Here is a 55431-nt window from a genome sequence, read left to right on the forward strand (position 1 = left end):
AAAAGTATTTTCTCATTTGGATTAACATTAATCATTTTATAGTAAATATTAAAAAAATAAAGCTCAGAATCAGAAGAAATATTTCTGTAAAAAAATAACCCTTTAGGGCTTTTTTTGCGATTGGGTCAAAGGGCATTTTAAACTTTTTAAAATGATAAGATAAAATAGCAAGAACGACAGCACTAAAGAGCGCTATAAAGATAAAAATTGCTATAAATATCTTGCCAATCATTGTTTTATTTTAACACGGCATATTTTTTTGGCAAGATAATTTTACAAACAAAAGAAGCAAGAATAATCTTGCTTCTCTTTAACAATACAAAATAATTATTTTCTTTTATACTTGTCTTTTTCTTCTAAAGAAGTAGAAAAGTAAGAACATGATAATCAGGAAAATAAGCCAGAAATACCATTTTTTAAAGAGTCCGCTCATTGCAGGCCCGATAGCGGCAAGAGAAAATCCATTGTTCTTTCTTATTAATTTAACTTCCGAAAAATCTTTAAAATCTCCCCCTTGCACTTTTGCTTCAACAATAAATTCTTCTTCCTCGCTATTTGTAATTTCACCGTAAAAAAGAAATGTTTCCGATTTTTGGCCTCCTAATATGATTTTAATTTCTTCCTTGTAATTTGAAAAATTCACTCCTTTCTGCGGAGATATGACAATAGAAACATCATCAATTTGTTGGTCGCTAATATTTTTGACAACAGCTAAAAAATCTATTTTATTTTCATTTTCAACTTCAAGTTCTTGTTTAAAATCTCCTTCTTTGTCTTTTCTTGCAAGAATGGATATTGATAATGGATTTTCATCTATAATTTGGCAGCTATCTTCATTCTTATCCTCATCATAAATACAGTTATATTTACAAGTTCCGTTATCACAGTACCAGGCCGGCTTTTCATCAGAGTTGCAAGTCCCATATCCATAGGAAGTATCTCCCGTGCAAGAAACAGGAGTAGACCATTTTAAAACTCCGTTTTGGCTTGTGCATTTTGTAACATATCCGGCTCCATAACACCTTGATTCCCCTATAAACGAACATTCGTTTACAACTACGGGCGCTTTTTTCTTTGATAAAACAACTACATCCATGCAATAAGGAGACGTTTCAACAGAACCGCTTTGGCTTTTTCCTTTAACAAATGCGCAATATTTATATGTTCCGGGAACGCTTTCCTCTATTTGCCATACCTCTTTTGCATTTGTTCCGGAAACATTTTTAACATTCCAAAAACCCTTAAAATGCGCTCCAACTGAAACAAGACCTCCATTGTCTTCACCTTCAACGGTTATCGTTATTATATCATTTACAAAAACAGAAAGAGGGCTGACATTAAGAGTTCCTTTTGCGCTTGCACTTGTACTTCCGTTATCTATTACATTAACAAAACAAGTTGCTGTTTTTGACTGATTTTCTGATTGAACACTAAGAGTAACAGAATAGTTTCCCGTAGAAGAAAAACTTTTAGAACAACTATTTGACGTTCCTGAACAATTTCCCGACCAAGAATAAGAATAAGATCCTGATGCTCCCGAAACGGAAGAAATAAAGTTTACCGTCTCGTTAACTTTGGCCGTAGAAGGAGAAGAATAACAAGAAACAGTCAAATCGTTTGAAGAAGCAGAAGAAACCTCCACTTCTATGCATTGTGGATTAGTATTGAAAGTTCCCGGCATCGGCCTTGATACACAACTTGCTGATGGAACCGTGCATCCGGCAACGCTTCCGCAATACTTGTATGTTCCCGGAGTATTTTTTTGAAAAATCCAAGATTTGCTTGCTTCAGACGGCTTTCCCTTAACATCTACTGTTTGTTTATCGTTTCTCCCATAAACTCCAAGCCAGGTTATCCCCATGTCGTTATAACCTTTTACAGTAATTGTAAAATTTTCTCCTACCTTTACCACATTTGCGCTTGAAGAAATAGTTCCTGAAATACCAAAAACAAAAGCAGGAAAAAAGAAAAACAAAAATATTGATATTGTTAGAATATGTTTCATGCTGCATATTCTAACACTTTAAAATAAATATGTCAAGTAAAAGAGCCCTTCTAGTTTCCAAGTTTCCTAATTTCCTTTGCCAAGCTTTCTAGCTCTGACATTTCCTTTTTTTCTCCGAGCTGAGTTGAAATGTATCCTTGATATTTTTCAAAATATATCTTTTCTTTCGCCCACATCTCTTTAAAATCATCGGTTATGCCATGAAGAGGATAAAGCTTAAAATGAGCATGATTTACTCCCATCCCTTCTGCAACTAAGGCCACTCTTTTTATTTTAAAATACCTTTCAAGAATCTTGGCAACCGTTTTTGCAGATGCTATAAATTCGTTTAAAGTTTCTTTTTCCATATTGAAAATATAGGAATCATAATGCTTTTTGGGCAAAACAAGGGTCATTCCTTTTGTATTCGGATTTACATCAAGAATAGCCAGAAAATCTTTGTTTTCCCAAATTTTTACAGAATCAAACTCTCCTTTTACAATTTTACAAAATATGCAACTTGTATCTTTATTGTTCATAATATTTTTTCAAAATTTTAAAATCTTCTTTTAAAATATCAAGCTTATGAACATTGTAAACGGCAACCGCCGGATGATAAAGAGGAATAAAATCCATTTCACCAAGATTAAAAACCTTTCCTCTGCAAACGCTAATCGACTCTTTTTCTATTTTGTATTTCTCAAAAAAATAATTCATGGAATGCCGCCCAAGAGAAACAATTACTTTTGGCTTTATAATCTCTATTTGCCTGTCCAAAAAAGGAGCATAAGCTTTAATCTCAATAGGAAGAGGGTCTCTATTGTTTGGAGGCCTGTCCTTTACAATATTTGTGATATAAACATCCTCTCTTTTTATTCCCGAAGAAATAAGAAGATTATTAAGAACTCTTCCCGCCTGCCCGCAAAAAGGCCTGCCGGTCTTGGCTTCATTTCTTCCTGGGGCTTCTCCGACAAACATAATTTTGGCAAAATGATTTCCTTCCCCTATTACGGGAAAAAAATTATTATCTTTTCTTTCCTTATAAAGAGGTGAATCTTTAAAATCAATTATTTCTTCCTTTATCTTTAAAAGTTCTTTTTTTATTTCCATTTTATTACTTACATTTCCTCAAGGAGAGGAATGCCTAAAATTCCAAACCCTTTTTCCAAAACCAAAGAAACTGCAAAAATTAAGGCAATTCTTGCTTCTTCTGTTTCTTTATCGCTATTTAGAACAGAGTGCTTGGCATAAAATCTGTTTAAATCTTTAGAAAGCTCATATAAGTAATTGGCTATTTTAGACGGGTTAAAAGTTTCCATAGCTATTTTTATTTCCCTATCAAAACATATAATTTTTCTTACAAGAACAATCTCTTCCTCTTCTTTAAGAACAGAAAAATTAACATTTTTTTTTATTTTTTTTCTGCCCGATTTCCTTATGATACTTTTTGCTCTTGCATAAGAGTACTGGCAGTAAGGCCCTGTCGCCCCTTCAAAAGAAACTGATTTTTCAGGGTCAAAATATATGTCTTGGCAAGGATGAATAAAAAGAAGCTGGAATTTAATTGCTCCAAGAGCAATTTTAAGAGCTCTTTCTTCTAAATCTTTAATTTTGCCATAACGCAGAATAATTTCTTTTTTGGCATTTTCTTTAACTTCATAGAGCAGATTATCGGCATCAACAACTTTTCCTTCTCTTGATTTCATCTTCCCTTCAGGAAGAAAAACCATAGCGTAGGGAAGATGATAGAGTTTTTCTACCCATTTATATTTTAAAACTTTTAATATTTCAAAAAGACATTGAAAATGATAAACCTGTTCCATACTTGTAATATATATTGACTTGTCAAAATTATGGTCTTCCATTTTTTTAACGGCAACACCGATATCTTGAGTAATATAAAGGTTTGTTTTGTCTTTTCGAAGAAGAGTGATTTTTCTTCTCTTGCCGTTTTTATCAAGCCCGAATTTTTCTTCCGGAAGGTCAAAAAGTATATCTCCTTCTTCTCCGTAATAAAAAACTCCTTTTTCTGCTGCTTTTTTAACAATTTCTTTTCCAATATTGTAAAGCTTGCTTTCATAGTAAACAAAGTCAAATTCAAATCCAAAATCATTGTAAGTTTTTTTAAATCCGTCATAAACCCAAGAATTCATTTTTTTCCAAAGAGAAATTGTTTCCTTGTCTCCCTGTTCCCATAAAACAAGCATTTTATGAACTTCTTCTTTAAGAAGAGGATTTTTCTTTTCTTCATTGCTGTATTTAACATAAAAATTGCCGACAAAATGATCTCCTTTTATTCCTTCTTCGTTTGGCGTTTTCCCTTCTCCCCATTTCTTATAAGCCAGCATGCTTTTGCAAATATGCTCTCCCCTATCATTAACAAGATTAACTCTTACCACTTTTTTACCCGTTGCTTTAAAAATATTAGAAACAGCTGTTCCAAAAAAACCGTTTCTAAGGTGGCCCAAATGAAGCGGTTTGTTTGTATTGGGAGCTATATATTCAATCAAAACTTTTTCCTTTTTTTCCGACTTTCTTATTGTCCCCGCCTCATTAATAGCTGATTTTATAAAAAAATCTTTCTTTATTTCAATATTTAAATAAGGAAAAAGTACTGTGGCTTTTTCAATAAAATCAAGAGATTGAAGCTCTTTAATTAGGACATCCCCTATATCTTGAGGAGATTTTCCAGTTTCTTTTACAAAAGGAAAAAGACAAACGGCAAAATCGCCAAACTTTGGATTTGAAGGATGCTCCAAGACAACATTCAAATCGGGTTTTTTCAATGCCTTTTTTACTTCAGAAACGATAGAATTTTCAATTTCTTTGATTTTCATGCCTCAATTTTAGCATATTCTTGGTCCCCTTACAATAAAAAAGTTTTTCACAATTTGATTTATATTCCCCCGAAGTGTATAATAGAAAAAACTATTCTAAAGCAAATTCAACCATGCAAATTTTTGAATACTACTTTAATCCGAAAAATGAAGAAGGAAAGAATTTTAAAGCATTTCTTTATGAACCGAAAAATCCGTCCGAAAAAAAAATGGGGTCATTGTATGTTTTAGGAGAAACAAGAACTGATAATAGCAACCTTTTAGAACGGCTTTTTAGGGCAATAAAAGAAAAATTCTATCATAATACTACTCTCGGATCTTTGGAAAAAGTTCTTCCTGAAACTCTAAAAAAAGCAAATGAATTTTTGGCCGAAGAGGTTAAAAAGGAAAATGTCAGGTGGATGGGAAATTTTTCATTCGGAATTTTTTCAATAAAAGGGCTTGATCTTAATTTTACCAAAACCGGGAATTTTAAAATTTTGCTTCTCCGATTTGGAAAATTCACCGATATAGGCAAGGAGCTGGAAAAAGAAGAGATGGATCCTTATCCTTTGAAAGTTTTTTTTAACATTGTTTCGGGAAAATTAGCCCCACTTGATATTCTTATGGTCGTTTCAAATGAAGTTTATTTTTTCCTTAAAGAAAAAGAAATTTTATCAAAAATTGCAAATCTTAAAGAGTATGATGAGAAAAATCTGAAAAATGTTTTTCAAAAGGAGCTTTTTACCGAGAAAGAAGGATCAAAAATATCAGGAATGTGCCTTCTTTTTTCCCTTAATGAAGAAAACTCCCTGCCTAGAGAATTTTCTTTCCAAGAAAAAGTAAAAACGGCAATAGCGCCGAAAAAAACAGAAATCAGGAAAAACTTTTTAATAATCGGGTTTCTTCTTATTCTTCTTTTCTTCGGCTTTTTGATTTTTAAAAAAGAAAAAACAGACAAGAAAGAGGAATTTATTCCCATTTTAGAAACATTAGAAGAGGAATCAATTCTTTTCCATTTGGAAAAAACTGAATACAAAAATGATTTAACTCCCCTTTTTCAATTAAACAGCGAAGCTGAAAAAATAATTGTTTTAGGAGAAAGAATATTTGCTCTTTCCTTTCCAGATAGTATCTATGAAATTAAAACAGGCAATCAGGAAAAATTAAATATTCCGGGCGAATTCCTTTCCGCTTCAAAAGGAAAAGATACTGTCTTTTTTATATCAAAAGAAAAAGGATTTTTCTCTCTCAAAGAGGAAGAAGTAAAAATTGAGGAAGAATTCGACCTAATTAATTTTTACGGCTCAAATCTTTATTTTATGAGCAAAAATAACTGCCAAATTTTTAAATACTCTTTTGCAAACAACGATATGACAAGCTGGTTCAAGCAGAAAAAAGAAAATCAAACCTGTCTTTCTTTTGCAATTGACGGTTCAATTTGGCTTTTAAGTAAAGAAAATACCTTGGACCTTTATTATGAAGGAGAATACCAAAAAAGCATAGAATTACCGGAAGGAATAACCGATATTAAAACAAGCTTTAATCATTCTTTTATTTACCTTTTATACCCGAAGGGGCAAAGGATAATCGTACTTGATAAAGAAGGTAATCTGATAAAGCAAATTAAGAGCGAACAATTCAATAAACTAAAAGACATCCAAATCTTAGAAGATAAGGAAAGCATCTTTATTCTTAGCGAAAACAAGATTTACAAAATTGGAATTTAAAAAATTTAATTAAAATAAAAAAAGCGCCCGTTTAAAGGGCGCTTTTTCAAAAGAGAGTAAAATTATTTTAATTCCACTTTTCCTCCGGCTTCTTCTACTTTTTTCTTAATATCCTGCGCTTCTTCTTTTGTAGCTCCTTCTTTTATCATCTGAGGAGCGCCTGAAGAGGCATCAACAAAATCCTTTGCTTCTTTTAATCCCTTTCCAAGCATGTCTCTTATGAGCTTTATAACTTCAAGCTTTTTTTCTCCAGGTGCTGAAAGCTCTACGTTAAAAGAACTCTTCTCTTCCGCTTCTGCGGAAGCTCCCGGAGCTCCTGCTGCCACGGAAGGCATCGCCATCATTTGAGGAGCTGCTGAAACTCCAAATTTTTTCTCAAGAACTTTTACAAGCTCTGAAAGGTCAAGCACGGACATTTTTTCTATCTCTTCAACGATTCCTTTAAACTTTTTAGGAACTTCTACTGTCTCTTTTTCCGCTTTTTCTTCAGCGGCAGATGTGTTTTTGTTTTCTTCGGCCATAATATTTTATATTATTTTTTAAAATTTATTATTTAATTTGTTTTAATGCATTTATAAGACCTTTTGTACTGCCCTGGCAAACACTAAGGAAATTTACAATAGGAGCGTTTAAACATGAAAGAAGCGATCCGTAAAGAACTTCTCTTGAAGGCATCAGTGCCAAATCAGTAACCTTTTCCTTGCTTATGCAAACATTATCAAGCAATCCTCCAAGAATATTAAAACTTTTATTTCCCTTGGAAAAATCAAAAATATCTTTCGCAAATCCGAACTCATCGTTGTAATTAAAAATCAATCCAAGTCGGCCGCTAAGAAGAGTTTCATCAAGAGGAATCTCATTCTTTATAAAAGCCATTTTTGTAAGAGTTTTTTTTGAAACCACAAAATCAGTTGATTTTTCTCTTAATTTTTCCCTTAAAACCAGAACGTCTTTATTTTTTAATCCGTCAATATCGACAAAAACCGCTGATTTTTGCTTTTTCAGCTTATCTTGCAGTTCTTTTAGTTTTTCTTTTTTTTGTTCTTTTGTTAAAGCCATAAAATTAAAAAGCTGCCCTATAGACAGCGTGGAAAACATTATTATAAATGCAAATTCACCACCTCGATAAGTCTTACCCCTTTAAGGGAGCTTATTGTCTACGGTAAAGATATATTACAAATTCCTAAAAAAAAGTCAACCCCTTTATTTAAAATTATCTTCTTTCCCAAACAATGAAAGTAAAATCGTTAAATTCTTCTTTGCTTTTAATTGTCCATTTTTTTGTTTTCTCAAAATCCGGGAAAAAAACATCTCCTTCAAAATCGCTCTTCATGTGGGATATATATAGGAAATCTGCGTCTTCCATTGCTTGATTATATATTGAGCCCCCTCCAATAATAAAAATATCGCAATTATTTTTTTTTGCATATTCTTTGGCGCCAGTTAGTCCTTCTTTATAACTATCGTATCTTTCGGCATCGGAAAAAGATTTTTTTTCTCCCGTTATCACAATATTTTTCCTTCTTGGAAGGGCTTTGCCTATACTCTCGTAAGTTTTTCTCCCCATTAAAACAACATTATTCAATGTTTTTTCTTTAAAATGGGAAAAATCTTCCTTGCTATGCCAGGGAATTTTACTTCCTTTTCCGATAACGTTATTTTTTGAAACAGCTGCGATTATAATTATTTTCATTTGGAAAAATTAGTTTTCAATGCACAAGATACGTTTTTTTTCAGCGCATCCTTTTCCTGTAATTTTCAGAAAATCTTCCTCTTCTTCCGTTGAAAGACCGCCTATCCCCCTTGCGTCTATTGGTAAACCTTGAGAAGTGTAACAGGTTGGAATATCCAAAGAAGGTATAATAGTATTATCTGAAGAAGGAATATCGTCAATAACTGTAGCTCTAACTTGTAAATTTTCAGCAAGAAGACGGCTTACTGTTGTCCATCCTTGGCAAGAAACAGTGAAGCTGTAATTGTCCTGAGCAGTTCTTCCTCTTGGAAAAGTAATTTCAATGCAATTAACTCTATCTGCAGTTCTTATTCTTCCTGTCCATATATTTGAAAATTTTGTAAAAAAATCTTCGCTGACTTTTTCTTTAACATCGCTTTCTATATCAAAAAAAGATAAAAAACCGTTAAAATCGTTTGATAAAAGCCGATGGCAAGTATCCCCTCTTCCTAGCTCCCCTTCGGGAGTTGCTTCTACAAAAACCCCGCTTGTTCCCTTTGGTGTCCTTGATAACCGCTCAACGGCCGTATCAATATCTCTGTCTCCTCCTATAAAAGCAGTCCAACTTCCTTCAAATCCCAAATCTTCAGCTTCTTTCTGGCATATTTCATCGGCTCCTGAAAATCCCTTCAAGTCACCATCATACATTTCATCTGTGACAAAAACCCTTCTTATACCAGGGTAACTAATAGGAACATACGGTCTATCTTCTGAAACCGACAAGCTGTCACAACTGTCAATATCGGCAAATACGATAGAAAAGGGGCCCTTTGAATAATCTATTAAATTTTCTTCTCTGTAAGGATATTCAAAAACGGCAATCCAATAATTATCTCCGTACTTTTGTCCAGGTTGGATCTTCCAGTTATATTTTCCCTCTCGTCCGTCTAGTTCTTTTGCGATCCATTTTGGTTCTTTACCCATAAAAAGAACTATTCCCACTTTTTCTATATTCCTCGCTTTCCAAACAATTTCATAAGTTTCGCCTATGAACATTTCCTCCCCGCTTACGGGATAAATAAGCTCTAATTGTTTAATGCCGCTTCCGGAAAGGAAAACAAAAAGCAAAAGCGCTCCAAGTCCGACAAGGATGATTATAAAGATAAAAATTTTTTCTATATTCATATTTATTTCTAGCGTATTCATGCAATTTCCTTAAAATGCAAAAACCGCAAATTTATTGGCAAACAAAATCCACCTTTTCCCTTATATTCCCAACAATTTTTCTTCTATTTTCTACCATTTGAAAAATTTCTTCCGTTTCTTCTTTTTTGACGTAAAGAGAAGCGTAATAAAGGTCTTCTTTGCAATTTTCTTTAAAGCATGGGTATAAGAAATGAGAAATAAGCTTTTCATTTGTTCCTTCCGTGCCTACATATATCATTTTGTAATCTTCTGCTTTGCAAAAAACGGCAATTACGGTTTCTTCGGAAAAAGCAACTGATTCATCTAAAATAAACGGTCCTTTAAAATAATACCCTCCCACCTCAATATACTCTACAGAAGGAGGAAAGAAAGAGGCCGGACTTTCCGGAAACTCTATCTCTGTTGTTAATTCTTCTTCTTTCTCTTTTTCTGGCGCAAAATAAAATCCTATTAAAAGAAAAAAAATGGATATAATAACAAGAGTGGACAATATTTTTACGGCAAAAGAAGAAATTTCAAATCCTAAATTGGCTTTGCCTTTTCTAATTAAAAATTCTCCATAGATAAACAGCGAAATAAGGAGCATAAAAAAAATAAGAAGAACAAAGGATATAAGGGGAACAAAATCAATTAAATTCATAATATTTTTATAATTTCTCTAGCAAACAGCTCTGATGCTTCCGGCATAGAACCGGTTACTATTTTTCCGTCAATAGCAACGCTTTTTTCAAAATATATCGCTCCTGAATTCTTTAGTTCCTTTATTGCCGATTTATCCATCTGAGAGCTCCAAACTGTCGCTTTCCTGTTTTCTAAAACACCGGAGGAAGATAAAATCAAAGGAGCAATACAGATAGCTCCCAATACTTTCTCTTTTTTTTCTGCTTCTCTTGCTATTTCAAGGCATCTTTCATTTTCAACGTATTTTTCAGCTCCCGGCCCTCCTATAAATACAACCCCATCAAAATCATCAACGTTTAAATTATCAATTAAATCATCAACCTTTGCTTCCCCTCCGAATTTGCCAATGGCCTTTCCAAGAAAATCGCTAAATGTTTTTACCTGGATCTTTTCTTTCTTGAAAATTTCCTTGGGAATAAAATATTCTTCATCCCTAAAATCTTTAAAAGCAACAATTAAAGCTATTCTTTTTATCTTTTCTTTTTCCATGGCTTTATTCTAACATTCCAAGATATTTATTTCAAATATTTTTGTTTTGCAATATTATGTTCTGTCAAATTCCTACTGAAAACAGTTTCTCCTTCAAGCGTAGAAAGATAAAAAAGAAAATCGCTTTTCTCCGGATTAATTGATGCAACAATACTTGAAAGTCCCGGATTTGAAATTGGACCCAAAGGAAGCCCTTTATAGAGATATGTGTTATAAGGAGAGTCAATTTTTAATTCTTCAAGAGAAATTCTCGTGGTTTTCTTTTTTGTAATATAGGCAATCGTTGCATCAACCTGAAGAGGCATTCCAATTTCAAGGCGCTTCCAAAGAATTCCTGAAACTATTTTTTTATCTTCAAATGTTCTTACTTCTTTTTCAATAAGAGAAGCCATATTTATTATTTCAAAAATTGTTTTCCCTTTAATAGAAGTATTGTCTATTTTTTCTTTAAAATTAGAAAGCATTTTAAAAACAATATCCCTGCAAGAGCTGTTAATATTCATCTCATAGGTGTCTGGAAAAAGATACCCTTCAAGATTAAGATTCTTTGGCTTGTCTTTTAAAAAAGAAAATTGGTCCGAAAAATCTTCATTAACGATATTAAAAAATTCTTCCTTAGAGCAAATTTCCTGTTCCGCTAAATAGTTTCCGATATCCTCAATATTCCATCCTTCTATTATCGTAATCCTTTTTTTTATCGTATCTCCTTTTGAAAGCTTAACAATTATATCCTTTACCCCCATTGAAGGAGAGAGCAAATATTCTCCCGCTTGAAGACTCCTTCTCTGGCCGCTTAAAAAAGCATAGATAATAAAAGAATATCTGTTTTTAATAAAACTTGATTTTTGAAGATTCTCGGAGATTAAAATAATACCCTCACCTTTTTCAATTGAAAAAGGTAAAAATTCTTCCTTTGTGATATCTTTGGGATTTATTGTTTTGATAAAAAAAAGAAAAGAAAAAAGCAGAAAAATGATTATAAAAGATGCAAAAATAAAAATAATTGTTTTTTTCATAATATATTGATTTCAAACCAGAGGAACAAAAGAAAATCCGTAAAATTCTTTCTTGTCAAAATTGCCGTTTCTCTTTTTTTCCAAAAGAATAATAGATGATTTTACGGGAATTACAATTTTCCCGCCAGTTTTAAGCTGTTCTTTTAAGCTATCGGGAACAAATTCTGCCTCTGCCGAACATAGTATTTTATCAAAAGGAGCTTCTTTTTTATATCCTTTCTTGCCGTCTCCAAGAATAAAACTAGCTATCCCCTTTTTTACAAAATTATACTTTGAAACATTTTCTTCTCCAACTTTCAAAAGCTCAGGAATAATTTCAAGAGCAATAACTTTTCCTTTTTTACCGACAATACAGGACAAAATAGCGGTTGTAAATCCGGATCCAGAACCAATGTCTAAAATCTTTTCTCCTTTTTGAGGAGAAAGAAGTTCAAGCATAAAAGCAACTGTCAAGGGCTGGGATATTGTTTGACTATATCCAATGGGCAATGCGGAATTTTGTTCTGAAAGTTTTTTTACGTTTTTGGGAAGAAAATCCTTCCTTTTAATTATTTTAAAGGCCTCTATTATTTCTTTCGTCTTCAGATAACCGTCCTCAATTAAAATACTTGTTAAATCCACGATTTTTTAATTTAAACTTTAAGCGGCTAAAGAAAGGAAGCCTGTCAAAAAACAAAATTCCGTAAAGATGGTCTGTTTCATGCTGAAGTATCCTTGAAAGTATTCCTGTTGCTTCTATTTCAAGTTCTTCTCCTTTTAGATTAAATCCCTTTATTTTAATATAATCGCTTCTTTTTATTTTTAAGAAAATATCAGGGAAACTAAGGCATCCCTCTTCTTCGATTGTTTTTTCTTTTCCGTACTTTATTATTTTAGGATTAATTAATTCTTTTATCTGTCCGCTTTCAATGTCAATAAACACTATTAATTGCTTGCTTATTCCCACCTGAGGAGCGGCAAGCCCAACTCCTTCCTCTTCTGCCATTTTTTCTTTCATAGCGAAAACAAGCCATTCCAGTTCTCTGTTAAAATGCTTTATTTCCTCTGTTTTCTTCCTTAAAACAGGATCATTAAATTTTCTTATTTCAAAATCTTTCATGGGTATTATTCTAGCATATTTTAGCTTTGAAATAAACCCTTTTTATATTGACTTTGCTTTTAATTAATGCAACAATGTTCCATTATGAGCATAAAGGAAATACATCAAAAAATAAAGGCAAAAGGAGGAAGGGTAACAAAAGCAAGAAAAGCAATAGTTTCTGTTCTTTTTGATTCCAACTGCATGCTTTCTTCCTCTCAAATAATTTCCAAATTAAAAGAGAAAAGAACAGTCCCAAGCAGAACAACTATGTACAGAGAGCTTCTCTTTCTTATTAAAAACAATATTATCGTTAAAAATACCGCTCTTAAGAAAGATTATTTTGAGATTGTAAAAGATCACCACCACCACCTTATTTGCTTAAATTGCAATTCTTTTAAAAAGATTGCCGTTTATAATGATTTGATAAAAAAAGAAAAAGAAATAAGCCGGAAAAATAACTTTAAAATAATTAACCATTCATTTGACTTTTACGGCCTATGTCACAAATGTCAAAAATAAAAGAAATGAAAAAAACATTACTTATTGCAATTGTCATTATAATTTTCTTTATATCCTTGATATTATTCCCAAAAAAGCAAGAAGAAGCAGAAGAGATTAAGGTAATAGCCACTCTTTTTCCTTATTATGATATGGCAAAAGAAATAGGAGGAGAAAAAATAAGCGTTTCTCTGCTTCTTCCTCCGGGAGCGGAAGTCCATTCTTTTGAACCCAAAACAAGTGATTTTATTAAAATAAACAATGCCGATATCTTTATTTATACCGGAGATTTTATGGAACCTTGGGCAAAAAGAATAATGGAAAGTATAAGTAATAAAGAAATTATTGTTATAAGGGCAAGCGATGGAATAAAGCTGCTAGAAGATGAAGACGAGCATGAAGATGAAGACGAGCATGAAGATGAAGACGACAATGGGTACGATCCCCACATTTGGCTTGATATTGAAAATTCTAAAAAGATAGCTGATGAAATAACAAAGGCCCTCATAGCCGTTTCCCCAAAAAATGAGATGTTCTTTATTGAAAGAAGCAATAATTACATTAATAAACTCCAAAAATTAGATAATGATTTTGCAAAGTCCTTGGAAAAATGCAAAAATGGAGAAATAATATACAGCGGTCATTACGCTTTTGCATATCTTGCAGAAAAGTATAATTTAAAACATTCCGCTATCTTGGGAATTTCCCATGATACAGAACCGACAATAAGTTCTCTTCTTTCGGTCATTGAAAAGATAAAAAATGAAGGTATAAGTCATATTTTCTATGAAGAATTGTCGGACCCAAAAATAGCAAAAATTATAAAAGAAGAAACAAAAGCCGAAATGCTTCCTCTTAATCCGGCTGAAAATCTGTCAAAAGAAGATTTTGAAAAAGGCGTTTCTTTTATTAAAATAATGGAAGAAAATCTTGAAAATTTAAAGAATGGCTTAAGGTGCAAATAACATGAATATTATTTCCGTAAAAAATCTCTCTTTTAAATATGAAAAAATATCTATTCTTGAGGATATAAATTTTTCAGTAAATAAAGGAGATTATGTAGCTCTTGCCGGACCAAACGGATCAGGAAAAACAACCCTTATAAGAACGGTTTTAGGGCTTGAAAAAGCAAACGGAGAAATATTTCTTTTTGGCAAAAAAATAAAAGAATTCAATGATTGGGGGAAAATAGGATATCTCCCCCAAAAGGCCTCTTTCTTAACTCCCATATTTCCTGCAAAAGTAAAAGAAGTTGTTTCTTTGGGTCTTCTTTCTTCCAAAAAACATCCCAAAAGAATCAATTCTTTTGACAAATTAAAAATAGAAGAAACGCTAAAGATTTTAGATATTTTCAATTTAAAAGATATTCTTATCAATAATCTTTCAGGAGGACAACAGCAAAGGGTTTTTCTGGCAAGAGCAATTATTTCAGATCCGCAAATGCTTATTTTAGACGAACCTTCAAGCGGGCTTGATATAAGTTCAAGGGAAAATTTCTTTGAGCTTTTAAAGAAAATAAACAAAGAAAAGGGAGTTGCCATTATCCTTATAACTCACGACGCCTCCGACATCGGAAAATATGCAAACAAGTTGCTCTATTTAGATAAAAAAATACTTTTCTACGGATTATTCTCTGATTTTTGCAAATCAAAGGAAATGGAAAAATACTTCGGTCACTTTTCCCAGCACTTAATCTGTCACCAGCATTAAAACTATGTTTCTAGAACTTATTCAATACGATTTTATCCAAAGAGCATATATTGCCGGCTCTTTTATAGCTTTTCTTTGCGGGATTTTAGGCCTTTTTCTAATTCTAAGAAGATTATCTTTAATAGGAGACGGAATTTCCCATGTAAGTTTTGGGGCAATCGCTTTGGGACTTTTCTTCGGTTTTTATCCTTTTTATATCGCAATACCAACTGTTATTATCGCCTCCTATTTAATTTTAAAAATAACGGAAAAAACGAAACTTCATGCCGATGCGGCAATAGGAATTGTTTCCTCTGCCGGAATCTCTTTGGGAGTAATATTATCTAGTATTTCGGGAGGATTTAATATAGACCTTTTTTCCTACCTTTTTGGAAATATTTTGGCAATAAGCAAAGAAGAAATGTATTTGTCCGTCTTCCTCTCCGCTTTTCTTCTTATTGTAATTTATTATTTATACTACGAATTCTTTTCCGTTTCTTTCGATGAGGAATATGCCAAAACAACCGGAATAAATACAAAAAGAATAAATGTAATACTTATTACTTTAACAGCTCTTACAGTAATTTTGGCTATAAGAATAGTGGGCGTTATGCTTTCTTCCGCTCTTCTTATATTACCAGGAGCAACCTCTCTTTTGTTTGCAAAAAGCTTTAAGTTTGCGATCTTTTTTTCAGGGATTTTGTCCTTGATTTCCGTTTTTTTGGGAATTACTTTTGCCTTTTATCTCGATCTTCCTCCCGGAGCCACTATAATCGTTTTAAATTTGATTTTCTTTTCTTTCTTTTCTGTTTATAGAAAGATAAATCAATAATTAAATTATTGTCCTAGAAGACAACGAATTTTAAGCAAAGTTGAGGACTTAGTGCTGATATAAATATAACCGTTATTGAAATTCACCCACCAGGCGATACTGGCGTTGAACTGAGTAGATGACCAGTAGAGCCCTCCAAAAGCATAAGAATCATAAGAAGGAAGACAGCTTCCTTGAGGAGAAGAACATGAGGTAGCTCCCCAACTAGGGCAGTTCTCATCTCCAAGGTTCCAGAGTTGTCTTCCTTCTGAACAGTATGTATCGTCTCTTGCACAAGCTGTATCACAATTTACGCTTGGACTCTTTGGAATGGCCTGAGTTGGAAGACGCCACCCTTCGGAGAATCCGGCATAGTTTAAAGTTCTGCAGGCATTGCAGGCGGGGAATTTGCTTATATCCTCGATTGGAACCTCGTTGCAATCATTTATACCGTATAATGTGACCACATCTTCATTATAGGGATAAGACCAATAATAAGCGTTTCCTGAGTTGGGGGTACTTTTAATTTATCCTCTCCAAGAGCGGTGTTTAATGTTACAGACCACATATTAAGGTCACTGTCACAGTAGACGCTGTCTCCAAAAAGGGTGGAAACGCCTGGGTTTATGGAACAATACTTCGCGGCTTGGCTTCTGTTGTTTCTTGCTTTCATATCGTCTGTTGCCGTTCTTGTTCTTGAAACGATAACAATTACAATGGAGGATAATGTGGTAATAAGGGCGATTACAATAAGCAGTTCTATGAGAGTGAAGGATTTTAGTTTTTTGGACATAGGAATTATACCTTAAAATCCTCTTTGATTATTCCTTTTTTAGCGTTAATATTGGAAGATGTATAAACATGGCTATATGAGCCATCATCATTCTTTTTTTCCACTTTTACATAATATACGCCTGGGGGAACAAGACAGAAATACTTGCCGGTTTTACTTGCAACTCGCCTTAAAATTTCCTTATCTATATCCGGCAAAAATATTTTAATTACGGCAAAAGACAAAGGAAATCCCGTATCTTTTTCCATGACATATCCTCCTGCCTTGGGCTTTAATCCTATTTTCCTGAGTATAAAGAGAAAAATGTAAGAAAAAAGGATAATTAGATTGTAAGGATGAGGAGCAAAAAAATAAGCGATAACGGCAACAAAAAATCCAAAGAAGAAGAATAAATCGACAATTTTATTACTGAAAAAACGGTCAATTCCTGAATAAAATTTCATTTTATTTTTTTCTCTTTTGGCAAACTCGTTCCAGTCAAATCCAATCGGGTCCATTGGAATATTTTTAGCTATAACTTCTTCCTCATTTTCAATATCAAGTGTTTCCCCAAAATAGAGGCGGTCATAAATTCCGTCTTCGTCTTTTCCTTCCAGTTTTTTAGACGGGAAAGTATAATTTGTTTTATTCGCCACAATTTTGTAATTACCCGGCTTTACAAGAAAGCCGTATCTTCCGTCAAGGTCCGTAATAGAATCGGAAATAATCTCTCCTTTTATATCCTGAAGAAAAACATAAGCGGGATCAAGTGGCTGTTTTGTAATACTATCATAAACTGTCCCCCACGGCTTGTGCCTTTTCTTTAATCCGATAAGAGTTAAAAATAAAGACCATAATCGAAGCAAAGTAAAGAAAAGGTTTGAAAAAGAAAAAGGATTTACAAAAATGGCGCTTGCCACCAAACTTGCCGTTCCGGCTACAGCTCCTGTTGTAGAAACAACTCTAGTTGCAGTTTTTCCCTCGGGCGAATCTATAAACTCTTTTGTTTTTTTAATCACTTCTTCAACTGTTGGAATTACCGGAATAACAGATTGTTCTTTTTCATATTGGCATGAGTTATCTTCCGTGTTGGCATTGGGGTTGTAATTTATTGCATCAGGGTCAGTGCAGCCAAAAACTGTTTCTACTTGTCCCCCATTTCCGTTTCCCTCATATTGGCATGAGTTATCTTCCGTATTGGCATTGGGGTTGTAATTTATTGCATTAGGGTCAGTGCAGCCAAAAATCTGGTTTTGGCTTCCATTTCCGTTTCCCTCATATTGGCATGAGTTATCTTCCGTATTGGCATTGGGGTTGTAATTTATTGCATCAGGGTCAGTGCAGCCAAAAACCAAATCTTGGCCGGAAACAGAAAAATTTGCTCTTAAATTGCGGCTAGAATTCAAAGAAAAAGAATAAATTGCGCTGCTGCTTACAATTAAGTTTTCTTCAGTCCAGTTTAAAAAATCATAGCCCTCGTTTGGAAAAGCCCTTACTGTCACATTCTCGTCTTTTAGGTATTCTCCTGAACCATCGGTTGTTCCTCTTTCCTCATGGCTTACTGATAAAGAAACAGTATATTTTACAATATCTGGTTTTTCAGCTCCTCCCGTGTTTAGAATTTCAACTTCATAAAAACCGTTTATCGGACTAATATTAAGATAGTATATTCCAGAACAATTTTCATTAATACCTTCAAATGTTTGGACCATAGGGCAGATATAAATATGGTTATTTCCCTTTACACTAGGAATAAGAAGAGTTACTCTCATAACGCCCATCTGCTGTCTGTCTTGAAAATGAACAAACGCCCTTCCGTAATTTTCAGCATTTAATGAGTATATCCCGCTATTTGCCTTCAAATTTTCCCAATCCAAATCTGATTGGAAATCAATGTTAATTCTGGCAATAGGGCTTTCTCCTTTCTTTAAAATTGAAACAACCTCTCCTAACTTTGGAACTACAGTTAAATCTTCGTCTGTTGAATAATCAAAAACACTTAATCCTTCCGGAAGATTTCTAATTAAATATCCTTCTCTTTCAAAATTAGCAACAAAAGTACGATTTGAACTGACAGAAAAAGAATAAGTTTGATTTGTAGAAATAACCTCATCTCCTTCTTTCCAAGAAATAAAACTATATCCTTCGTTGGGAGTAGCATTTATACTAACTGAAGCCCCTTCTGCATATGTTCCCGCTCCGGAAACAGTTCCTCCTTCTTCAGGAAAAGTTTCTAAAACAATACTGTAATTATCAGGCAAAGAGATAGAAGAGGAGGTAAGAAAAGAAACGCAACTCCCCTCTCCTGTTCCGGCAGAGTTGATTGCATACGCCTTATATGAATAAGTCGTATTTGCTAAAAGGCCTGTTATCTGCAAAGAGTAACTACCGGCATCAAAACTTCCGCTTTGACTTATATCGCTCTCGTTTTGAACACAGGTATCTCCATCATAAAATTTAAAACCCCTAGTTGAAGCATTTTCCCCTCCGGTACTTGTAATCTGTCCATTTGCAACAGCAGAAATCTGAAAAACACTGCTTGCGCTATAAGTAGAAAGAGAGGGAGATAAAACCGCAAAAGCCGCTAAAAACGGGTATCCGTCGTTTATTATGCCGTCTATATCCCAAAAATCATTATTAGAAACATCATCAAAAGGATTACCTACAAAATCCCATGGATTATTCAACCCCCCCGACCAAACAACGTCGGTAAAAGTTCTTACATTCTTCATTTCTGCGGTTGCCTTGGGAGTTCCTTTGCCGGTATCGCTTTGCCCTGAAACATTTTGGTCATAAAAAGAATTAAAAATATTCTCGCATCCATATCCAGGGCATATATTTTCTCCGACAAGTCCTCCTAGATGATTATTGCCGCTTACGCTTCCGCCAGCATAAGAATAATTAATTGTTCCTTCGCTGTTATAACCGACAAGTCCTCCCGCATATTCTCCCGTAACAAGCCCTCCTGTAACATTCATTCTTGAGTAGGAATTATCTATTTTGGCAGTTGAAAGAGAAGTAAAAAGAAACCCTACAAGTCCTCCTATATAACTTGAGTTATTATTAATTCCGGTAGTATTACCGCTTGAATATGACCTATTTATTTCTCCTCTACTATAACCGATTAATCCTCCGACATAATTTTCCCCGTTTACATCTCCTTCCACATAAGATTGAATAACGTCTCCCTCATTGTATCCTATTAGTCCTCCGACATAATCTCTTCCTTCAATGCTAATATTTTTAAAGCCGATATTTTCAACCGTTGAAGCATCTGAAGTATATCCGAAAAAACCAACATAATCAGTGCTTCTATCTATGTATAAATCGTTTATTTCATGGCCCTGCCCGTCAAATGTTCCGGTAAACTTATCTATATTATTTCCTATCGGAATCCATCCCTGACTAGAGTTTGCAGAAGGTCCGGCATAGTCATCGTATCCCGGACTTCCAGAATTTAAACTAATATCCAGAACATAATTTCCCGAAAGATTTCCCCTTATACTATCTAAATCTTCCCAGCTTGCTATTGATATTAAGGCCTTTGCTTTTTTTTGCTCCAAAAGAAAATTAAAAAGGCCTATTGTTAAAATAAAAAGAGTAATTAAAAAGAATACTGATATTTTCTGTCGATTATTCTTAAAGGGCCAAAGTATTTTTTCTTTCAATCCAAAAACAACGGTTTTGGGCCGCCAGTCAGATGATTTTAAAAAAAATAATCTCTTCTTAAGTGTTTCTGTAGCCACAATTTTCAAGGTTATGCGATATTGCCATTTTAGCAAAAAATAAACATTTTTACAAAGACAAAAACAATCTAACCTTTTTTAAAATGGTTCTATTTATTTAACATTTGAAGATTATATAATATTTCAAACTGGCGGGGATGGCAGGATTCGAACCTGCAACAAACGGTTTTGGAGACCGTCGCTCTGCCAATTGGAGCTACATCCCCTTTATTTGTACTACTTACTATTTTATGGTATATTTCAGACCGGTACAATATGCTCTTTTCACAGGGAGAAAGGTAATGGCAACGCTTTGCTTGGAAACTATTAAAGAAGTCGCTGTCATAATTATAGACCAGTACGGACTGGTAACTATTACCGACAAAGACGGATTTGTTATTTTCTTTAATCAAGATACTAAGATTAATACCGGAGGAATGCAAGGAGGATTTGCTATCGTAACTCTTTTGCGCCTTATTACTGGCAATAATTTTATCGTCAAAAAAAAGGACGAGGACAAAAACGGAGATATCATAAAGATCTATTTTTACAGAGAAGATGTTTCTCCTTAATAAAAAATCCAAAAAAAACAAACATGCCCCGCGATAATATCAAAGGGTTCTTTATTTCTTCGTTTCTTTATGGGGCGTATGCTTTCTGTCCCATTTGCAAAATTTGCTAAGAACAAGCTTTTTCCCATCCTTTTCGTTCAACTGTCTTGACTTATGAGTATGATAATTCACTCTCTTGCAGTTCTCACATTGAATTTTTACGTAAGGTTTTTTCTTTGCCATATTTTTTTATTTTAATTATAACCGTGAGCCAAGACCGGGGATCGAACCCGGGACCTTATCCTTACCATGGATACGCTCTGCCAACTGAGCTATCTTGGCAAAAAATAAGTGTGGGCAGAGAGGGATTTGCACCCCCGTAGGCCAGTGGCCGTCAGATTTACAGTCTGATGCGTTTGACTACTCCGCCATCTGCCCGCTCAAATATTATGCACTTTCCTATTATTACCATAAAACTTCCCATTATTCAATAATTCTGCCCTTTTTCTTTTTCCATTCCTCTATTTTTTTATGGTTTCCGGAAAGTAAAACTTTCGGAACTTTCCAGTTTGTTCCTTTTTTAGGAGAAAAAACTTCAGGCCTTGTATATTGGGGATATTCGATAAATCCTCCATTTTTATCAACTCTTTCTTTTAAGAATTGCTCTTTGCCGATTACTCCGGGAATAAGGCGCGAAACAGCTTCAATAACAACCATAGAGGGAATTTCCCCTCCCATTAGAACATAGTCCCCTATTGAAATTTCCATATCGGCTATTTCTTTTTTCACCCTTTCGTCTATTCCTTCATATCTGCCACAAATCAAAATAACTTGATTCATTTTGCTTAGTTCGTTTGCTGTTTTTTGAGTAAACTTCTTTCCTCTGGGAGAAAAAAGAACTACCTTTGACTTTTTCTTTTTCAAATCCTTCACGGCATTATAAATGGGCTCTATTTTCATCACCATTCCAAGTCCTCCTCCAAACGGCTTATCGTCCACTTTTTTATGCTTGTCTTTTGACCAGCTTCTTAAATCATGAACATTTATTTCCAATAGTCCTTTTTCAACTCCTTTTGAAATAATACTTTCTTTGAAATAGAAATTGAAAATTTCAGGGAAAATAGTGATTATATCAAACTTTTTTTTCATATTTTTATAAAGAAAACGGCGCTTTTGGACGCCGCCTTCCTTTCCAATAATTGTGCAGTTTATACTGCAAAACTAAAAAGATAACTTACAGTTTTAAATCATCAAGGTCTTCGCTCTTTTCTTCTTTTACCGGAGCGGACACTTTTTCAGGCATTCTTCTTCCACCTTCAGGTTCTTCTATTTTAAGATTAACCCTAGCGTGATTCTTTAGTCCGATTATCCTTATCAAAGACCTTATCGCTCTGGCAGTAGAGCCGGCGCGGCCAATAATCTGGCCCATGTCTTCAGGATTAACGGTTAAAGAAAGAAGAACTCCCATTTCGTCAACCTTCCTTTCAACTTTAACGTCATCTGGATGGTCAACAAGCGTTTTAACAATAAACTCGAGAAATTCTTGATCGCTGTTTGCTTTTGTCATGTTATCTGTTCTTATTACCTATTCAAAAGTGATTCGACCTTTCCTCTTTCTGGCCTCATGGCCAATTTAACTGATTTTCTGTATATCCGTTATTAATAAAGAATAATTCTTTGAAAAACAAAAGTCAACCCTTTTTTTTATTTACGCCGATTTTTCTTCCTTCTCTTCTTTTTTTTCTTCTATTTCTTTACCCTCTTTTTTTTCTAAAACTTCTTTTTTATCTTCGCTTTTTTCTTCTGTTTTTTCTTGTTCTGAAGATTCCTCTTTTACACTTTCCTTTTCCACCTTCTCCTCTTTCTTTTCTTCAGAAGCTTGTTCTTTTACAGCTTCTTCCTTTGTTTCTTCATTACTTTGCGGCTTTACTTTATGCAAAGGTATTTTCTCTCCTTCAATAATGCCTTTTTTAACAAGGAGATTATGAACCGTATCTGAGGGCTTTGCTCCAACCGAAAGCCAATATTTGATTCTGTCCTCTTCAAGGCGACATTCTTTTGTCAGAGGATTTACATATCCTACGCTCTCAACAAACCTTCCTCCGGAAGGAGCATTTCTCTTATCGGTAACAACAACCTTAAAAAAGGGTTGGTTTCTTTTTCCTGTTCTAAAAAATCTAATAACTAGCATAATTTTTTTTAAATTTTTATTTTATCTAATGCTTTTCTGGCGGCCTCTTCTTCCGCCTCTTGTTTTGATTTTCCTTCTCCTGTTGCTATTAAGTCCTTTCCTAAATAAACACCCATAGCAAATATCTTGTCATGATCCGGCCCCGATTCTTTTATAACGCTATATGTCGGAGTTATAGATGTCTTTTCTTGGGCTATTTCCTGAAACTTGGATTTCGCGCTCTTATGGAGATTTCCTTCTATAATTCTTGGTAAGTGCTTTATAATATGCTCTTTTATAAACTTGGAACAAGCTTCCATTCCCTGGTCAAGGTAAAGTCCTCCGATAAAGGCCTCCATTGTATTTGCAAGAATATACTGCCTTGATTTATTCTCTTCTTTTTTTTCTCCCTGTGAGAGAAGCAAGAAATCTCCAAAATTCAATTCTTTTGCAATTTCAAAAAGTATCTTTGAATTTACAAGAGCTGCTCTCCATGCGGTAAGCTCCCCTTCCATTTTATTTGGATAAGAAAGAAAGAGACACTCGGTAACAACATGCTCTAAAACCGCATCTCCTAAAAATTCCAATCTTTCATTGTGAAAGAGCTTAAAATCAGGATTTTCATTAAGATAAGAACGATGGGTAAACGACTGTATCAGTAAATTCTTATCTTTAAAGAAAATTCCTAATTTTTTTTCAAGAAGTGAAAAATCATTCATCTTTTTTTTCTATTTCTCTGTAAACAGTACCCAAGACCCCGTTTATAAACTTTCCCGAATTTTTTCCTCCAAATGTCTTTGCAAGTTCTATTGCCTCATTTATTGCCACTTTTGGCGGGACTTCTTTTTTGTCTTCATAAAGAAGCTCATAAAGACCCAAACGAAGGACATTCCTGTCAATTATGGTAATCTGCTCAATGGGCCATTCCGGAGCTGCCTTCTCGATTATTTCATCAATTTTTTTAATGTTCGAAACAACTCCTAAAATCAAACTCCATATAAATGTCTTGTCTTCTATTTCTTTTCCAAACTCCTCTATATTCCTTTCAATTATTTTTTCAAGCAAATTCTTGTCTTTGTTGAAAAAATCCCACTCATACAAGCTTTGCATGGCAATTGACCTTGATAGATGACGGGAAGCCATATTATTTTGACAAGTTTTCCATTGTTAAAGAATCCTGCCCTTTTTCTTCTTTTTCTCTAAGAGAAATTTCTTTTTCTCTTTTCTTTCTTTCTTTTTTATCAAGTTTCTCCATGACATTGACAATCTCTTCCTTTTTGTAGTATCCGCAGTTATAGCATACGGTATGTGGCCTTATCTTCTTTTTGCAATGCGAACAAGAAACCAAAGACGGGGTTTCTAAAAAAATATGCATTCTCCTGTTATCTCTTCTTGAACTGGTTTTTCTCTGTTTTGGTACTGCCATATTTGTTTTTACACATTACACTAAAAATAAAAATATATCAAGTCCCTATTATCTTTAAAAGCATACAAAACAGAAAAGCTTGACAAAATATATTATCCTGTGTTATAATCTAAAAATACAAAGCAATGCTTTTGGCAATTAATAGGAAGCAAGCCAAAAAATAGTATCAAGCTTCCCTCTTTCTTTCAAATCACTGGTTGAATACCGAATCACTTCCAAGACAGGACAGTTTTTCAGAAATAACAATTTTCTTTAGTGGTTTGAAAGAAGGAGAGGGTTTTTGCCGGACCTTTAAAAAAGAATATGGTCGCAAATCCGCCTTAACGGATTCGGCAATTGCGACTTAGCCATCTTAAATAAGGAGGAAGAGATGGCACTTGAACACATTTTGGGTATTCTGCGGGAGAATACCAAAAAAATGACAGAGCCCGGAAGAGCCAGAGAGGCCCAAAGGGCAAAAGAACTTGCCGAGAGAGAGGCAGAGAGAAGGCAAGTTCTTCGTTCTTTGATTCAGGGGACAAGCAAAGTCAACTGGAAAAGGCGCTATGCATAGCGCCAAAAGAAACGACGAGAAGTTTGCCCTTGCCTAAGGGTAAACAAATAAGGAGTTAGCCAAGCTTGGTTAACTCCTCTCTTTCAAAGTTTATCATTTATATATCGTGAATTTTGAAAGGGCATGCTGCTTGCTCTTTAAAAAAAACACAAGGTTGTGTCCCCTCCCCCCTTTTGGGATTTTGCCATTTCTATTGGCAAAAAAGCAGCAACACAACCACGACATGCAATAAGGAGAAAAGCATGTCTGTACCTTCCACCTTTTCGGCCTCGGTTTTTCTTCCTTCAGTAGAGGAAGAAATAAACGCTTCTTTTCAGAATCAGGAAGCACTAAGGAGGAGCGACTCCCTTTTTCTTGCCGAAGTAGCTCGGCGAGAAGCGGCAATTATTGCCGTAAAAAAGGAAGTTCAGGAAAACTTGGCCATCAAGGAAGAGGCCAAAAAAAAGGAGCGAGAACTCCAAGAGCACCAGGCAATAATTTACTGGCTCGAATGCCAGTTGGATCTTGCCTGGGAGAAAGAGGCAAAGCTCAAGGAAGAGCTTGACGAGCTTCTTTACGGTCTCTAAAAGAGTCCCAGCAAGGGACATAAGAACCTTTAAGAGGGCCAATCACAGGTCCTCTCTTTTTTTGCTTTAGAAATTAAAAAATATAATTTTAATTATATAAAGAACTATTAAATGAACCGGATAGAAAATATAGAAAAAGTATCTTGGCAAATTGATTTTAATTTTTGGACCGAAAATAAAAAAAAGGGAAAAAAGAGCGTATATTTGAATAAATAATTGGTAAATAAAAGCATAGGAAAAAGTTGCCAAAGAAAAAAGAACTATTTTCTCTTCTCTTTTTTTGAAAAAGTAAAATATTAGAATAGTTAAAAGCCCATAAAACCCGTATTCAACAAAAAAAGAAGCTGGTATTATTAAAAAAAGATAAATGAATTTCTTTTTTTCAAAAACCGAAATTGTAAAAATTCCAAGCATTAAGGAAAAAAGAATGTTTAGAAAAACTGTTTTCCCTATCGATGCATATATAAAATAATAAGGAATCTGGGAAATAACGGCAAAGAAAAAAAGACGGTTAAGATATTTTTTTCTGCTTGATGTTTTTTGATAACCAACCGTAAGCTGATAGGCAAAAAGAGGAAAAGCTATTCTCCCTATAATCCTTAATATTGCAAAGGGATAAATAAAAGCCCCAATGTGATCGATAAGCATTGTTATCACCGCCACCAGTTTTATATAATTGCTTTCTCTTTTATCCATTAAAATATACCTTAGAAAATTTTAATCATAATCCCCTCTCCTTCCAATTTTCCTTTATATTGAAGCTGCTTTGGAATTTTAGCAACTGTTTTGAATCCAATTTTTTTGTAAAGAGCTATAGCCGGCTTATTGCTTAAAAAAACGCTAAGTCGAATAATCTTCGGTCTTGGCTTTAATTCTTTTTTCGCCTTTTTTAATATTTCATTCATTAAATATTTTCCAAGGCCAATTCTTCTATAACCCTTTCTAATGGTAATGCCAAAACCTCCGATATGGTCTCTTCTGTCTTTTTCAAGAGTAATGCCCGTTGTTCCGACAATTTTATCTTCACACTCTGCCAATAAAAAAACTTCTTTTAAATTTTCAATTCCCTTTATCTTTCTTTCTATCCATCTTTTTTCTTCTTCAAGGGACACTCTCTTTTTCATTGAAACCTTTGCCTGTTCTTCAACTAAAGAATCAACAAAATCCTTGAATTTTTGGACATTCTTAAAATCTTCTTCTGAAATATTCCTTATTGTTATTTTCTTGCCTTTAAAAATTTTAGTTTTCATATTTTTTAATTCTATATCATATTATGAAATAAAAAAAGCCCGAAAAGGGCTTTAATTTTTTCCTAAAGGTTAACACCATGTTTTAGTCCTTGGACATAGGCCAATTTTATTGCAATTCTTATATAAGGAGAGCACTCATTGGTTCTTGCTTCAGACAAGCTTATCTGAGGATTCTTTTCTTTTATTTTTTTTGCGATAAATCTTAGCATTGCATATGATACAAAATCATGCAATCTTGAAGTAAAGATATCCCCGGGTTGAGGAACTAAAATGTCTTCGCAATTTATTGCTTTTTCCTCTAGTAAAGAATAATGTTTCTTTAATAATTTATCTGGAATATCCATCAATCTTTTGACTTGAGGATCTAGGTCTTCATTATCATCAACCTCTTCTCCAAAAAACCTTCTAACTTCATTTATTTCATTATTGATATGCTCTAGCAAAGTCATCCAATCGCTGGTTTTGTCCATAGTATTTTCCTTTCAAAAATAGTCAAAGAACCAGGCAGGACTATACCAAAAAAATACTATAAGTCAAATACGAGTATCTTTTAATTAATTTCTAAAAGTTCTATTTCAAATATCAAAATAGAATCAGGAGGAATTATATCCCCCGCTCCCTGCTTTCCGTAAGCAAGCTCGGGAGAAATAGTTAATCTCCTTTTTTCTCCTTTTTTCATTCCCAAAACACCCATTTCCCATCCTTGAATCACTCTGCCTTGCCCGAGAACAAAAGAAAATGGCTGATTCCTGTCAACACTTGAATCGAACTTTTTTCCATCAAGAAGAGTTCCGGTATAATGCAAAGTCAAATAGTTTCCTTTCTCGGCTAATTTTCCTTCGCCCTCAGTTAAGATTTCTGCCTTTAACTGCCCCTTTTTGCAAACTCCTCGCGAAAAATCCCATTCTTCGCACATAGATCCGTCTTCAAACAGGCAAAACCCTATTTGGCCGGAAGGAAAATCTTTAATTTCAACTGTCCCTCCTTGCTTCTTGCAATATACTGAAGCAGGATTTGCTAAAGTGGTATTTTCTTCTTCCGTTTCAAGCAGAGTATCTCCTTTTTCTTTACTGACCAGATAAGCAAAGAAAAAAACAACTAAAACTGCAACTGCAATTATGATGATTAATAACATTTTTTTATTCATACTTTTATTTTTTATTCAATAAATATTTTAATATATTTATTTTAATTTTACAAAGGAAATTCCGACAAATAACTTGGAACGATAATCTCACTTTTTATTTTTTCTCTTAAAAAATTAGCAAATTCATTTGACGCTTCTTCTTCTCCGTGAATTATGAATATTTTTTGAGGTTTTTCCTTAAAATTATCGATCCATTTAAAAAGATCGCTTTTGTCGGCATGGGCAGAAAATCCTTCAATATTTTCAATATTTGCTTTTACAGAATATTGTTTTCCCAATATTCTGACGTTTTTTTCTTTTTCTACTATTTCCCTGCCCAGCGTCCCTTTCGCCTGATATCCTACAAAAACAATACTTGATTCTTTTCTTGTTATATTTGATATAAGGTGATGTTTAATTCTTCCTCCGGTACACATTCCTGAACCTGCCATTATTATGGCAGAACCTTCCATATTATTAATACTTATTGATTGCTCTCTTGTTTTTGTTAATTTAAGAAGGGGAAAATCAAAAGGCGAATCCCCCTTTTCTATAAGAGAACGGGTATTCTCATCAAAATACTGCAGGTATTTTTTAAAAACTTCCGTCACGTTTATCGCCATAGGACTATCTACAAAAACAGGAAGAGAAGGAATAACGCCCTCTTTGAAAAACTTGTTCATATAGTATAATATTTCCTGAGCTCTCTCTAGAGCAAATACCGGTATGACTATATTTCCTCCTTCTTTTGCCGTCCTTCTTATTATCTTCGCAAGTTTGTCTCCTTCTATATCTTCACTCTTATGCTCTCTGTTGCCGTAAGTTGATTCCATAAAAACAATGTCCGCTTTCTCAAATAAAGTCGGATCGTTTAAAATCGGCTTGTTCCATCTTCCTATATCTCCGGAAAATATTATTGTTTTTGTCTTTCCGTTTGACTGCACCTTTAGCTCAATCATTGCGGCGCCAAGTATATGGCCCGCGTCATAAAAAGAAGCGGTAACTTCATTTGTTACCTCAAATACGGTTTTATACGGATAACCTCTAAGGAGAGGAAAAACCTGTTTGGCGTCCTCTATTGTATACAAAGGAATTTCCGGATGCGGGCCTTTCCTTCCTTCCTTTTTATGCCTGGACTTTTTTTTAAAAGCGTCTTCTTCTTGTATTTTTCCCGAATCAAGAAGAATTATTTTTACTATTTCAAGCGTCGGTTCCGTGCAAAATATTTTTCCCTTAAAGCCGTCTTTTACAATTTTAGGCAGATACCCGCAATGGTCCAGATGGCCATGGGTTAAAATTATAGCATCAATAGAACTTGGAGAAACAGGAAAATCATCCCAATTTCTGCTTTTAAATTCCCTTTCTTGATAAAGGCCGCAATCTATTAAAATTCTTTTATTTGAAACCTCAAGCAAGAATTTTGAACCCGTAACATTTTTCGCGGCTCCTAAAAACTTAATATTCATTATTTTCTTTTTTTTATTTTATAAACTTCGTCGTTTTTAAAAAATTGAAAAGGAAACTTTATTCCAACTGTCTGTCCCTTTTTTGCAAATTTGACTTTTTTATTCTCTATTTCCATATCAGTAATTTTTATTTTCCCAACTCCCGACTTCTTGCCAATTACAATAATCTCCTCTCCGTTTTTAAGATTATTTGACAGTTTAACCGCTCCAACTTTTACCTTGGGATATAAATGAACGATTTTTCCCAAAAATTCCTTGTAAGTGTCACTTGCCGAATTTTCAATTTCCGAAAAATCTTTGGGAGTTGGCTTTCCAAGGTAAAAACCAGAAGAAAATCCTCTGTTATAAACAGATGTTAGCTCTTTCATTAACTTTTGAACTTCATTTTTACTCAAATCATTATCTAGCGCTTTTCTATAAACCTTAACTACAGAATCAACATATCTGCTATCCCTGTTTCTTCCTTCTATTTTAAAAGATTTAATTTTTATCTTTTTTAATTCTTCAATAAAAGGAAGAGCGCAGAGGTCTTTTGCCGACATTACTCTGCTGTTTTCAAGCTTTAGTTCGTTGCCGTATTTTTCGTCTTTAATAACATAAGATCTTCTACAGGGATGAAAACACTCTCCCCTATTTGCTGATTTATTAAATAGAAACTGGCTCATAAAGCATCTTCCGGAAATAGAAACGCACATTGCCCCATGGATAAAAACCTCTATTTCAAGCCCTTTTATCTTGCTTATCTCTTTTATTTGCTTTAAATCTAACTCTCTGGCAAGGACAATTCTCTTTGCTCCCAGTTTTTGATAAAACTTTGCCGTTTCTTTATTGGCAACGCTTGCCTGGGTTGAAATAAAAAAAGGGACCTTGTATTTCTTGCATAAATTTATTACGGCAAAATCCCAGCAAATTACGGCATCCACCTTGTCTTTTATCTTCTTTATTAATTTATCCAGCTTTTTTATTTCAGAATCGTAAACAATAGTATTTAAAGTTACGTAAACTTTCGGCTTTTGGGGATACAAATTGCATATTTTTTTTATCTTTGTAAGGTCAGAAACCTTAAAATTATTCTTTCCAAAACGCATTGAAAAATCATTCAAGCCAAGATAAACAGCGTCTGCTTTTGCCTTGCAAGCGGCAACAAGAGATGAAAAACTGCCAACCGGAGCCATTAGTTCAAATTTATTCTTTTTCATTTATTCTTTTTTTATAATAATTAGGCATTAGCATTTCTATAATAATCAGAAATAATCTTATTAGACATTTCTACAAGATCGTCATAGCCAGCCCAAGCTCTTTTGTCTTTAACCATATTCATCACGCACTTGTCATCAAAGCCCAATAATTGCCCTTCTGAAGCCGAAGTATCAGCCTGTCCAATACCATATTTCCTTTGAAATTCATGAATTGCTAAAGTGGGGTCTCCATTATAATAAACTATATGTTTTGGTTTTTGCTCCGGGTGCTTTTCAAAATAACGCTCCCAATATTCTTTCGCTGTTATGGTATTTCTTGCCTTTTCCCAATTTGCATTTGCTGATTTTAGTTTTACATAAGCTGCTTCTTTAGGAGTTAAATTCCCCCAATCAAGCTTGCCGCGAGCTATGAAAGCTCCAATGCCGTCATTTAGAATTTCTTTTGCAATTCTTGCCGCTGTTTCCTTATCAAAACCAAGTTCTGATATTTCTTGATTAATCACGCTTAAACAAGTCCGTAAGGCCTCTTTTTGCTTCCAATAATCTTTTGGCTCTAAACATTTTTTATAGCTTTTTACAATTGAAGATTCTTGATTTAAATTTTCGGCCCATTTAATAAAAGCAGAAATTAGTTTTTCATCTTCAATCATAACTCTTTTTTCTTCCCCTTCAACTATTTTCAATTCGGAAGCATATTTTGATCCTGTTTCTTTATCAACCGGAGTATTTTCAGGCAAGAAAACTATACCAGAATCAGCAGAAATTCCCGTATTATCCAAGGTCGAAGGCCAAATAAATACGTCATTCCATTTTGTTTCGCTTTGAGGTTTGGTAAAATCTTTTTCCCAACCATTAAAAGCAAAATCATGCTGCGAAGCCAAAACATCAGAGGGGTAAAGGAAAAAAACTTCATTGTTCGATTCTCCGCCATAATAATTGTCGGCAACAATTTGAGCTGCAAAATGAACAGCAGTTTTATCCGGATAATGAGGGGCAGCTGCCCATGTAAAATTCAACTCTTTGTTTAATCTTTCTTTTGCCTCTTTCTCTGTTTTCTCTTTTAAAACATGCAATTCAAGGAAATGTCTTACAGCTTCTTTGTCTCTGGCAGATAACCCATTATCCAGTGCTATAGGCGGACGAAGCATTTTGCCATCTTCTAGCACTTTTACAAGCCCATTATGAAATTCTTGCAATCCGGCAAAATGATAAACCATCGCGCTATGGTCTCTAAAACCTTGTCTTGTAACATGCGAAAGAAAATGCGGATTCAATCTGCGCCAAAGGGCAATATATTCTTCCGTTGAAAGTTCTTCTAGTACTTCTTTTTTAAGCAGTTCTCTTTTCTCGGCATTTGAAAGCGGAATAGTTTCCATTCTTTCGTAATACGCCTCAAGTAATTTTTTGGAATCAGGAATAGTTAACTGTTCCTCTCTAAGTCTTATTAGTTCAGCCCTATTTTCTTCAGCTTGCCTTGAAAGTTGGTCTATTTCTGCCATTAACAAGTTGACATCTTCTTTTATTTCACCAGTTGCTCTATCTTTAATACCGAAAATGCTTTTAATTCGCACCAGAACTTCTTCTGTTTTTTGTTCTAATACAAGAAGTTTTTCTGCTTTTAAGGAATTCAATGTTAAAGATTGTTCTTCAATTTGAGCCAAGGTATTTTCTCGTCCCAAGATATTGCTTTGTAAAAATTGGAGTTCTCTTCTTCTGCTGACAGCTTCTGTTGTAATTGTCTTCCTTTTCTCTTGAGCATGCTTTTTTGATATGACATGAGGATCAAGTAGAGTTTGCTTAATTTGTTCAATGGTCTGTTCTGGCTTTTCTGCTGATTTGAATTCATTTGCTGGAATAGAAGTTTCATTCTCTTTCTCTGGATTATTTGAAGTATTAAAGTTTTGTTCTGGAGTTTTCATAGGATTTATTTTATTAAATCATATTTAAGATTTGTGTTTTGGATAAAGGAATGTTTTTTCAATGCTTTTATTTCTTAAATATACCTTTTAAAAACATTTTAATCAAATAAAAAAACGAGTATTAACTCGGTTTTTGGTTTTAGGTTGCTGGTATGAGATTGCTGGGGATAGTAAATAATATTAGAACCTATTCAATTAAAAATTAATAAATTTTAATTTATTTTTAGGGTTTTTCTTCTTTTTCACCTATTCCCTTTTTCATATTTTCGACAATTTTTTCTAATAAATTTATTATTTTATTAATTTTCCAATACCAACAAAGAATCTCTCGACAAACAAAAAAAATAATAATCAAGAAAAAAATAACTATCAAAAACTCTAATGAGAATATAAAATTATAAAAATAATCAAAAATCATAAATCATATTTTTAAAATATTTAAATTTTTAAGATTGAACGCAACCCGGACAAAAGATTGAGTCTGGTTGTTGTAAGGGATGTGCTGGAGGGATATATATACACTGACTTCTTTCCCACTTCCAATTTCCTCCCCTATTAAGACACTGGTCTAATTTTATTTCCCATTCTTTTTCTTTATCTAAAATAAAATTAAGAATTTCTTGAAGTATTTCGAGATCAGACATATTTTTAATTTTACTAACCCTGTGGTTTATGAGAAAATGGTTGTTTTTATAATAATATTCATATCTTACAAAATATCCATCGTCCCCAATGGAATAAGTAAGCCCGTCTTTTTTTCTAAGTTCAGTTATTATTTTCTTCTTTTCCTTGTCTTCTTCTTGTATTTTTTCCAATCTTTCTTTTTCTATTTTTTCTATTCTTTCTAATTGTTTTTCATATAATATTCTTTCGGTTAAGTCTGTTAATCTTTTCATTTCTTCTGCTATTTTTTCTAATTTGCTCTGTTCTTCTTTATCTTCTGATAATGATTTTTCTTGATTTTCTATTTCTTCTATTTTATTGTCTTCATCTTCTCTTTCTATCTCCAATCTGGCTTCTTCTAATTCTTCTTGAAGCTCAGAAACCTCTTCTGTTTCTTGTATTGCAGGTTCTTCTAATTGTATCTCTTCCGATAATTCTTCAGGCTCTATAGTAATAGGTTTTTCGGTTCTTCTAAAACCCTCAGAAATACTTGCAGTAAGAGGAGTTAACTTTCCTTGCGTATGCAAAAACACACCAGCTCCTGCAGATGTAATAACAACTGAAGTGATAATTCCTATTAATAATGGTATTTGGATAAATCCTTTTTTCATGTTTACTTAGTACCATTATTATACAATATAAATAAACAATTTGCAATTATTAAAATTGCATTTAAAAATATTTACAAATTGGCTGCCGGGCTAGGATTCGAACCTAGAAATCTCCTCGTCCAAAGCGAGGCGTGTTACCATTACACCACCCGGCAATTATTAAAAATTCCATCTACCCAACCTTGTATTTTTCTGTTTAAATTTGTACTTTTCCTTACGGTAATACTTAATAATCCATAATATTTTTTCCCAATATTTTTTCGATTCGTGCTAATTTTATTTCTCTTCCAACTCACATTTTTAAAATGTTTTTCCGAAAAACCAACAATTCTTGACCAGTATTTTTTAACTTCTTTTAATCTATTTTCTGAATTTTCATGCAAGTATACTCTGAAAATAATATCTTTTTTTTTAATTTTACATATTTTGTTAAGCCATTTTAAAAATATTATTACCATTTTTGGGTCAGAATTGCCAAACGTAACTTGACTTGACTTGTCTTTTTCTTTAGATCCTTCTGCCCAATAAAGAGCCGTTCCAATAAGCCATAAATCTCTCTGGCTTATTTTTTTGATTTCTTTTTTAGCTTTATCAATAATCAACTTTTTAATATTCAACTTTTCCTGATGACGAGCTTCCCATCCTCGTTTCATTGCCTTCAATTTTTTTCTGTTAGTTTCTGTCTCTGTCTTTTACTTAAGCCGACATCTCTTAGCCATAAAGAAAGTGTTGATTTTGCAACTGGAATTTCTTTTAAAATATCGTTATAAGAAAGGCCTTTTTTTCTTAACTTTATTGCCTTTTCTTTTTCTTTTATTTTTTGGGTCATAAAACTACGATATAATACTGCTTTATTATATCATCGTAGTTCAAATATTTCAAGAATATTTGTCTTTATTTCAACGAACTAAATATTTACTCTTTCGGCAATATAATCTCTATTATTGCAAGTTCCAAAGGAAGCTGCTGAATGGAAGAATATTTCATTCTATTCTCCGCTTCAAGAAAAAGATTAAGAGCCCTTCTAATATCTTCTTCTTTTAAACCATCTGTCTGCTCTTTAATAGCCATTTGTTCTTCTTCTGTCAATCCCGTGATAATCGGATTTGTAATATCCGGATTTATCTTCATTATTAAAGCCTGCCTCATATATTGAATAAGAATCTTTAAGAACTCCTGAGGGTCGTACCCTTTTTCAACTATATTTTGAAGATATTTAATTGCTCCTCCGGGATCTTTTTTGACAATATATTCGGTAAATTGGCTTGCCATGTTAATATCGGCAATCCCCAGAAGACTCTTAATATCTTCTCTCGTAATCTTTTTCTTTTTTCCGGAAAATGCCAAAACCTGGTCAAGTAAACTCTCCGCATCCCTTAACGCCCCTCCGGAATTAACGGCAATGATATTAAAAGCATCTTTGTCTATTTCAACTCCTTCTTTCTTTGAAAGAATCTCCAGCCGTTTTATAAGCTCGTCCATTCTAAGCTTTCTAAAATCAAATCTTTGGCAACGGGAAATGATTGTCGGAATCATCTTGTGAATTTCAGTCGTAGCAAGAATAAAAACGGCATGAGACGGCGGCTCTTCAAGGGTTTTCAAAAGAGCATTAACTGCTTCTTTTGTTAATTGATGAGCTTCGTCTATTATAAAAACCTTGTATTTTTCTTTTGCCGGAGAAAACCTTATCCCTTCCCTAAGATCTCTTATCTCATCTATCCCCCTGTTTGAAGCGGCATCTATCTCAATAAGATCAAGAGATCTGTTTTCCGCTATTTCCTTGCAAGAAGGGCAATTATTACAGGGTTCAAACTCCCCTTTCTTCCTATTATGGCAATTTAAGGCCTTTGCCAAAAGGCGGGCAATAGTCGTTTTTCCGCTTCCCCTTGGGCCCGAAAAAAGATAAGCATGGGAAACGGCCTCTTTCAAAAGGGCGTTTGTTATCGTTTTTACGACATGCTCCTGGCCTATAAGTTCAGAAAAGCTCTTGGGCCTGTATTTTCTGTAAAGAACGGTTGACATAGAATATTATTTCTTAAAGACAAATAATTTATAGCCGAAAAAATTCCATAAGAATACGCAAAGAATAGCAATAAAGGCGCCAAAATTACTCCACAGTTCTTCTGAAACCCCAAATTGAGGACCTATAGCGTTTACTACAAAAGAAGCAATGGCTACATTTAGAGCAAAACCAATGCCAGCAATTCCCGCAAATTTTCCAAATTCGCTTGTTTTTATAACCCCTGTTTCCTTTTGCTCAAATGTCCAAAACTTGTTCCAGAAATAGGAATTAACAACGGAACAAAAGAAAGAAAGGGCCTTGAAAAAAGAATATCCGGCTCCGGAAAATATTGAAGTTGAAAACATCAAAAAGTTCAAAACCCCAAAATCAACAAAAGTATTGAGCGCTCCGACCAAAAGAAACTTCCCTCCCTGATAAAATATTAAAAACTTCTTTCCTAAAAAAGAAGCGACAAACATTCCTAAAAATACGAGCGGAGAGAAAACAAACGGCAAAGCAAAAAGAAGATTATTTTTTAATCCTGCGCTCCAAAGAATAACAAGAAAGAATACTCCTATTAAAAAACCGATTATCGGGCTTATTATCTTATCTATTTTTTTCATTCTTCCATTATACCTATTTTTTTAAAAATATGAAATACGTCCTTTCCGTTTTTCTTGCTTTTGTAAAGCAGAAAGACAAAAAGAAAAACCATAATAATTCCCAAAAGCGTTTGCCATCCGAAATAGCTCTCAATAGCAATGCCGGCCTTGATTATAAAAAGAACAACAATTCCGGCTATTGCGGCTCCAAGAGAAATAAGGGGAAAGGCCTTTTTAAAAGGAATTCCGAAAACAAAAGCGGCAAGCGAGGCGGTCCACACTCCTGTTATCGGCAAAGGAATGGCAACAAAAGTGACAAGAGCTAAAAACCCGTATTTTTTTATCCTTGAAGAGTGATTTTTCCTCGTCTTTGAAAAAAGGAAAGAGAAAAACCGGTAAAAAAGAACTGACTTTTTAGAAAGAAAATCAGATATTGGAGAAAGCAGAAGAAGAATAAAAAAAGCCGGAACAAGATTGCCAAAAAGAGAAATAAAGTAAACAGAAAAAGGGCTAAAATTGTAAGCAATAAGGCCCATCGGAATTGAAAGGCGCAATTCTCCAACTGGCGTCATTGCCAGTAAAAAGATTTTTATTCCATTTATTATTTCCATTACAGTTTCAAAAAGCAATGGGATTATAATATAAAAAAGAGGAAATTGAAAGACCTTTCCAATTATGGTAGAATAATTTTGATGATTAAAATATACAACACTCTTTCAAAAAAGAAAGAATTATTAAGTATAAAAAAAGAAAAGCCCGGTCTTTTTGTTTGTGGAATAACTGCTTATGACAGCCCCCATTTGGGACACGCCAAAACCTACCTTTTTTTTGATTTTTTTACCAAATACTTGAAAAGCAAGGGATATAATCTTTTTTATCTTCAAAACATAACCGATATTGACGATAAAATAATAAAGAAAGCCAAAGAAAAAAATATTTCTCCGATAAAACTGGCAAGAGAATACGAAAAAGAATATCTTGAAGAAATGAAGCTTCTTAAAGTAAACAGCGTCAGTAAATATGCAAGAGCAACGGAAAATATAAAAGAAATAATTTCTCAAGTTGAAAGATTAATTGAAAAAGGATTCGCTTATCAAATCAAAGACGGAATATATTTTGACATAAAGAAATTCAAAAACTACGGCAAACTCTCAAGAAGAACAATTCTTCAAGCAGAAGACGGGGTCTCAAGAATTGACGAAGGAAAAGGAAAAAATAATAGAGGCGATTTTTGTCTTTGGAAATTTTCAAAAGAAGGAGAACCTAAATGGAAAAGTCCATTTGGAGAAGGCAGACCGGGGTGGCATATAGAAGATACGGCAATTGCCGAAAAATATTTAGGATCTCAATATGAAATCCATGCCGGAGGAAGGGATTTAATATTCCCGCACCATGAAGCCGAAATCGCCCAAATGGAAGCCATATCCGGAAAAAGGCCATACGTAAAATACTGGATGCATACTGGCTTTCTTACCGTAGAAGGACAAAAGATGTCAAAATCTCTCAATAATTTTATTACCCTAAAAGAACTTTTAACAAAATACAATCCCAGGATTCTAAGATATTTTCTTTTAAAGCATCATTACAGATCTCCTTTTGATTATGACGAGAAAAAAATAGAGCAAGCAAAAAAAGAACTGGAAAAAATAGACAATTATATCCTTAAATGCAAAGAATATTCTTTTAAGAAAGACGACTTAAATAAAAAAGCAATAGACAAAATAAAGGAAAAATTTGAAAAAGCGCTTGAAAATGACTTTAATACACCTATTGCCGTTTCGCTGATATTTGACCTTCTTAAAATTTCTCCTTCAAAAGAAGCTCTTTTATTTATTAAAGAGATTGATAAATATTTCAATGTTTTTATATCCAAAAAAGAAATTATTCCTGAAAAAGTAAAAAAACTGGTAAAAGAAAGAGAAAAAGAAAGAAAAGCCAATAATTTTGAAAAAGCGGATATAATAAGAGAAAAAATAGAAAATCTGGGATATAAGGTAGAAGACACAAAAAAAGGACCGGCAATAAAAAAGATTTAGATTGCCAGTACTCTTTATTTCTGCTATAAAAAACCTACATATGGCAAAAGACCCCAATTTCAAAATACCTCCTCAAAATATTGAAGCCGAAAAATCCCTACTCGGATGTCTTATGCTTGATAAGAATGCTCTTATGAAAGTTATTGATTTTCTTAGGGCAAGAGATTTTTACAAAGATAGCCACAAGAAGATATATGAGGTAATAATGTCCCTCTTTGAAAAAGGAGAACCTGTTGATTTTCTTTCTGCTTCGGCAAAACTGAAAGAAAGAGGAGAGCTTGAAGAAGCCGGAGGAGCAAGCTATCTTACCGAGCTTATAAACGCCGTTCCAACCGCCGCCCATGTTTTAAGCTATGCCAAAACGGTGCAGAAAAAACGCCTCTTAAGAGACCTTATTGAAGCTGGCCAGGACATACATTCAATGGGATACAATGAAGAAGAAGATATAGAAGTTGTTCTTGATAAGGCAGAACAGAAAATCTTCGGAATCACTCAGAAATCGGTAAGCCAAAACTTTTTAGTTGTAAAAAATATGCTTGGAGAAAGTTTTGAAAGAATTGAAAAACTTTCAAAACATGATGGAGCAATGAGAGGAATAACTACCGGGTTTAGCTCTCTTGATAATATGCTTTCAGGATTGCAAAAATCAGACCTTGTCGTGCTTGCAGCAAGGCCTTCTTTGGGAAAATCTTCCCTTGCTTTAAATATCGCCCTAAACGCAGCAAAAGAAACCAAAATGCCGGTAGGAGTTTTTAGCTTGGAAATGTCAAAAGACCAGATAATAGACCGTTTTATTTCTTCCGTTTCAAATATTGATCTTTGGAAAATAAGAACAGGCAAACAACTAAGCGAAGATGACTTTGAATGCATACAGCACGCGCTTGGAACCCTTTCAGAGGTTCCTATTTACATAGACGACGCTTCTTCTTCAAATATTATCCAAATGAGAGCAATGTCCAGGCGCCTTCAAGCGGAAAAAGGCCTTGGGCTTATCATTGTCGATTATCTTCAGCTGATGGAACCTAGAAATCCTTCAGCAAGCCCGGTCCAGCAGGTTACCGAAATATCAAGATCGCTAAAAGGGCTAGCAAGAGAACTTAACATTCCTGTTCTTGCCCTTTCCCAGCTTTCAAGAGCCGTAGAACAAAGAATACCCCCAAGACCCCGATTATCCGATCTAAGAGAGAGCGGAGCCATTGAACAGGATTCAGATGTAGTTTTGTTTATCTACAGAGAAAGGAAATATAAAAACAACGATGAAGAAAATAAACCCGGAGGTTCCAGCGGAGAAGCGGAGATAATAATTGCAAAACACAGAAACGGACCAACCGGGACAGTAAAACTTTATTTCGACGAACAAAGAGCCTCTTTCAGAAATCTGGATAAAACGGGAACAGATGATTATATGACAAATTAAATGGATCATCCTATTCAAAAACTAATTGAAGCGTTTTCAAAGTTTCCGGGAACAGGAACCAGAGTAGCCGGACGTTTTGCAAGATATATAATCAAAATGGAAAACAGAGAATTTGACGTCTTTTTGAAAAATCTTTCTGAAGTGAGAAAAAAGGTTAAAATATGTTCATTCTGTTTTGATATGTTTGAAGGTGAAAAAGAAGACAGTTTCTGTCCTATTTGCCTTGATAAGACAAGAAGCAAGGACGTTCTTTGCATTGTTGAAAAAGAATCAGACCTTGAAGCAATAGAAAAAACAAAAAAATACAAAGGCCTTTATTTTATTCTAGGAGGAACCGTTTCTTTGTCTTTTAAAAAAGAAAATAAATTAAGAATTGAAGAATTAAAATCAAGAATAGAAAAACTTAAATCTTTGAAAGAAATAATAATCGCCACTAACTTTACAGCAGAAGGAGAAGCAACCGGACTTTATATTGAGAGAATAATCAAAGAGTTAAGTCCTTCTTTAAAAATTACCCGTCTTTCAAGAGGAATGCCCATAGGAGGAGAACTGGAATATGCCGACAGCGAAACAATTGAAGGCGCCCTTTTGGGAAGGAAATAAAAAATGCGGCAAAAGCCGCATTTTTGTTGAAAATATAAAGAAAATATTAAGAATTGATTTTCAATATTTCCACTTCTGTAAACATCTGCCTGTGCCCTGTTTTCTTTTTGTATCTGGTTTTGGGCTTATATTTAAAAACTATTACCTTTTTTCCCTTTCCCTGAGAAAGAACTTTTCCGGTAACGGTTGCTTTCTCGATAAAAGGAGTCCCTATTTTGACTTCTTCTTTGTCTTCTATGAGTAAAACCTCATTGAAAACAACCTCTTTCCCCTCTTCGATTTCAAGCTTTTCCACTTTTATTTTTTCTCCAGGAGAAATTTTATACTGCTTCCCTCCCGTTTTTATTATTGCCAGCATATTTTTTTATCTTTAATTTTTTAATTTATAACTTTAAATCAGGCATATCTATTTCTTTTGGAACTTCTTTTTTTTCTTCTGCTTCCGTAATCTTTACCACATCTTTGTCTATTTTGGCAAGCTCTTTAAGAGCCACATTATAATGCCCTACGGCAATCCCCAATGATCCTCCAAGTTTTTTCATAAACGTCTCGTAATTTCTAATGTGGCCTCCTAGCATTTCCACGTTCTTTCTAATGCTTTTGGCCGACTCTTCTATCTTAAAGGCCCTTAATCCCTGTAAAACCGTGAGCAAATAGGCGGCAAACGTGGTTGGCGATACAATGATTACTTTTCTATCATTAAAAGCATAATTAATCAAGTTTTTTGTGTTCTCTTTTACTGCTCCAACTTCGTTTACCAGAAGATCGTAATAAATTCCTTCGGCCGGAATAAACATAAAGGCGAAATCCAATGTTCCGTATTTTGGCTTGATATACTTTGAAGTTTCGTCAATTCTCCTTTTTAGATCATTTTTAAAATCTCTTCCAAGTTTTTGGCGCTTCTCTTCATCTTTTTCATCGATTATTCTTTGATAATTTTCTAGAGAAAACTTGGCATCGACGGGTATCATACCATCTTTAGTAAATATTACTGCATCAACTCTGTCTCCGTCCTCAAAAGAATACTGCATCGAAAAAGAAGTCGGAGGAAGAATATTTTCCAAAACAGCATGAAGTCCTATTTCTCCCAAAGACCCTCTTTGCTTTTGATTAGTAAGGATTTTTTCAAGATTGTTAAGCTGTTCTGAAAAATCAACAACCTGTTTGTTGGTCCTTTCAAGATTGGTTAATTTTTCGGTAATATCACGGACAATTCTGATATTTTGCTCATGCTGGACTTGCATCTTGCTGTCAAACTGATAAAGCTGCCTGGCTATTAAAGAATCTTCGTCTTTTGTCTGCCCTTTTTTTAAAAAAAGAAATGAAAGAAAAAGCACCGCAAAGACCAGAAATATGATTAAGATTTGCTCCATATAATTTTATCCTAGAAAATAGGAAATTATTTTAGACAAGATAAAAGCAAAATAGACGAAAAGAAGGGCAATTGCCTCTTTTGAATCAATCCTCTTTTCGCTCTTAATAAAGAAAAAGAATAAAAAACTGGCGATAACAAGGAAAATAAAAATAGGGATAAAGGATGAAAAAAGAACAATCTTAATCGGAGAAATAACGACTATAAAACCAAGGCCGAAAGTGGAAAGAACAATTACATCTCCTATAATCCCCCCCAAAGCCAGCCAGTCGTTCTGTCTTTTTGCAGCGGTGATTATAAAGAAAAGTTCAGGCAAGGAAGTCCCAAGAGCAACAATAAAAACGCCGAAAATAGCAATTTGAATATCAAAATAATTTGTGAAAAAAACAGATGATTTGACAATAAGATCTCCTGCAAAAATTAAAAGAGGAATCCCTAAAAATATTCCCCCCACGCTTTTAAAAAGCAAAGAAACTGGGCGCTTAACGTTTTCTTTCCCATCATACTCATGCTTAAAAAGCTTTCTCTTTGAAAAAAGCCAAGAGCTATAGAGAAAAAACATTAAAAGAAGAACAACTCCGTCTCCCCTTCCAAGCTCTCCGTCCATAATAAGAAGAAGAGGCAAAGCAGAAGATACTATAAGAAAAAAAGAGGACTTTTGAATTACTCTACTGTCTGCCATTAGCCCCTTGCTCGTGAGAGCGGCAATACCGGTAATAAGAGTAAGAGTAATCAAAGTGTTGCCAAGCACGTCTCCAAAAAAAAGCTCAGGGACTCCTTCCATGACAGAAAAAATACCAATAGAAAGATTAGGAATAGAAGCGGCCATTACCAGAATAAAATAAACAAGAACAAATTCTCTCCACTTAAAAAGTTTAGCAAGAAAAGTTAAGCTGTTTACGACAAGACGGGCGCAAAAGATGAGAATAGCAAAAGAAAATATGAAAAGAAAAATATGGTATATCATGCCTGGTTAAAAAAATAATATATTTCAAAAAAAATTCCCAGAAGAAAAAAAACAATAATCGGAAAAACCAGAGATTTCAATTTTGGATATCTTATCTTCTCCGGGCTTTGAATGGAAAACTTTCTATACATTAAATTAATTAAAATGGCCTCCATCGCCCACATTATCGCCCCGACAGCTCCAATAACGGCAATAAAGTTTTTAAGTCCAATAATGTAAAGAAAGTAAGGGGAAAAACAAGCAATAGCCCAAGAAAGATTTTTTGGAAGGCCCATATCATACCAAAGAACTTTCTTTAAAGTCAGCCCCAGAACAATAAAAGAAGTAAAAGTAGTAAGAATCCCTAAAAACAAAGTGGCGGAAACCGCTCCGTTTCCAAAAATACTTCTTAATCCGGCAAGAGCTGATTCACTGGTAAAACTTCCTGTAATTCCAAATATTACAAGAATGAAAATTATTGAAACAAGAGCCGGAATAAGAACCGCAACAGGAACTATTTTCCTTAATTTTTCTTTTTCTTCTCCAAGCGTTTCTTCTACTTCGGGTATTATAACAGCTCCCCACAATGAAAAAAGAATAACTCCGTAAGGAAGAAAAAAATCCTTAGCTCCTCCTGTTTTGACAAGCAAATTTTCTATTTCCCAATAAGGAAATCCCTTTATAAAAACAAAAAGGAGTATGAGAAAGAAAAGAATAAGCCCGAAAAATTCAACCTTGGCAATTGCTTTTATCCCAAAAAAAATAACCAGTGATCCAATAAGAAAATAAAGAGTGGTATAAAAAAAAGAACTTCCTGAAAAAACAGGAGAAAAAAGTTGGTAGAGAAATTCTCCTCCTAAAATAATATAAGCAAGAAGAGTTCCGGAAAGAGCGAAAATAATGACAATTTGAGAGAATTTTTCCGTTTTTTTGCCAAGATATATTTTTACAAAACCCGGTAAACGTTTGAAATCCGGAGTATTTAGCGCAAGTTCAGCAAAAAAATAATGAACTATGACAGCAACGGGAAAAAGAATAAAAAAATACCCTAAAACTACGAAAAAACCCGCCTTCATAGCGATATACGGAAGAGCAAAAAGGCCTATTCCTATTATCGTCCCCGATATGACCGAAACACCATAAATAAACTTTAACATAAATTATTTTATACTTTAAATTGGATTGATTATAGCTTAATTTGCTAAATTTTTCAATCATATAAAAAAATCGCCAGAGGTCAAAGACATGGCGAATTACTTGAAAAGAAAGATTTATGAGTGGACAACCTCCTTAAGGTCAATTTCGAAAACTTCGGCAAGAGCAAGAACGGCTTTGCCCCATCTGTTGTCCTCTTTAAGAACAAGACAATCAGAAGCATCCCTTTTCCCAAGAGAAGCTTCTTTTCTCAGCTCTTCATTTTGCAAAATAATATCTTGGATAATAAGTTGTATTGCCTCTCTTTGGGGCTCGTTACAATCATCATATATTTTTTCACAAACAGACAGATAATCTTTAAAAGAGCTTTTAAAATAACTTATGCAGTTTTTTGAGCCAGAGGCAAAAGCCACAAAATTGCCAGTTATGGCGTCAAGGACTTGGGCCGACTTATGTCTTGTCCTTACCCCAAAATAAAGAAAACCTCGAAGATCATGCTGAGTTATAACAATAGCATGATCTATATCTGAAGTTAAGAAAGTCATATTTCCCTCCTTTCAAGGTACTGCTTACCCGAAGAATATTCGGGTTTTGACGAAAATATAGCACAGAAAAGAAAATGCGTCAAAAAATAAAAAACCTATTCTATGTAAAAATGTGGCCCCAACGGGAATCGAACCCGTGTTTCAGCGTTGAGAACGCCGCGTCCTAGGCCGCTAGACGATGGGGCCTTCACATAAAAAAATAACATAATTTTTATCTTTTGTCGACAAAAAAAGCCGCCTTGCTGGCGGCTTTGTTCCTAAAAAATTAAAATGTATTTTAAAAGGTTAAGATTCTTCTCTTTGGCTAGAGAGAACAAATTCCTCCTCAAAATAAAACTGGGGGAAAAATCCTCCACAAACTTCCCAGGAACTTTCTTCTATTCCTTGTAAAGAGCTATCAAAAGAACTTCTTTCCACTAAATCTTTAAAAATATCAACTTCTCTCATGACTGTCCTCCTTCTTGAAAAGAGCTGTGCAAACAAAAAAACCGGCTCTAACCGGTTTAATTTCTAATTTAAAACAAGAAAAAGAAATTAACCGGTTAAAAATCCGGCTTTGACAATAAGGTTATAATTTTTATTTTCTATTCTCATTTTTTTATTCCGTTTTTATTTAAGACGAGAAGAGGAACTGTTTGTTACATCTTTTATGGCCTGGGAAATTTCTACAAGATTCATGCCTCTTAAAAAAAGAAGAGCAATAATGCCGGCAATTTCTCCCATATCATTTTTATCAAATTCTACGCTGGCCCAAAAAGGAACAGTGCTTCCTCTATAATTCAATTTAAAATTAACCTCTCCTGAAACAATATTTATATCGCTAATTTTAAAATCTGAATCCTCTTTTGTACCGTATGTGAAAAAGCCGTCTTCTTCCTTTTTTTTAAAAAATTCGGAATTTAAAATGAAAATGCCGTTTTTGGAAAAAGAAAATTCTTTCACTAAATCGTTCTTTTCATTGAAAATAATTATCGGTTTTTTGGAATATTTAACAAGAAATTTTGCCAAATCTATGTCCTCATCAACGCAAAAGAAAATCTCTTTTTTTGAAAAAAAATCGGAAAATTTATCCAATAAAAAATTATGGTCAAAAATAATAACGGAAGGCCTTTTAAAGATATGTATAATTTTCTTTATAATATTCATATTTCGTAGTCGGGAGGTATTTGCATATATCCAATTATATATTCTGCAAGATCCCTAAATATGGGCATTGCCGAATATTCGGCAGTTTTTGCCTTTGGATTGTCAAGCTTAATAAATATTAAAAATTGAGGATTGAATGCCGGCGCAAAGCCGATAAAACTCTGCCATGTCTTTTCCGAATACCCTCTTTTATCAATATCCAAAGCCGGCCATGGAATTTGCGAGGTTCCTGTTTTTCCGGCAAGATAATAGCCGGGAATTCTAGCGCTTTTGCCAAAACCTTTTTCAATTACATTCACTAACATTGTCGTAACCTTAGAAGCCGTTTCAGCGGAAATGACCTGTTTTTCTGCTGAAGTTTTAACCGTCTCAACTTTGCCATTTTTTATTGTCTTTTCTACAATATACGGATTTGTTATTTTCCCTTCGTTCGCAAAAGAAGAAAATGCCCTGACAAGCTGAATAGGCGTTATGTTTATTCCCTGCCCGTAAGAAGCAGTAGCATAATTGACATCATATCCTTTTTTAAATTCCGCGTTTTCAAAAAGCGCTTCTCCCTGAAGGTCTATTCCTGTTCTTTGAAAAAAGCCAAAATCTTCCAAATATTTAAGGAAAAGGTCTTTTCCCATAGCATCTCCGGCAAAGACGGCTCCCGTATTTATCGATTTTTCTAAAACCTCTGTCATTGTCACTTTCCCAAAAGATTTATTGCCATAATTTTTTAAAACTCTTCCTCCAATCCATACTTCCCCTGTATCCAAATACTGTGTTTCAGGAGTTATTTTATTCTGGTCAATCGCTCCAGCCATTGTAATGGGCTTAAAAACGGAACCCGGCTCAAAAAAATCCTGAACAGCAGAATTTCTATAAACGGATGAATCCTTAACTTTTGAATATTCATTTAAGTCAAATGTGGGAAAATCTGCCATTGCCATAATTGCTCCCGTTTTTGGATTTGTAACAATAATGGTTCCTCCTTCAATATCAAGCTCTTCCTTGGCCTTGTTTAAAAAATTCATGGCCATAAACTGAATATTATAATCAAGAGAAAGAATTAAACTCCCTCCCTTTAGAGACGCTTGCTCAGTGCTAAGAAAATTGTTTTCTTTTAATATCTCTTCTCCTTTTAAAAATTCTTCATAATGTCCTTCCAGACCGTATTGCCCTTTATTTTCTCCTCCAAGAAATCCGACTACCTGAGAAGCCATTGTTCTTTGGGGGTAAAATCTCTTTCTTTCTTCTATTGTATAAATACCGCTAATATCTGTTTTTTCAATTTCTTCAATCTCCTGATTTGTCAATCCGTTTTTAACGCTTACCGGAGAAAAAGCATTTTCAATTTTTTCAAAAATTTGATCTTCTTCTATTTCTAAAATACTGGACAACTTTAAAGAAACATTTTTTTTATCTTCAACTTCTTCCGGAAGTAAGATAAGTTTTTTTGTATCGGCATTGGTCGCAATAATTTCTCCTCCTTTGAAAAAAATCTCGCCCCTTTCTCCAAGAAAGGATTGGAACTTTTTTTGCTGTCCTTGGGCCATTGCTCTGTAATATTCGTATTTTAAAACTTGAAAACGGGCAAGATTGCCCGCTACAAATATGCCTACAAGGCCAAAAATAAAAAGTATTATTTTCGTTTTTTTCCGGTTCATTTACATAGAAACAATTTGATTATTAACAACCTTTATATGATAAACCTTCTTTGCTTTCACAAACCCTTTTTCGGAATTTTCAAGGAGCAAAACAACACTGCCAAGAGAAGCTTGCCTTGCCATTGCAACTTCCATTGACTCTTTATTGCGTATTAAATCCGAAATCTCTTTTTCATGGGCAAAAAGAGCGTATTTTTCCGACACTTCCGCATTAGTTTGGAAAATATAGAATACAGATAAAAAGAGAAATGTCATAAAAGAAAGAATAAAGAAAATCTTCTTCATTTTTTTCTTTTCAGCTATTCCTAGCTTTAGGGTAAAAGGAAGATTAAGAAAAACTGTGCTTGTATTTGTATTCATAATATTTTTCTTTTTATTTATATTTTATATTTTTATTGCCGCTCTCAATTTGGCGCTTCTTGCTCTTTTATTTTCATTTACTTCTGTATCAAGCGGAATTACCGGCTTTTTGGTTAAAATTTTTAAATTCTTGCTTTCTTTAAAAATATTTTTGACAAGGCGGTCTTCCAAAGAATGAAAGGAAATTACAACAATCCGCCCGGAAGATGGAAGAATCTCAATTGCCAAGGATAATCCTTTCTTAACGTTTTCAAGTTCATCGTTTACGGCAATTCTTAACGCCTGAAAGGTCTTGGTAGCAAAATGAATCCTTCTTTTGCAATACCACCTTGGCACCGCTTTTCTTATAACTTCTACCAGTTGAAAAGTGCTTTTAATTGAATTTTTCCTTCTTTCTTCTGTGATTTCTTTTGCAATCTTTTTTGCGAATTCTTCCTCTCCGTATTTTTTCAAAATTAATTCAATTTCTTCTTTGGGATATTTATTTACAATATCTTCTGCCGTTATGCCCTTATCGCTTTTAAAATTATATCTCATGTCAAGCATCTCATCTTTTAAGAAAGAAAATCCCCTTTGGCTTTTATCTATATGAAAGCTGGACATTCCAAGGTCAAAGAGAATTCCCGAAAAATCTTCAAATCCATTCTCTTTTATTATCTTCTGAAGATTTATATAAGAATCGTTAACAACAATCAGTCGGGGATCTTTTATTCTTTGGGATAAAAAAGGGTCCGCTTCAATTCCCAGCACCTTTCCTTTCGGTTTGTTTTTAGAAAGGATGGATATTGCATGCCCTCCCGCTCCTAAAGTGCAATCAATAAAATTCTCATTCTCCTTCGGTTCAAGATATTTTAAAACTTCTTTTTGAAGAACAGGAATGTGAATCATTTAAATACCCGCATCTCCCAATTTTGATGCAAGCTCAGCAAATTTTTCTTCTGTCTTTCCTCTATACTCGTCCCATTTTTTGTCATCCCAAATCTCAAGTCGATTGAAAAGGCCGCAAATTACAACCTCTTTATTAAGTCCTGCATAAGATTTCAGGTAATCAGGAATAAGAACTCTGCCTAATTTATCCGTTTCGACTAAAACTGCCCCTGCCAGCATTATTCTTGCAAATCCCCTTGCTTCCACCTGGCTTGTCGGTAATTTTCCAAGCTTGTCCGACATAATCTTCCATTCTTTCTCCGTATAAACAACAAGACAGTTTTCAAGACCTTTTGTAATTATTAAAGAACGGCCAAGCCCTTTTCTGAACTTTGAAGGAAGAGCCAGGCGCTTCTTGGCATCTATCGTATATTTATATTCTCCTATGAACATTTTTCTCTTTTATTTAATAATTACCTTATTTTAGCTTATGCACAGAAAACCGGGGTTTTCCCACACTTTTCCACAGTTTCCCACTTCACATCCTTTATACTCCACTTCATAGGGTTAAGTCAAGCCCTTAGTTTTCCACAGGCCTGTTATATTGATAAACAGAAACAACACTGATATAATCTACAAAGAAGAAACTATGGAAAATAAACTCCTAAAAAAAAGAAAATCATCTCTGAAAAGAAAGATAGGGATGATTTTCTTTTTGTCTTCTTTTTTCCTTTCTTTCAAGTTGTCTGTTTTGGCAAGACAGCTTGAGGTTGCTTACCCGGGAGGGCCAAGCACGACGGCAGTTCCTCTTGAAACATACATCGTATATATAGCAGAGCTTATCATAAAAGGAGGCATCATTCTTGCCGGTCTTATCATTGCAATTTCCGGAGTCCAATATCTTCTTTCTTTTGGAAGCGTGGAGAAGATAATAAATGCGAGAAATAGAATATTCGGGGCTTTTTTCGGAGTTCTTATCTTAATATCTTCATTTCTTCTTCTTAGGATTGCCGATCCAAATCTTGTTCTTTTGGAAGTTCCTTCCATTGATCCTATTCCTCCTGTTATTGTTGAAAATCCTGAAATCGACTATGAACAAATTGATCCGCCTCCTGACCCTTACAAAGGAGCGATTACAACCGAAGTTCCAATCGGAGTTTTAATCAAAAACATATTTGAATTTAACCAGTTTGAAGGAGGAGAGGGAGAAGAGCCCTATGAGGAGCCAAGAAGGATGGATAGGATAAGGAATATTTCCTTGGAAATTAACAATTTAACAACACTTGCGCTAAGCGGAAACGAAAATGTGACGGATGCCTTGAAAAATTGTTCATGTTTTTCTTGCGATCTCAACAATATACAAACAATAATACAAAACAATACGGAAACTTTTTTATCAGGACTGAAAACAGAATATCAAAAAGGAGTAATTGAGCTGAATAATTTAAGAAATGACATTAAAAAATTAGAAGAAGCAGAAAAGGCATTAAAAAACAACCTATCTAATAATATTATAAGCTCTGCTAAATATTATTATCTAAGAGATATATATACCAATTGGGAAATTTCTTCCGTTTCTCTTTTTGAAGAATTGGAAGATTATGGAAGTTTCGCTTCGTTCCATTATCCGACAAGCGGAACAAGCAAAGAGGAATTTCCAACAATCGCGCTTGAAAGCAATTATAATTGGTGCAGTAAGGTACCTGTAGGAGATGCTATTGAATTATCCAAAGTAGTCGGCAATAAAATAGCAGAACGTCTTGAAACGCTTTTGAAACTTACATTTCTTGTAATAAGCCATTCAACCGCTCTTAATACTTTTGCTCTAAGCTACAACGACGAAATTTATAAGTACGATTCTTGCAGAGGAATAATGCCATATTACGATTCCAATTTTTCAGAATTAACCGAAAAATTTCCAGGACTGTTAAAAGGACCTTACGACAGCGTTGAGCTTTTTAATTTATCACAACATTTGTCCCGCCTTCAAAAAGGAAAAACAAGAATAGACGAAGTATGCGATACAATATATAACAAACTATTTTACCTATACAATTGGGGTTATTTGTTATCAGGAAGCCCCTCTTGGTGGCAATATCCGAATATTCCCTATTTACCAGCATGGTTCCCCAATGGCACTTCCTTATTTATGACTACGAATCATTTTCCGTCTATAAGTATTGGTGGAGGATATCGTAATCTTTTGGTTAGCTCGTACGGAAGAGATTATGTCGCTTACATATCTAATACAAAAGACCATTACGCTTCTTTTTCCCTTCCCAGTACAAGTAGAAAATATAGTATTGTTAACTATTATTTTGATTATAATTACAGATATGATAATTTCAATCTATTAAAATATCCTCATTATTTTAACGCTGACGGCCGCAGCGGCAATTTATGGTATGAAATATTTTCTCATTATAAAAAAAATTGGTCTTATTATCATGACTGTGCTTCATATAATGACCCAAATAGAACATGCAGAAGCGGAACTCGCTTAGTAAGTATTCCTTATTCAATATCTCGATTATCTTCAGAAAGGCCAAATCCAGCGGTAATGTACTCATTATATTTTGAGCCGTCTCTTTCTTCTTTCTTAATCGATGATTTTACAAACGATTTGTGCGGAAACTTTAAGTATTACATTGATTTTTATTCCGGATTATACGAAAATCCCCAAGAAATTTATAATTTATGTGGATTTGAAGATCCAAATGCATTATTAAATCAATTATGTCCCCAGACAAGCATACCTATTCTTTCAAGTAAAAAGGAACACTCAACTCTTGCTGATTCTTCTGTTTTTCCTTCTTTTAGTACTATAACAGCATTTCCCTATCATAATAGAAGTTATTATCAACTAAGCTCGAATAAAGATAAAAAAGAATCATCATTGTCCAAATTTCAGAAAGCACTTTCTTCTTCTGTGCCAGTTGCTCTTGCTCAAGGACCAATCACAGGATTCAGCGGTCCTTATATTTACCGTCCAACTTCTTGGAGCGCTAATTTTTCCACATGGATAGTTGTAACTCCCTCCCAAAATGTATTAAGTATGGGCTATATTTAGGGAGAAACAGATCTTTCTTATGATTGCTCGGTAGGAGATACAATAGAACTTGGCACAAATCTTTATGGATCAACATTCTCTATACATTATGGAGTTCAAGATCTTCCCTCTGACGGAATTTTCTTTGTTAAAGCTTATGTTACAAATTCAGAAGGAACAACGGAAAGTCCTTGCTATTACTTTTATACACCTACATTAATGGTTGCAACTGGTATCCCTAAAATTACCAGCAGTTCAACGGCTATTGTTTTTGGGTCTGCTATTCCCCAAGGAGATGGCGCCATTGCCAATGTAGGATTTAAGTGGCGCGAAGAGGAATCGGAAGATTGGAATGATGTAAACAGCAGCACGGCGACAGGGACAGGATTTACGGTAAATATTTCTGAATCAGGTTTTTGGACATTCCAATATTTATTAACGGGACTTTCTCCAAACACAAACCATCGTGTTGGATCATATGCAACAGTTGAAAGAACAGGAAGAACTGTTGGAGGCGGATCCGTTACTTTTTTTACCGAATCAAGACCACCAATAGTTAATACCGGAGGACCAGCAACTCCTCTTATAGAATCGGCTTTTCTTTATGGAAATGCTTCATCAATAAGATTTCCTCTTAATATGTATTTTACTTGGTATCAATCAAATGATTGTTCAGGAGATGAAAATTATCTGCATTTTTCAGATATTCCTTCGACAATATATTTGTATCCCACCATAAATATCACATATTATTACAATACCTTATTAACAAATCTTATTCCAAAAGCTCCTTTCTCTTACAAGGCATGTGCTACAAATGTGGATGGAACAACTTGCGGTTCCTGTTCTTCTTCACTTGGCCCCTCTAATATACCTGCCCTTGAAAAATTAAAGATGCCTGAAAATCATATCGTAGATGAAGGAATGCTTGATGTAATATTTTTCGGCTCCGAAGAAGAATACGGAATAATTTCTCCCTCCGAATCTGTAAAAAAACCCTTAGGATTTGAGAATATAGGACTGCTTTACATAATTGATAATATTCTTCCCGATTTTAAAACCTTTTTAAAAGAAATGGTTGAAAAGCCAATGGAATCCTGTATTCCAAAAGAAGAAGAAATTTCTGACTTAATAACATGTGCAAGAAGCCGTTATTTTTTAAGTGAAACAGGATTAATTTTAAGCAGTAATCAATGTAAATCCCCAAGGACAGATAACCTTTTGCATAGTTTTTTTACCAGAGAAACATTCGGAATTTTTAAACATACCGAGTCCTTCTCTCCCTGCTCTGTTCAATGCGGATTTTCCAAGTTTTTCAGAGGTAAGGAAACGGGAGAAGAAGAAAAAGGATACAAATATTTATATACCTATTATGATTCTTATGAAGGAGAAACTGCAGATTTAACATTAAGCAAAAATTATCAAAATTGTCTTAGAAAATGCTTAGACCGTGAAAGTTACTATACAGATGGCACGCCGGTTCTTTCCACTTATGAAAACGAGCTGAATTTTTTCTGCTGTCAAAAAGCACCCGGATCATCATATTAAAAAATGTATTTAATAAAATAAATTTACTTTCTTAAAAATTAAATGAAAAAAAAGCTTAAAAAACAATTTATCTTTCTTCTTATTCTTTTCATGTTTTTTTTATTTACTTTTGCCTTTGGAAGAGAGCTGGAAATAGATTATCCTGAGATAAGCGGAATATCTCCTCAAAATACTGAAACACCGGTTTATAGCTACTTTTTGTATATCTTCTCTTTTGTGGTTTATGTCGTCGGACTTGTTGCCCTTTTAGCTCTTATCCTTGCTGGATTAAAATATTTAACCTCCATGGGAAAATCCGAATCAAAAGAAGCAAAAGAAAGATTTTTGAGAGTTTTTTTGGGAGTTCTTATTATTCTTTCTTCTTTTCTAGTTTTAAACACAATATCCCCCTCTTTTGTTGAGCTGGAGCTTGACGATTTAGGTTCCATACCTCCAATTTCTATAGAGCTTCCTGAAATTCCCCCAGTTGACTACGGACCAATTGTTTATTCTCCTGAAGTCCTTGATCTTCTTGAAAGGATAGATAATCTATCAAGAAAAATTAAAATAGAATCAGTAGAGGCATCGGAAATAGTAAACAACCTAAGAGACGCTACTGAATTTTGCAGCTGCAGCAAGGGACAATCCCTTTGTTCCAGCTACCAAGAAGAATAAAAAAAATGAATAAAATCAGAAATAATATAAAAATAATTTTGATTACGATATCTGTTTTTTTAATTTTTCTTTTTTCGGGAAACTTTGATCAAATATTAAAAGAAGGTATCTTTTTTCCCAATTTTAAAATATTTTTCCCGGTCTATGGACAAGAAGAGTCAATATTCTCTTCTGATCTTTTTTTAAGCATTCCTTCAATAAACAACATTTCCTGTCTTATTGCCGATGAAGATAAAATTTGCCCTCCCTACAAGAATATAGATTTTAAAGTATATCAAGATTTGGTCAGTTCCAAGATAGATACAATATCTTATTATAAAAATATGGCCTTGAAGGAAGAAAAAGACCTTAGTCAAAGCATCAAAGCTATAGAAGCAAAAATCGCCTGGATTTTTGAAATAACGGAAAGAATTCAATCATATATAGAAGAACAAGAAGAGGGATTTGAAGAAACCCAGCCTGCTGTTCTTCTTGGAGAATTTCTGGAAGTTCTAAGAAAAGAAAGAGAATTCAAGGAAAAGGAAAAACAAACTAAAGTAAATATTCTCCCGCTTTTAGAATCACTGTCTTCCAGCACTTCATCTGCTCTTGAACCGCTAAAAAACATACTAAATTTTTCAAAGCGGTGTTATACAGATTCAAGCTCTATATGCTATTCAAGCTGTGAATCTAATTGTGAAGAAGGAACTACTGAAAATTTCAATTGTTTCTATAGTGGCGACTGTACAGGAGGAAATCCCTGCCAATATGCCATTCCCGAAATGGAAAACCAAGTTCAATCATTAAATCCGATTTGGAACGATATAGCCGGAGAAAGATGCCAGGAAACAGTTTATAACGTCCGCATTCATAAAGATATAAAAGAATATTTTAATGCCTATATTATAACAAGTCCGTCACTTTATTATGACATACGCCCTTATTCAAGATATATTTCTTTTCCTATAAATGAAGACGTTTGCGGAAAACTCCGCTTATTATGTGAAAAATATCCCGATGCAGGATTTTGCCAAATTTATCCCTTCGAAGAAGAAAATTTTATCAATTTTTGTCTTCTCTATCCAAATGAATCATTTTGTAAAATAGGACTCCCTCCTTATTTTCCTTATAATGTTCCAAGTAAGTTAAGAAGCGCATGTATAGAAACTATAAACAGCTGGTTTATATGCAACCCTTATCCAGTTGATGCTGTAAATTTCTTCGATGTTGATGATTCAGATCTATGGCAAGGAGTACATCCAACTTCAGGGCCTTATGGCGGATTATGCGGAAAATATTTGTCTGCAAAATTTTGTTCTTATCCAGATGATTTTCAAACTCGCTGCGGAATATCCCCTCTTTATGAATATTCTAATGTTTGTAAATATCCATTTAGAGAATTTGAAAAGTGCGGATTTGAATATTTTTATTATTCCGAGAAATGCTCTATTCCCGACAATCCTAGAAGCATAATGGCAAATGCAGTAAAGAAAAAAGACCCTTGCCTTGTTTGCAATCAATATTCATATAATTATTTAAATAATTTAAGATTAAATACAATATATGGTGGCAGTTCCCTATGGCTTGGAGGAATTTTTGGAGAAGAATGCGAAGCAGTCCGATTTTTGTGCGAAACTCTTTCAGACCCAAATGGAAATTTTCAAGAAGACACTACAAATAGAGATTTCTATAATCAGTATATTGCAGATCTTTGCGTCCAATATCCATTTAATGGATTTACCAAATCACAATGCCGAAATGTATATTCTCTCATTCATAATAGAATTAAAAATCCCTTTCAAGGGTTTCAGACTTTTTATAGCGAACA

Annotated in this window: 64 protein-coding genes, 5 tRNA genes, 1 pseudogene and 1 other annotated feature (2 of these 71 only partly in view); of the genes and pseudogenes, 16 read left to right on the forward strand and 54 right to left on the reverse strand. The window is 34.1% G+C overall.

What is annotated here, in order from left to right; translation table 11 throughout:
• The 5 genes from PHH50_01120 to argS form a co-directional block, all read right to left on the reverse strand.
• A protein-coding gene (locus PHH50_01120; protein ID MDD3728909.1) for a PH domain-containing protein crosses the window boundary here: on the reverse strand, positions 1–35 show its 5' portion. Its footprint begins 532 nt before the window's first position; the window shows 35 of its 567 coding nt (coding positions 1–35); it begins with the start codon at positions 33–35; its stop codon lies beyond the left edge, outside the window.
• A 302-nt stretch (positions 36–337) separates the two neighbouring features.
• The gene (locus PHH50_01125; GenBank protein MDD3728910.1) at positions 338–2005 is read right to left on the reverse strand and encodes a hypothetical protein; all 1668 of its coding nucleotides are present in this window, start codon (positions 2003–2005) and stop codon (positions 338–340) included.
• Between the two features lie 50 nt (positions 2006–2055).
• Positions 2056–2523 (reverse strand): HIT family protein, encoded by a 468-nt coding sequence (locus PHH50_01130; protein ID MDD3728911.1) that lies wholly within the window; start codon positions 2521–2523, stop codon positions 2056–2058.
• Positions 2513–3094, reverse strand: a complete 582-nt coding sequence (locus PHH50_01135; protein ID MDD3728912.1) for a uracil-DNA glycosylase — start codon at positions 3092–3094, stop codon at positions 2513–2515. The genes PHH50_01130 and PHH50_01135 overlap by 11 nt, the downstream gene beginning before the upstream one ends.
• Before the next feature lie 8 nt (positions 3095–3102).
• On the reverse strand, positions 3103–4821 hold the full coding sequence (gene argS, locus PHH50_01140) for an arginine--tRNA ligase (protein ID MDD3728913.1): 1719 nt from the start codon (positions 4819–4821) through the stop codon (positions 3103–3105).
• A gap of 113 nt (positions 4822–4934) precedes the next feature.
• Between argS and PHH50_01145 the strand changes: the two genes are divergently transcribed.
• Complete coding sequence (locus tag PHH50_01145; protein MDD3728914.1) at positions 4935–6530, forward strand: hypothetical protein; 1596 nt, start codon at positions 4935–4937, stop codon at positions 6528–6530.
• Between the two features lie 62 nt (positions 6531–6592).
• On the opposite strand, the gene rplL is transcribed toward PHH50_01145, so the two are convergent.
• The 9 genes from rplL to def form a co-directional block, all read right to left on the reverse strand.
• Positions 6593–7051, reverse strand: coding sequence for a 50S ribosomal protein L7/L12 (gene rplL / locus PHH50_01150; protein MDD3728915.1), 459 nt, complete (start codon positions 7049–7051; stop codon positions 6593–6595).
• Positions 7052–7079: 28 nt separating this feature from the next.
• Positions 7080–7628: a 50S ribosomal protein L10 gene (gene rplJ / locus PHH50_01155; GenBank protein ID MDD3728916.1), complete on the reverse strand. Its 549-nt coding sequence runs from the start codon at positions 7626–7628 to the stop codon at positions 7080–7082.
• Positions 7586–7711 (reverse strand) — a sequence feature (ribosomal protein L10 leader region). It overlaps the preceding gene by 43 nt.
• Before the next feature lie 32 nt (positions 7712–7743).
• Positions 7744–8223 carry a dihydrofolate reductase gene (locus PHH50_01160; protein MDD3728917.1) on the reverse strand — a complete coding sequence of 160 codons (480 nt, stop codon included), beginning with the start codon at positions 8221–8223 and terminating at the stop codon, positions 7744–7746.
• A 9-nt stretch (positions 8224–8232) separates the two neighbouring features.
• Positions 8233–9387: a hypothetical protein gene (locus tag PHH50_01165; protein ID MDD3728918.1), complete on the reverse strand. Its 1155-nt coding sequence runs from the start codon at positions 9385–9387 to the stop codon at positions 8233–8235.
• Positions 9388–9439: 52 nt separating this feature from the next.
• Complete coding sequence (locus PHH50_01170; protein ID MDD3728919.1) at positions 9440–10048, reverse strand: hypothetical protein; 609 nt, start codon at positions 10046–10048, stop codon at positions 9440–9442.
• The gene (locus PHH50_01175) at positions 10045–10578 is read right to left on the reverse strand and encodes a DJ-1/PfpI family protein (protein ID MDD3728920.1); all 534 of its coding nucleotides are present in this window, start codon (positions 10576–10578) and stop codon (positions 10045–10047) included. The genes PHH50_01170 and PHH50_01175 overlap by 4 nt, the downstream gene beginning before the upstream one ends.
• 26 nt (positions 10579–10604) lie before the next feature.
• Positions 10605–11594: an endolytic transglycosylase MltG gene (mltG, locus tag PHH50_01180; protein ID MDD3728921.1), complete on the reverse strand. Its 990-nt coding sequence runs from the start codon at positions 11592–11594 to the stop codon at positions 10605–10607.
• Between the two features lie 12 nt (positions 11595–11606).
• Positions 11607–12215 carry a protein-L-isoaspartate O-methyltransferase gene (gene pcm, locus PHH50_01185; GenBank protein ID MDD3728922.1) on the reverse strand — a complete coding sequence of 203 codons (609 nt, stop codon included), beginning with the start codon at positions 12213–12215 and terminating at the stop codon, positions 11607–11609.
• Positions 12190–12693, reverse strand: coding sequence for a peptide deformylase (gene def, locus PHH50_01190; GenBank protein ID MDD3728923.1), 504 nt, complete (start codon positions 12691–12693; stop codon positions 12190–12192). The genes pcm and def overlap by 26 nt, the downstream gene beginning before the upstream one ends.
• Positions 12694–12777: 84 nt before the next feature.
• Between def and PHH50_01195 the strand changes: the two genes are divergently transcribed.
• Genes PHH50_01195 through PHH50_01210 form a run of 4 tightly spaced genes read left to right on the forward strand, consistent with a single transcriptional unit; the run spans position 12778 to position 15694 of the window.
• Positions 12778–13194: a transcriptional repressor gene (locus PHH50_01195; GenBank protein MDD3728924.1), complete on the forward strand. Its 417-nt coding sequence runs from the start codon at positions 12778–12780 to the stop codon at positions 13192–13194.
• A 5-nt stretch (positions 13195–13199) separates the two neighbouring features.
• Entirely contained in the window at positions 13200–14138 is a 939-nt protein-coding gene (locus PHH50_01200; GenBank protein ID MDD3728925.1) for a zinc ABC transporter substrate-binding protein, read from the forward strand.
• Position 14139: 1 nt separating this feature from the next.
• Positions 14140–14883 (forward strand): metal ABC transporter ATP-binding protein, encoded by a 744-nt coding sequence (locus PHH50_01205; GenBank protein MDD3728926.1) that lies wholly within the window; start codon positions 14140–14142, stop codon positions 14881–14883.
• Positions 14884–14887: 4 nt separating this feature from the next.
• Positions 14888–15694 (forward strand): metal ABC transporter permease, encoded by an 807-nt coding sequence (locus PHH50_01210; protein MDD3728927.1) that lies wholly within the window; start codon positions 14888–14890, stop codon positions 15692–15694.
• A 424-nt stretch (positions 15695–16118) separates the two neighbouring features.
• Here PHH50_01210 and PHH50_01215 read toward each other — a convergent pair whose 3' ends face one another.
• The 3 genes from PHH50_01215 to PHH50_01225 form a co-directional block, all read right to left on the reverse strand.
• Positions 16119–16466 (reverse strand): type II secretion system protein, encoded by a 348-nt coding sequence (locus PHH50_01215; GenBank protein MDD3728928.1) that lies wholly within the window; start codon positions 16464–16466, stop codon positions 16119–16121.
• Positions 16467–16471: 5 nt separating this feature from the next.
• Positions 16472–20191 carry a hypothetical protein gene (locus tag PHH50_01220; GenBank protein MDD3728929.1) on the reverse strand — a complete coding sequence of 1240 codons (3720 nt, stop codon included), beginning with the start codon at positions 20189–20191 and terminating at the stop codon, positions 16472–16474.
• Positions 20192–20320: 129 nt separating this feature from the next.
• Positions 20321–20397 (reverse strand) — tRNA-Trp (locus PHH50_01225).
• 75 nt (positions 20398–20472) lie between these two features.
• On the opposite strand from PHH50_01225, the gene PHH50_01230 reads away from it, so the two are divergent.
• Entirely contained in the window at positions 20473–20742 is a 270-nt protein-coding gene (locus PHH50_01230; GenBank protein ID MDD3728930.1) for a hypothetical protein, read from the forward strand.
• Between the two features lie 51 nt (positions 20743–20793).
• Here PHH50_01230 and rpmG read toward each other — a convergent pair whose 3' ends face one another.
• The 9 genes from rpmG to rpmF form a co-directional block, all read right to left on the reverse strand.
• The gene (gene rpmG / locus PHH50_01235) at positions 20794–20964 is read right to left on the reverse strand and encodes a 50S ribosomal protein L33 (protein MDD3728931.1); all 171 of its coding nucleotides are present in this window, start codon (positions 20962–20964) and stop codon (positions 20794–20796) included.
• Between the two features lie 26 nt (positions 20965–20990).
• A tRNA-Thr gene (locus PHH50_01240) sits at positions 20991–21063 on the reverse strand.
• A 12-nt stretch (positions 21064–21075) separates the two neighbouring features.
• Positions 21076–21159: transfer RNA gene (locus PHH50_01245), tRNA-Tyr, on the reverse strand.
• 45 nt (positions 21160–21204) lie between these two features.
• A complete protein-coding gene (gene trmD, locus PHH50_01250) occupies positions 21205–21870 on the reverse strand; it encodes a tRNA (guanosine(37)-N1)-methyltransferase TrmD (GenBank protein ID MDD3728932.1) in 666 nt (221 codons plus the stop codon).
• A gap of 85 nt (positions 21871–21955) precedes the next feature.
• A complete protein-coding gene (locus tag PHH50_01255) occupies positions 21956–22288 on the reverse strand; it encodes a KH domain-containing protein (GenBank protein ID MDD3728933.1) in 333 nt (110 codons plus the stop codon).
• Positions 22289–22429: 141 nt separating this feature from the next.
• On the reverse strand, positions 22430–22912 hold the full coding sequence (gene rpsP, locus PHH50_01260; protein ID MDD3728934.1) for a 30S ribosomal protein S16: 483 nt from the start codon (positions 22910–22912) through the stop codon (positions 22430–22432).
• An 8-nt stretch (positions 22913–22920) separates the two neighbouring features.
• Positions 22921–23610 carry a ribonuclease III gene (gene rnc, locus PHH50_01265; protein MDD3728935.1) on the reverse strand — a complete coding sequence of 230 codons (690 nt, stop codon included), beginning with the start codon at positions 23608–23610 and terminating at the stop codon, positions 22921–22923.
• Complete coding sequence (nusB, locus tag PHH50_01270; GenBank protein MDD3728936.1) at positions 23603–24034, reverse strand: transcription antitermination factor NusB; 432 nt, start codon at positions 24032–24034, stop codon at positions 23603–23605. Before nusB ends, rnc begins: the two co-directional genes overlap by 8 nt.
• A gap of 1 nt (position 24035) precedes the next feature.
• Positions 24036–24317, reverse strand: a complete 282-nt coding sequence (rpmF, locus tag PHH50_01275; GenBank protein MDD3728937.1) for a 50S ribosomal protein L32 — start codon at positions 24315–24317, stop codon at positions 24036–24038.
• A 197-nt stretch (positions 24318–24514) separates the two neighbouring features.
• Here rpmF and PHH50_01280 point away from each other — a divergent pair, with 197 nt between their 5' ends.
• From PHH50_01280 to PHH50_01290, 3 genes are all read left to right on the forward strand, one after another.
• On the forward strand, positions 24515–24664 hold the full coding sequence (locus tag PHH50_01280) for a hypothetical protein (GenBank protein ID MDD3728938.1): 150 nt from the start codon (positions 24515–24517) through the stop codon (positions 24662–24664).
• 23 nt (positions 24665–24687) lie between these two features.
• The gene (locus PHH50_01285) at positions 24688–24870 is read left to right on the forward strand and encodes a hypothetical protein (protein MDD3728939.1); all 183 of its coding nucleotides are present in this window, start codon (positions 24688–24690) and stop codon (positions 24868–24870) included.
• 242 nt (positions 24871–25112) lie between these two features.
• A complete protein-coding gene (locus tag PHH50_01290) occupies positions 25113–25436 on the forward strand; it encodes a hypothetical protein (GenBank protein MDD3728940.1) in 324 nt (107 codons plus the stop codon).
• Positions 25437–25502: 66 nt separating this feature from the next.
• On the opposite strand, the gene PHH50_01295 is transcribed toward PHH50_01290, so the two are convergent.
• The 16 genes and pseudogenes from PHH50_01295 to PHH50_01370 form a co-directional block, all read right to left on the reverse strand.
• Positions 25503–26132, reverse strand: a complete 630-nt coding sequence (locus tag PHH50_01295) for a TraX family protein (GenBank protein MDD3728941.1) — start codon at positions 26130–26132, stop codon at positions 25503–25505.
• Between the two features lie 11 nt (positions 26133–26143).
• Positions 26144–26686 carry a GNAT family N-acetyltransferase gene (locus PHH50_01300; GenBank protein ID MDD3728942.1) on the reverse strand — a complete coding sequence of 181 codons (543 nt, stop codon included), beginning with the start codon at positions 26684–26686 and terminating at the stop codon, positions 26144–26146.
• A gap of 62 nt (positions 26687–26748) precedes the next feature.
• Positions 26749–27156 (reverse strand): hypothetical protein, encoded by a 408-nt coding sequence (locus PHH50_01305; protein MDD3728943.1) that lies wholly within the window; start codon positions 27154–27156, stop codon positions 26749–26751.
• Between the two features lie 80 nt (positions 27157–27236).
• Positions 27237–27602: an FKBP-type peptidyl-prolyl cis-trans isomerase gene (locus tag PHH50_01310; GenBank protein MDD3728944.1), complete on the reverse strand. Its 366-nt coding sequence runs from the start codon at positions 27600–27602 to the stop codon at positions 27237–27239.
• Positions 27585–27821: pseudogene (locus PHH50_01315) on the reverse strand (DUF333 domain-containing protein). The gene PHH50_01310 and the pseudogene PHH50_01315 overlap by 18 nt, the downstream one beginning before the upstream one ends.
• 59 nt (positions 27822–27880) lie before the next feature.
• A complete protein-coding gene (locus PHH50_01320) occupies positions 27881–29278 on the reverse strand; it encodes an MBL fold metallo-hydrolase (protein ID MDD3728945.1) in 1398 nt (465 codons plus the stop codon).
• Entirely contained in the window at positions 29278–30477 is a 1200-nt protein-coding gene (locus PHH50_01325) for a U32 family peptidase (protein ID MDD3728946.1), read from the reverse strand. The genes PHH50_01320 and PHH50_01325 overlap by 1 nt, the downstream gene beginning before the upstream one ends.
• A 20-nt stretch (positions 30478–30497) precedes the next feature.
• Entirely contained in the window at positions 30498–32396 is a 1899-nt protein-coding gene (locus PHH50_01330; GenBank protein MDD3728947.1) for a hypothetical protein, read from the reverse strand.
• Between the two features lie 223 nt (positions 32397–32619).
• Entirely contained in the window at positions 32620–32814 is a 195-nt protein-coding gene (locus PHH50_01335) for a hypothetical protein (GenBank protein ID MDD3728948.1), read from the reverse strand.
• Positions 32815–32842: 28 nt separating this feature from the next.
• Entirely contained in the window at positions 32843–33670 is an 828-nt protein-coding gene (locus tag PHH50_01340) for a hypothetical protein (GenBank protein ID MDD3728949.1), read from the reverse strand.
• 79 nt (positions 33671–33749) lie between these two features.
• A tRNA-Gln gene (locus tag PHH50_01345) sits at positions 33750–33825 on the reverse strand.
• The gene (locus tag PHH50_01350; protein MDD3728950.1) at positions 33811–34323 is read right to left on the reverse strand and encodes a hypothetical protein; all 513 of its coding nucleotides are present in this window, start codon (positions 34321–34323) and stop codon (positions 33811–33813) included. Before PHH50_01350 ends, PHH50_01345 begins: the two co-directional genes overlap by 15 nt.
• A gap of 5 nt (positions 34324–34328) precedes the next feature.
• On the reverse strand, positions 34329–34499 hold the full coding sequence (locus tag PHH50_01355) for a hypothetical protein (GenBank protein ID MDD3728951.1): 171 nt from the start codon (positions 34497–34499) through the stop codon (positions 34329–34331).
• A gap of 86 nt (positions 34500–34585) precedes the next feature.
• Positions 34586–35692 carry a DNA polymerase III subunit gamma/tau gene (gene dnaX, locus PHH50_01360; protein MDD3728952.1) on the reverse strand — a complete coding sequence of 369 codons (1107 nt, stop codon included), beginning with the start codon at positions 35690–35692 and terminating at the stop codon, positions 34586–34588.
• Between the two features lie 6 nt (positions 35693–35698).
• Complete coding sequence (locus PHH50_01365) at positions 35699–36295, reverse strand: GtrA family protein (protein MDD3728953.1); 597 nt, start codon at positions 36293–36295, stop codon at positions 35699–35701.
• Positions 36292–36885 carry a small multi-drug export protein gene (locus tag PHH50_01370; protein MDD3728954.1) on the reverse strand — a complete coding sequence of 198 codons (594 nt, stop codon included), beginning with the start codon at positions 36883–36885 and terminating at the stop codon, positions 36292–36294. The genes PHH50_01365 and PHH50_01370 overlap by 4 nt, the downstream gene beginning before the upstream one ends.
• Before the next feature lie 81 nt (positions 36886–36966).
• Between PHH50_01370 and cysS the strand changes: the two genes are divergently transcribed.
• The 3 genes from cysS to recR are packed head-to-tail and all read left to right on the forward strand — an operon-like array spanning position 36967 to position 40330.
• A complete protein-coding gene (gene cysS / locus PHH50_01375) occupies positions 36967–38310 on the forward strand; it encodes a cysteine--tRNA ligase (GenBank protein MDD3728955.1) in 1344 nt (447 codons plus the stop codon).
• Between the two features lie 40 nt (positions 38311–38350).
• Complete coding sequence (dnaB, locus tag PHH50_01380; protein ID MDD3728956.1) at positions 38351–39727, forward strand: replicative DNA helicase; 1377 nt, start codon at positions 38351–38353, stop codon at positions 39725–39727.
• Positions 39728–40330: a recombination mediator RecR gene (gene recR / locus PHH50_01385; GenBank protein ID MDD3728957.1), complete on the forward strand. Its 603-nt coding sequence runs from the start codon at positions 39728–39730 to the stop codon at positions 40328–40330.
• A 46-nt stretch (positions 40331–40376) separates the two neighbouring features.
• Here recR and rplU read toward each other — a convergent pair whose 3' ends face one another.
• From rplU to mraZ, 12 genes are all read right to left on the reverse strand, one after another.
• Positions 40377–40688, reverse strand: a complete 312-nt coding sequence (gene rplU, locus PHH50_01390; protein ID MDD3728958.1) for a 50S ribosomal protein L21 — start codon at positions 40686–40688, stop codon at positions 40377–40379.
• Between the two features lie 25 nt (positions 40689–40713).
• Entirely contained in the window at positions 40714–41703 is a 990-nt protein-coding gene (locus PHH50_01395; protein ID MDD3728959.1) for a DNA recombination protein RmuC, read from the reverse strand.
• 6 nt (positions 41704–41709) lie between these two features.
• On the reverse strand, positions 41710–42669 hold the full coding sequence (locus PHH50_01400) for a hypothetical protein (GenBank protein MDD3728960.1): 960 nt from the start codon (positions 42667–42669) through the stop codon (positions 41710–41712).
• On the reverse strand, positions 42666–43805 hold the full coding sequence (locus tag PHH50_01405) for an aromatic amino acid transport family protein (protein ID MDD3728961.1): 1140 nt from the start codon (positions 43803–43805) through the stop codon (positions 42666–42668). Before PHH50_01405 ends, PHH50_01400 begins: the two co-directional genes overlap by 4 nt.
• Positions 43806–43919: 114 nt before the next feature.
• Positions 43920–44348 (reverse strand): hypothetical protein, encoded by a 429-nt coding sequence (locus tag PHH50_01410; GenBank protein MDD3728962.1) that lies wholly within the window; start codon positions 44346–44348, stop codon positions 43920–43922.
• A 113-nt stretch (positions 44349–44461) separates the two neighbouring features.
• Positions 44462–44534, reverse strand: a tRNA-Glu gene (locus PHH50_01415).
• Positions 44535–44633: 99 nt separating this feature from the next.
• Positions 44634–44795 carry a hypothetical protein gene (locus PHH50_01420; GenBank protein ID MDD3728963.1) on the reverse strand — a complete coding sequence of 54 codons (162 nt, stop codon included), beginning with the start codon at positions 44793–44795 and terminating at the stop codon, positions 44634–44636.
• Positions 44796–44957: 162 nt separating this feature from the next.
• Positions 44958–45494: a hypothetical protein gene (locus tag PHH50_01425; protein MDD3728964.1), complete on the reverse strand. Its 537-nt coding sequence runs from the start codon at positions 45492–45494 to the stop codon at positions 44958–44960.
• Positions 45491–47146, reverse strand: a complete 1656-nt coding sequence (locus tag PHH50_01430; protein ID MDD3728965.1) for a penicillin-binding protein 2 — start codon at positions 47144–47146, stop codon at positions 45491–45493. The genes PHH50_01425 and PHH50_01430 overlap by 4 nt, the downstream gene beginning before the upstream one ends.
• Positions 47147–47506 carry a hypothetical protein gene (locus PHH50_01435; GenBank protein MDD3728966.1) on the reverse strand — a complete coding sequence of 120 codons (360 nt, stop codon included), beginning with the start codon at positions 47504–47506 and terminating at the stop codon, positions 47147–47149. It abuts the gene before it with no gap.
• Between the two features lie 24 nt (positions 47507–47530).
• Positions 47531–48394, reverse strand: a complete 864-nt coding sequence (gene rsmH, locus PHH50_01440; GenBank protein MDD3728967.1) for a 16S rRNA (cytosine(1402)-N(4))-methyltransferase RsmH — start codon at positions 48392–48394, stop codon at positions 47531–47533.
• The gene (gene mraZ, locus PHH50_01445) at positions 48395–48826 is read right to left on the reverse strand and encodes a division/cell wall cluster transcriptional repressor MraZ (protein MDD3728968.1); all 432 of its coding nucleotides are present in this window, start codon (positions 48824–48826) and stop codon (positions 48395–48397) included. It abuts the gene before it with no gap.
• A gap of 196 nt (positions 48827–49022) precedes the next feature.
• Between mraZ and PHH50_01450 the strand changes: the two genes are divergently transcribed.
• The 4 genes from PHH50_01450 to PHH50_01465 all read left to right on the forward strand — a co-directional run.
• Positions 49023–51443 (forward strand): hypothetical protein, encoded by a 2421-nt coding sequence (locus PHH50_01450; GenBank protein ID MDD3728969.1) that lies wholly within the window; start codon positions 49023–49025, stop codon positions 51441–51443.
• Between the two features lie 198 nt (positions 51444–51641).
• Positions 51642–52970 carry a hypothetical protein gene (locus PHH50_01455; protein MDD3728970.1) on the forward strand — a complete coding sequence of 443 codons (1329 nt, stop codon included), beginning with the start codon at positions 51642–51644 and terminating at the stop codon, positions 52968–52970.
• Between the two features lie 42 nt (positions 52971–53012).
• The gene (locus PHH50_01460; protein ID MDD3728971.1) at positions 53013–53624 is read left to right on the forward strand and encodes a hypothetical protein; all 612 of its coding nucleotides are present in this window, start codon (positions 53013–53015) and stop codon (positions 53622–53624) included.
• A 5-nt stretch (positions 53625–53629) separates the two neighbouring features.
• Positions 53630–55431: the 5' portion of a hypothetical protein gene (locus PHH50_01465; GenBank protein MDD3728972.1), read on the forward strand. 307 nt of this gene lie beyond the right edge of the window; 1802 of the gene's 2109 nt are visible here — the first part of the coding sequence; the start codon lies at positions 53630–53632; the stop codon falls past the right edge of the window.

The sequence above is a fragment of the Candidatus Paceibacterota bacterium genome (genome assembly GCA_028697015.1).
Taxonomy (GTDB): Bacteria; Patescibacteriota; Minisyncoccia; order Minisyncoccales; family GWA2-38-27; genus JAQVFW01.

Excerpts from the sequence above, each read along its gene's own strand:
- trmD (MDD3728932.1), bottom strand. The coding sequence starts at position 21,870 with ATGAAAAAAAAGTTTGATATAATCACTATTTTCCCTGAAATTTTCAAT.
- PHH50_01135 (MDD3728912.1), bottom strand. The coding sequence starts at position 3,094 with ATGGAAATAAAAAAAGAACTTTTAAAGATAAAGGAAGAAATAATTGAT.
- PHH50_01300 (MDD3728942.1), bottom strand. The coding sequence starts at position 26,686 with ATGAAAACTAAAATTTTTAAAGGCAAGAAAATAACAATAAGGAATATT.
- argS (MDD3728913.1), bottom strand. The coding sequence starts at position 4,821 with ATGAAAATCAAAGAAATTGAAAATTCTATCGTTTCTGAAGTAAAAAAG.
- PHH50_01290 (MDD3728940.1), top strand. The coding sequence starts at position 25,113 with ATGTCTGTACCTTCCACCTTTTCGGCCTCGGTTTTTCTTCCTTCAGTA.
- cysS (MDD3728955.1), top strand. The coding sequence starts at position 36,967 with ATGATTAAAATATACAACACTCTTTCAAAAAAGAAAGAATTATTAAGT.
- rnc (MDD3728935.1), bottom strand. The coding sequence starts at position 23,610 with ATGAATGATTTTTCACTTCTTGAAAAAAAATTAGGAATTTTCTTTAAA.
- PHH50_01370 (MDD3728954.1), bottom strand. The coding sequence starts at position 36,885 with ATGGAAATAATAAATGGAATAAAAATCTTTTTACTGGCAATGACGCCA.
- PHH50_01145 (MDD3728914.1), top strand. The coding sequence starts at position 4,935 with ATGCAAATTTTTGAATACTACTTTAATCCGAAAAATGAAGAAGGAAAG.
- rpmG (MDD3728931.1), bottom strand. The coding sequence starts at position 20,964 with ATGGCAAAGAAAAAACCTTACGTAAAAATTCAATGTGAGAACTGCAAG.
- rpmF (MDD3728937.1), bottom strand. The coding sequence starts at position 24,317 with ATGGCAGTACCAAAACAGAGAAAAACCAGTTCAAGAAGAGATAACAGG.
- dnaB (MDD3728956.1), top strand. The coding sequence starts at position 38,351 with ATGGCAAAAGACCCCAATTTCAAAATACCTCCTCAAAATATTGAAGCC.
- PHH50_01230 (MDD3728930.1), top strand. The coding sequence starts at position 20,473 with ATGGCAACGCTTTGCTTGGAAACTATTAAAGAAGTCGCTGTCATAATT.
- PHH50_01430 (MDD3728965.1), bottom strand. The coding sequence starts at position 47,146 with ATGAACCGGAAAAAAACGAAAATAATACTTTTTATTTTTGGCCTTGTA.
- PHH50_01160 (MDD3728917.1), bottom strand. The coding sequence starts at position 8,223 with ATGAAAATAATTATAATCGCAGCTGTTTCAAAAAATAACGTTATCGGA.
- PHH50_01195 (MDD3728924.1), top strand. The coding sequence starts at position 12,778 with ATGAGCATAAAGGAAATACATCAAAAAATAAAGGCAAAAGGAGGAAGG.
- nusB (MDD3728936.1), bottom strand. The coding sequence starts at position 24,034 with ATGGCTTCCCGTCATCTATCAAGGTCAATTGCCATGCAAAGCTTGTAT.
- PHH50_01295 (MDD3728941.1), bottom strand. The coding sequence starts at position 26,132 with ATGGATAAAAGAGAAAGCAATTATATAAAACTGGTGGCGGTGATAACA.
- rplU (MDD3728958.1), bottom strand. The coding sequence starts at position 40,688 with ATGCTGGCAATAATAAAAACGGGAGGGAAGCAGTATAAAATTTCTCCT.
- PHH50_01285 (MDD3728939.1), top strand. The coding sequence starts at position 24,688 with ATGGCACTTGAACACATTTTGGGTATTCTGCGGGAGAATACCAAAAAA.
- PHH50_01200 (MDD3728925.1), top strand. The coding sequence starts at position 13,200 with ATGAAAAAAACATTACTTATTGCAATTGTCATTATAATTTTCTTTATA.
- PHH50_01165 (MDD3728918.1), bottom strand. The coding sequence starts at position 9,387 with ATGAATATAGAAAAAATTTTTATCTTTATAATCATCCTTGTCGGACTT.
- rsmH (MDD3728967.1), bottom strand. The coding sequence starts at position 48,394 with ATGATTCACATTCCTGTTCTTCAAAAAGAAGTTTTAAAATATCTTGAA.
- PHH50_01255 (MDD3728933.1), bottom strand. The coding sequence starts at position 22,288 with ATGACAAAAGCAAACAGCGATCAAGAATTTCTCGAGTTTATTGTTAAA.
- PHH50_01310 (MDD3728944.1), bottom strand. The coding sequence starts at position 27,602 with ATGTGCGAAGAATGGGATTTTTCGCGAGGAGTTTGCAAAAAGGGGCAG.
- PHH50_01460 (MDD3728971.1), top strand. The coding sequence starts at position 53,013 with ATGAAAAAAAAGCTTAAAAAACAATTTATCTTTCTTCTTATTCTTTTC.
- rpsP (MDD3728934.1), bottom strand. The coding sequence starts at position 22,912 with ATGCTAGTTATTAGATTTTTTAGAACAGGAAAAAGAAACCAACCCTTT.
- PHH50_01400 (MDD3728960.1), bottom strand. The coding sequence starts at position 42,669 with ATGATATACCATATTTTTCTTTTCATATTTTCTTTTGCTATTCTCATC.
- PHH50_01420 (MDD3728963.1), bottom strand. The coding sequence starts at position 44,795 with ATGAGAGAAGTTGATATTTTTAAAGATTTAGTGGAAAGAAGTTCTTTT.
- mltG (MDD3728921.1), bottom strand. The coding sequence starts at position 11,594 with ATGAAAAAAACAATTATTTTTATTTTTGCATCTTTTATAATCATTTTT.
- PHH50_01335 (MDD3728948.1), bottom strand. The coding sequence starts at position 32,814 with ATGATTTTTGATTATTTTTATAATTTTATATTCTCATTAGAGTTTTTG.
- PHH50_01170 (MDD3728919.1), bottom strand. The coding sequence starts at position 10,048 with ATGAATTTAATTGATTTTGTTCCCCTTATATCCTTTGTTCTTCTTATT.
- recR (MDD3728957.1), top strand. The coding sequence starts at position 39,728 with ATGGATCATCCTATTCAAAAACTAATTGAAGCGTTTTCAAAGTTTCCG.
- PHH50_01395 (MDD3728959.1), bottom strand. The coding sequence starts at position 41,703 with ATGGAGCAAATCTTAATCATATTTCTGGTCTTTGCGGTGCTTTTTCTT.
- def (MDD3728923.1), bottom strand. The coding sequence starts at position 12,693 with ATGAAAGATTTTGAAATAAGAAAATTTAATGATCCTGTTTTAAGGAAG.
- dnaX (MDD3728952.1), bottom strand. The coding sequence starts at position 35,692 with ATGTCAACCGTTCTTTACAGAAAATACAGGCCCAAGAGCTTTTCTGAA.
- PHH50_01175 (MDD3728920.1), bottom strand. The coding sequence starts at position 10,578 with ATGGAAAAAGAAAAGATAAAAAGAATAGCTTTAATTGTTGCTTTTAAA.
- PHH50_01210 (MDD3728927.1), top strand. The coding sequence starts at position 14,888 with ATGTTTCTAGAACTTATTCAATACGATTTTATCCAAAGAGCATATATT.
- PHH50_01365 (MDD3728953.1), bottom strand. The coding sequence starts at position 36,295 with ATGAAAAAAATAGATAAGATAATAAGCCCGATAATCGGTTTTTTAATA.
- PHH50_01355 (MDD3728951.1), bottom strand. The coding sequence starts at position 34,499 with ATGACCCAAAAAATAAAAGAAAAAGAAAAGGCAATAAAGTTAAGAAAA.
- PHH50_01125 (MDD3728910.1), bottom strand. The coding sequence starts at position 2,005 with ATGAAACATATTCTAACAATATCAATATTTTTGTTTTTCTTTTTTCCT.
- mraZ (MDD3728968.1), bottom strand. The coding sequence starts at position 48,826 with ATGTTCATAGGAGAATATAAATATACGATAGATGCCAAGAAGCGCCTG.
- PHH50_01130 (MDD3728911.1), bottom strand. The coding sequence starts at position 2,523 with ATGAACAATAAAGATACAAGTTGCATATTTTGTAAAATTGTAAAAGGA.
- PHH50_01455 (MDD3728970.1), top strand. The coding sequence starts at position 51,642 with ATGGTTGCAACTGGTATCCCTAAAATTACCAGCAGTTCAACGGCTATT.
- PHH50_01350 (MDD3728950.1), bottom strand. The coding sequence starts at position 34,323 with ATGAAACGAGGATGGGAAGCTCGTCATCAGGAAAAGTTGAATATTAAA.
- PHH50_01435 (MDD3728966.1), bottom strand. The coding sequence starts at position 47,506 with ATGAATACAAATACAAGCACAGTTTTTCTTAATCTTCCTTTTACCCTA.
- PHH50_01215 (MDD3728928.1), bottom strand. The coding sequence starts at position 16,466 with ATGTCCAAAAAACTAAAATCCTTCACTCTCATAGAACTGCTTATTGTA.
- PHH50_01405 (MDD3728961.1), bottom strand. The coding sequence starts at position 43,805 with ATGTTAAAGTTTATTTATGGTGTTTCGGTCATATCGGGGACGATAATA.
- PHH50_01425 (MDD3728964.1), bottom strand. The coding sequence starts at position 45,494 with ATGAATATTATAAAGAAAATTATACATATCTTTAAAAGGCCTTCCGTT.
- PHH50_01305 (MDD3728943.1), bottom strand. The coding sequence starts at position 27,156 with ATGGACAAAACCAGCGATTGGATGACTTTGCTAGAGCATATCAATAAT.
- PHH50_01410 (MDD3728962.1), bottom strand. The coding sequence starts at position 44,348 with ATGACTTTCTTAACTTCAGATATAGATCATGCTATTGTTATAACTCAG.
- PHH50_01320 (MDD3728945.1), bottom strand. The coding sequence starts at position 29,278 with ATGAATATTAAGTTTTTAGGAGCCGCGAAAAATGTTACGGGTTCAAAA.
- PHH50_01325 (MDD3728946.1), bottom strand. The coding sequence starts at position 30,477 with ATGAAAAAGAATAAATTTGAACTAATGGCTCCGGTTGGCAGTTTTTCA.
- rplJ (MDD3728916.1), bottom strand. The coding sequence starts at position 7,628 with ATGTTTTCCACGCTGTCTATAGGGCAGCTTTTTAATTTTATGGCTTTA.
- PHH50_01340 (MDD3728949.1), bottom strand. The coding sequence starts at position 33,670 with ATGAAAAAAGGATTTATCCAAATACCATTATTAATAGGAATTATCACT.
- PHH50_01330 (MDD3728947.1), bottom strand. The coding sequence starts at position 32,396 with ATGAAAACTCCAGAACAAAACTTTAATACTTCAAATAATCCAGAGAAA.
- PHH50_01205 (MDD3728926.1), top strand. The coding sequence starts at position 14,140 with ATGAATATTATTTCCGTAAAAAATCTCTCTTTTAAATATGAAAAAATA.
- rplL (MDD3728915.1), bottom strand. The coding sequence starts at position 7,051 with ATGGCCGAAGAAAACAAAAACACATCTGCCGCTGAAGAAAAAGCGGAA.
- PHH50_01450 (MDD3728969.1), top strand. The coding sequence starts at position 49,023 with ATGGAAAATAAACTCCTAAAAAAAAGAAAATCATCTCTGAAAAGAAAG.